Raw genomic sequence first — 57,671 nt, 5'->3', positions numbered from 1 at the left:
CGTTTTTGTAAACAAATGTCCACGAGTACGGTATCCTTCAATCAGTTTTAATACATTAAATTCCTTATGAAGTTTTTGCGAAATTTGATCATAGTCCAAATTTCCAGCAGAAGAGCTGGCAGGGCTTTGTACTGGGTTTTCCCCATTGTAAGTTTCCATACCAAAGTCGAAACCTTGAAAGAAACTTCTCCAACTTGGCTCTACGCTATCTGGGTTATCTAGGTACTGATCGTATAATTGTGCGAAAAATTCTGTATGTGCTGCGTTTAGAAATGAAAACCTATCCATAATATTAGTGAATATACTTTTTGTTAAAATAGTTTCGCAAAAGTACAATAATCCGCTAAATTTATATTTACTTTTATATATTAATATGTTAAAATATTAGATACTTATGAGAAAAAACAACTATATGACTGTTTCAAAGCATGTTTTGATTGTCATAATCGCATTAATTTCAAATGTTTTGTCTGCACAGCATCAAACAATTACATCAAAATCAAGTAGTGATTTTTGGAAAAACGTACAATTTGGAGGTGGAATTGGTTTAGGTTTTGGTACCGGCTACACTAACATCTCTTTGGCTCCAAGTGCTATTTACAATTTCAATGAGTACGTGGCTTTAGGTCTTGGCGCACAATATACCTATGCAAAGCAAAAAAATTATTATGCTTCTCATTTATATGGCGGTAGTATTATAGGACTATTTAATCCATTACCACAAGTCCAACTTTCTGCTGAATTAGAGGAACTGCGTGTAAACATCAATTTAAATGGATCAAACAGTAACTCTCGCGATTACTGGAATACTGGTTTGTTTTTAGGAGCGGGATACCGCAGCGGGAATGTGACAATGGGCGCCCGCTATAACGTGTTAAACGACAACAATAATATATACGGCAGCGCTTTCATGCCGTTTGTAAGGGTGTATTTTTAAGAAAGACAACAGCATAAATAGCCGAAGTTAATCCCACAATCTCAAAAAAATCTAACGATATTTATTCCTGAACCAAACTTTTTGCCATTCTCTTTTTAGAATTAGAAAAGAGACTTGCTCCGCTAATACAACTAAATCTGAACCGTCCATTTTTTTGACTTCATCTTCAGAGACGTCGATTATATATAGCAGATTAAGGTACTCAGCAAATTTGTATTGTATCAACCTATAAATTTTTTCATGCAATTGAATTTTTAATTCATCGGGAGAAATACTCATTGGAAAATCTATTCCTTCATTTGCAAGATTAAAGTCCTTATTAATCTGTTCAATTAATTTAAGATATAAGGTTTCATTTTCTGCTTCAGCAAGCAGTAAATCCGAGTTTTTTGGAGCTATAAACATGGTTGTTTTAATTATATACTATTGATTTTTAAACTACAAAACTTAAAAAAACGAACTGCAACATTACACTTTTCGCCCCATTAAATTTTCACCAAAAGCACGCAAAACCTCTTTTTTAGCATCGTCAATATTCATTTTTTCCAAGGTTTCAAAAGCCTTGAAGGTATAATCTTGTATTGCCTCTTGAGTCGCTTTTGATGCGCCTGAATTATTGAAAATTTCTTTTACAGACTCAATCTTAGCTGTATTATCTTCAAGTTGCATCGAAAATAAATGTAATAATTGAGACGCTTCTTCTTTGGCAGAAAATGCGATCGCTTTTAAATATAAATACGTTTTTTTGTTTTCAATAATATCACCGCCTACTTGCTTTCCAAAAGTTTTTGGATCACCAAAAGCATCAAGGTAATCATCTTGCAATTGAAAAGCCAAACCTAAATTTAATCCAAACTCATAAATCAAGTCAGCATTTTCCTCAGATGTTTCAGCCACTATTGCTCCCATTTTCATGGCCGCAGCAACAAGAACTGCTGTTTTATACTCAATCATTTTGAGGTATTCCGGAATGGTAACGTCAACTCGGGTTTCAAAATCAACATCCCATTGTTGTCCTTCGCATACTTCAAGTGCTGTTTTGCTAAATAATTTCGCCAATTGCATAAAAACCACTGGTTCATATTGCTCAAAATACTGGTAGGCTAAAATAAGCATTGCATCACCGGATAAAATCCCAGTATTAATATCCCATTTTTCATGAACTGTGGTATTCCCACGTCGCAAAGGTGCATCATCCATAATATCATCATGAACTAATGAGAAATTATGAAAAACCTCAACCGCCATCGCAGCTGGAAGTGCCTTTTTATAATCTCCGTTAAAAACTTCAGTAGTCATTAATGTCAAGACTGGACGAATTCGCTTTCCCCCTAACCCCAATATATAGGCAATAGGCTCATAAAGATTTTCAGGTTCTTTAGTAATAGTCTGCTCTTCTAAATAAGTAATAAAAAAATCCTGGAACTGATCAATGGCATGCATAAAGCTAATTTTTTGGGCTAATTTACAGCATTCATCCTTGATTACAAACTCCGTTTTTAAATACAATGTAAAATAAATAAAAATACTTTGGAAACTATTTTGGTATCCAAAGTTTCCGCATTACATTTGCACTCGAAATTTAACTTATTGTAATTTATAAAACATGAATGCAACTCTTCCTCTTACAACAACAAAATGGACTATAGATTCTAATCAATCTGATGTCCTAATCAAAGCAAGACATGCGACAATCGCATACATAGCTGGGTCTCTAAATAAATTTAATGGCCATTTAGATATTCATGAGGATGAAATAGAAGATGCTTCGGTTGAATTTCAATTAGATGTTAAAAACAAAGACACTAACATCGATCATATTGACACTGATTTAATTCTAAACGATTATTTAGACATTGATACATTTCCTACTATTAATTTTAAATCAACTTCATTTCAAAAAATAAGTAAAAACATCAATTTCTTAAAAGGGAATCTGACTGTCCAAAACATTACAAAAGTAGTTGAACTTGATGCTGCATTAATTGGCATAACCACTTATGAGGGAAGAAGAAAAGCATTATTTGAAATTACTGGACAAATAAATCGCAAAGATTTTGGGCTCACAACAAACTCATATCATCACGCCGCTGGTATTTCTTTGGGTCAAGACATCAAACTAATTGCCAACCTAGAGTTTACCATTTAACTCCCGCAATGTTAATTTTACGTAAACATTTCGGAAACTATTTCAGTGTTCAAAGTTTCCGTATTACTTTTGCACTCGAATTACATCACAATCCGTTGTTGGATTGAAAAATAAATTAACAGAACTGATCAAAGTCAAAACAAAAAATGAAAGAGAAAATAATTAGCAAAGCAAGTGAGATGTTTTTAAAACTAGGTTTTAAGAGCATCACGATGGATGATATTGCCGGTGAAATGTGTATTTCTAAAAAAACGATTTACAAATATTTTTGCAATAAAGAATTATTAGTTGAAGAGAGTACAACACTTTTGCATAAAGAAATCCACGAAACTATTGACACTATTATTCAGATGAATTATAATGCCATTGAAGAAAACTTTAAGATACGAAAAATGTTTAGCGAAATGTTTAAATCATCTGCTGATACTTCTCCTATATATCAATTAAAAAAACATTATCCAGAAATATACGCTAAAGTAATGCTTAAAGAAATTAACGAATGCTCCATGTGGTTCAAACAAAATATTCAAAAAGGTATTACTAGCGGTTTATATAGAGCTGAGTTAGATGTAGACACTTATGTTAAGTTTTATTACACCTTAATATTTAACATCAATGAAAATACCAGTTCAGAAAAAATTGCTCAACAACTAGAATTAGAAGCATTAGAATACCATACTAGAGCTATGGCGACTCTTACTGGAATAACAGAACTTGAAAATCAATTACTAAACCCTACGATATAATGAAAAGATTAATTTTAATAACATTCCTAACATTTGCCTATATGGCAAATGCACAAGAAGTAAAGACACTTACTTTAAAGGACGCCATCTCTTATGCTTTAGAGAACAAAGCCGATGCTAAAAAAGCTAAACTTAAAGTAGAAAACAGCGAATACCAAATTCAGGAAGTTCGTGCGGGAGCGCTACCTAAAATTTCTGCTAACGGATCGTTAACTTACAATCCTATTTTACAGACTACTTTTCTAGATGCAGGATCTTTTGGTGGAGAACCAGGAACTACCATTCAAGCTACTTTTGGTCAAAAATGGATTTCTACTGCTGGTCTTTCTTTGACTCAAAATCTTTATGACCAATCTGTATTTGTAGGATTAAAAGCTGCTAAAACAACGAGAGAGTTTTATCAAATAAATGAACAACTTACCGAAGAACAAGTAATAGAAAGAGTAGCTAACAACTATTATGCAGTATACGTTCAAAGACAAAATTTAATCGTCTTAGATAGTACCTACAACAATACTACAAAAGTTAAAAACATTATCAAAGGACAATATGATAATGGATTAGCTAAAAAAATTGATTTAGATAGAATTCTAGTTAAAATATCTAATATCAATACACAGCGTCAACAAGTATTAAATGCTGTTCAACTGCAAGAGAACGCTCTAAAATTTTATATGGGAATGCCTATTGCAACGCTAATCGAAATTCCGCAAGCTGAATTTGAAGTAACGCCACAAGCCTTTGCAGAAGCGCCAAATACGGAGACAAGAACGGAGTATTTGTTAATAAAAAAACAAGAACAATTATTAGAATTTCAGAAACAATCTGTGATGGCAGGATACTATCCTACACTATCGTTGACTGCTGGATACAATTATATCGGTCAGGGTCCAAAAATGCCTTGGGGAGCAAAGCCATCTGACGGTGTATATTGGTCTGATTTCTCCTCTGTAGGACTAAATCTAAGAGTGCCTATTTTTTCAGGTTTTGAAACACGTTCAAAAGTTAGAAAAGCAGATGTTGAATTGCGTTCTATTAAGGAAGACTTGGTTGACACTAAACTTTCTCTTGATTTGGCTTTCGCCAATGCTAAAACTCAAATTGACAACAGCATGATTACCATCACGAATCAAAAAAGTAACGCACAACTTGCACAAGAAGTGTTAAGCAATACTAAAAACAACTATATCCAAGGGCTAACTTCTTTGACTGATTTATTAGATGCTGAAAACGCATTTACTGAAGCGCAAAACAATTATACCGCTGCGGTATTAGACTATAAATTAGCAGAAATTCAATTAATCAAATCAAAAGGAGAACTTAAAACACTTATAAATAACTAACATGAAAAAGAATATTACAATAGTACTGGTAATTGTTGCTGTCTTAGCAGTAATAGGTTATGTTTTAACAAAGAACAAGGAAGAAAATAAAGCTAAAACAGATATCGTTGCTCAAAATAATGCAGCAGTATCCGTTAAAACAACACAAGTAAAAACAGAAGCCATTTCTTTAGACTTTATGGCTAATGGTAACTTTGAACCAATACAAGAATTAACTTTTTCTGCAGAAAAATCTGGAAAAGTAATTAGTGTTTTAGTAAAAGAAGGTGATTATGTAAACGTAGGGCAAACATTAGTAATCGTAAGAAGTGACTTTGTAGATGTAAATGCACAAACTGCTAAAGCATCTTATGACAATGCTAAAGCTGATTACGCTAGATATGAGAATGCTTTTAAAACAGGTGGCGTTACAAAACAACAATTAGACCAAGCAAAATTAGCATTGACTAATGCTGGAGCTAATTTAAAACAAGCTAATATTAATGTAGGTGACACTAGAGTAAAAGCACCTATTAAAGGATTCATTAATAAAAAATACATTGAACCAGGCTCTATATTGACTGGAATGCCAGCTAGCGCAATGTTTGACATTGTGAATGTTTCTAAACTTAAATTAAAAGTTACTGTTACTGAAACTCAGGTAGCTAGTTTAAAAACAGGAAGCCCTGTTACTGTTTCTGCAAGTGTTTTTCCAGATAAAGTATTTACTGGTAAAATCATTTTCATCGCCGCAAAAGCAGACGAAAGCTTAAATTTTGCTGTTGAAATTGAAATCGCAAATAGTACAGACAACAACCTAAAAGCAGGAATGTATGGTACCGCAAACTTTGGATCTAAACAAACCCAAGAATTAAAAGTAGTTCCCAGAAATGCTTTTGTAGGAAGTGTGAACGGCAATCAAGTATTTGTTGTAGAAAATGGAAAAGCTAAACTTAAAAAAGTAGTTGCTGGAAGAATTTTAGGTGAACAAGTAGAGATAGTAGACGGATTATCTGATGGAGAAGCTGTAATTACTACAGGACAAATCAACTTACAAGACGGTAGCTTAGTAGAAATTATCAAATAATTTTAGATTCAAAAATTATACTTAATTATCTACTATCCTTTAGGTCAAACTAAATAAAAACATATGAAATTAGCAGAAATATCCATAAAACGTCCGTCGTTAGTAATTGTATTGTTTACAATTCTAATACTTGGTGGGCTATTCAGTTATAGTCAGCTAGGCTATGAATTGATTCCGAAATTCGAGCAGAATGTAATTACGATCTCGACTATTTATCCAGGAGCTTCTCCTAGTGAAATAGAAAATACCGTTACAAAAAAGATTGAAGACGGAATCGCATCCTTAGAGAATATCAAGAAAATCGACTCTAAGTCTTACGAAAGTTTATCTATTGTATCGATTACATTGACATCAAATGCAAAAATTGATGTTTCCATGAATGATGCACAACGAAAAATCAATCAATTAATTAGCGACTTACCAAATGATGCCGAAACGCCATCACTAACTAAATTCTCGTTAAGTGATTTACCAATTATGACTATTGGTGCAAACGGAAAAATGGACGAAGCCGAATTTTATGACTTAATTGACAAAAAAATTACACCTGTATTATCTCGTGTTGAAGGTGTTGCTCAAGTAAACATTATTGGAGGTCAAGAACGTGAAATTCAGGTCAACTTGGATGCTAATAAAATGCAAGGCTACAACCTTTCTATTCCTGCCGTTCAACAAACTATTTTAACGTCAAACTTAGATTTCCCTACTGGAAATATCCAAACTCGTGATCAAAAAATATTAATTCGTTTAGCGGGTAAATATAAAAGTGTTGACGAATTAAGAAACTTAGTTGTTTCCTCTAAAGACGGAATCGAAATCCGTTTAAAAGATATTGCTGACGTACAAGATGCTCAAAAAATAGCTGAAAAAATCTCGCGTGTAGATCAAAAAAGCGCCATCATTTTACAAATAATCAAACAATCTGATGCAAATGCTGTTGCGGTAAGTGAAGAGCTAGTAAAAAGTATTAAGGCATTGGAAACTGATTATAAGTCCAATGAATTAAAATTAGAAATTGCAAAAGACAGTACAGTCTATACCTTAGAAGCTGCAGACTCAGTACTACACGATTTATTAATTGCAGTAATATTAGTAGCACTTGTAATGTTGTTTTTCTTGCACAGTATACGTAACTCATTAATTGTAATGGTTTCGATTCCTGCTTCCTTGATTGCTACTTTTATCGGAATTTACCTTTTAGGATACACTTTAAACTTAATGAGTTTGTTAGGACTATCACTCGTAGTGGGTATTCTGGTCGATGATGCCATTGTGGTATTGGAAAATATTTATAGGCATATGGAAATGGGTAAAAACCGTGTACGTGCCGCTTATGAAGGAACTGCCGAAATTGGTGGAACAGTAACTTCAATTACCTTAGTAATCGTGGTAGTATTTTTACCTATCGCAATGAGTTCAGGATTAGTATCTAATATTATTACACAATTTTGTGTTACGGTAATTATTTCGACATTATTCTCCCTTTTAGCTTCATTTACAATTATACCGTGGTTGTCTTCCCGTTATGGAAAGCTAGAACATATTGAAGGTAAAAACGCATTTGGAAGAGTTATCCTAGGATTCGAAAGCTACTTAACACGTTTCACAAACTGGGTTTCAAGATTGTTAACTTGGTGTTTAGATCATTACTTCAAAACTATTGCTGTGGTATTGGTTTTATTCTTCGGATCTACAATAGGATTACTTGGTGGAGGTTTCATTGGTGGAGAATTCTTTGCTGCTTCTGATAGTGGAGAGTTTTTAGTTCAAATCGAGATGCCAAAAGACGCCTCTTTAGAGCAAACGAATTTCATGACTCAAAAAGCAGAAGCTTTCTTAAAAACCCAAGAATATGTTCACAGTCAGATTACAACAGTAGGACAAACTAGTGAAGGTTTTGGTGCTTCTCAAGCAACTGCTTACAAAGCCGAGATTGATGTAAAAATGATTGAACAAAGCGAACGTAGTGATGGCGCATCAGTATATGCTGCGAAAATCAAACGTAAACTAGAAAAAGTTTTAGTAGGTGCCAAAGTAAAAACAGTTCCCGTAGGTATTTTAGGAACTGCCGAAAATGCGACATTGGGATTAATTGTAACTGGACCTTCTGTAGAAAGCGCAATGAAATTTGCTAAACTAGCAGAAGCCGAATTACGAACTATTCCAGGAACAACAGAGATTAAATTAACGGTCGAAGATGGAAATCCAGAAATCAACGTTCAAGTGGACCGTGATAAAATCTCTGCATTAGGTTTAACACTTCAAACTGTGGGTATGACCATGCAAACGGCGTATAGTGGTAACACTGACGGAAAATTTAGAGCTGGTGAATATGAATATGATATTAACATTAAATACAATGCTTTTGACAGAAAAAGTATTACTGATGTAGGTAATTTGATTTTCATAAATAACTTAGGTCAACAAATTAAGTTATCGCAATTTGCCGCTATCACTGAAGGTTCTGGACCCAGTCAATTAGAGCGTAGAGATAAAACAGCATCGGTAACCGTACAAGGTCAAAATGTTGGGGTTGCTTCTGGAACGATTGTAGCACAATGGCAAGAGAAACTAGATAAGCTTGAAAAACCTGTAGGTGTAAACTACATTTGGGGTGGAGATCAAGAAAACCAAAGTGAAGGTTTTGGTACTTTAGGAATTGCATTATTAGCTGCAATTGTTTTAGTATACCTAGTAATGGTTGGACTTTATGATAGTTTTGTTCACCCGTTTGTGGTACTGTTCTCAATTCCGCTTTCATTTATTGGAGCATTATTAGCATTGGCCTTAACTAACAACACTTTAAATATATTTACAATTTTAGGTATCATTATGTTAATTGGTCTGGTGTGTAAGAATGCCATCATGCTTGTTGATTATACAAACCAAAGAAGAGCTGCTGGTGAAAGTATCAGAACAGCATTAATCCAAGCAAATCACGCTCGTTTGCGTCCTATTTTGATGACGACTATTGCGATGGTTTTTGGAATGTTCCCAATTGCATTGGCTTCTGGAGCTGGAGCAGAATGGAAAAATGGTTTAGCATGGGTAATTATTGGAGGATTAATTAGTTCATTGTTCTTGACTTTAGTTATTGTTCCCGTGATTTATGAAATCATGGAAAAACTAATTAGCAAGTTTACCAAAGGAGACAAAGTAGATTATGAAGCAGAAATGGTTGCTGATTACGAACATAAAGCATTAAGCGAAGATGGTTTTAATCCAAAGCATACACTTTAAGTATACTTTTAAATAAATCTTAAAAGGCCTATTCATTAATTTGAATAGGCCTTTTACTTTAATACCGATTGTATATTCAATTTACTTCACTTGCATTGTACTGTTTTCAGATTACATCTACGGTACACAAGAACTCTTTGGACTAAAACATCAATCCGTTTGCCATAAAACAACCTCTTTAGTAGAAAGACAATCATGCTTCTCCTTAACTAAAAAAGGCTTCCGTGAATTACGGAAGCCTTGTTTTATTCTTATGTGTTTTTTATTTATTCAGCACTAACTAAAGGATCATGTTTCCAATTTTTAACTGAGGCAATTTGATTATTTGAATAATCCACTTCGCTTAATACTGAATCGTTCCAGAAAAACCACTTCCCTGTTTTTTGTCCTTTATCATATGTTGCTATAGCTGTTTTAGCACCATTAGCATCGTAAGAAGTCCATTCTCCCTGTAGTTTACCGTTTTTATAGAAACCTTCTTGTTGCACCTTACCATTATCGTGGAAATAGGTTGCTTTAACTAATTTCCCAACAGCTTCCAACTTTGGTTTTGTGTTTTGTGCGAAAATCATTCCTGAAATTAAGATTGCAGCTATAACTATATATTTTTTCATGATGTACTTTTTTAATTGTTTCTCTAACAAATATAAAATATTATTTACATTTAAAACACAATTTAATAACAATTTAATAACATTGAAAGAAAGCTTAACATTGGAAAACACAAAGCAACCCAATCTAATTACAAAAAACCTTCCTTTATTGGATTATTTTTCACTAAAGTAATTACATCAAATAGTGGGGAATTAAATTTGAACATCAAATCACACTAACACAGCTAGAAACAACTCTAAAAAAAATGAGCCCGATACAATATCGAGCTCATTATGATCAAATTAATTATAAGTCTATTTAAACTATTGCGTTCAATATAGGTCTAACACTTTTTTCCAACCAATAAAAACCCTTAATTTAATAGCACATCTAGTTCTTTCTCAAGATCAGGAGACGACGGTCTTGCAGCATCGGCTTTCACGATTTTCCCATTGGGATCTATAAGGATAAATCTTGGAATCCCTTTAATATTAAAATCTTTAACAAACTGGGAATTCCAGTCATTATCAGCGAAAACCTGAACTCCACCCAGTTCTTTGTTCTTTATCATCGATTTCCATTTTTCGATATCCTTTAATTTATCAATGGAGATACTCACAAAAGCAATGTTTTTACCAGAGTATTTTTCTTCTACCTTTTTTAAAGACGGAATTTCACCAAGACAAGGCCCACACCAGGTGGCCCAAACATCAATATAAACATATTTCCCCTTAAAATCTTCGAGCTTAGTTTTCCCTCCAGCATAGTTTTCATAATTAAAAGACGGAGCGATTGAACCATTTAACTTCTTCGTTTCTAGTACTTGCTTGTAATATTCCGTCCCTCTTTCCAAAACTATTTCTATGTTTTTCTTTTGCAGCGCTACAAAAACAGGATCTAATTTCTCATTATCCAATTTGAAAAAATCAGCCGTCCTTTTCTCTTTAACCATCTTAGTAAAAGCTTCTTCGCTAGAAGCCATAAGAGTATTATAATCGTATTTTGATTCCTCTACTGTATACTGTGCCAAAAAGTTATTCTCGACAGCTCCTATTCCAGAATACACTATGGACTCGTCAAAATCTTGAGCATTCATTTTAAGATTCAAATCGTATCCATTTTTTAGAAAAAGTTCGGTATATTCCTTTCCGTCAAACAGCATATAAAAACCTTCTTCCACAGCAAAAGAACCCTTGAAAATTCCATCTGCACCAACCAACATCTTTTTAATTTCCTTTCCATCATTCCTATTTCGAAAAATAATCGAATCCGTATTTCTGTTCGCAATCTCGGCTTTAAAAGAAACTGTTGCTTTCTTCTGCCCAATAACGTTAAAAGAGCAAACTAGTGCCAATGTAATAAAAATTAATTTTCTCATAAAATGTAGTTTTTTTACTATTAATCAAATCTAATTTATTTTTTTGATGCCAAATAATAAATTAACAAAAAATTAATTTCTTGAAGTTTCGTGGTTTTCGGCATTAATTTAATTTTTGTGGTTACTTTTGTATCCTAAAATTTTGATAGTGTATAGAAGTCATAATTGTGGCATTTGAAATTAAAAGGAGGAAGCCCAGTGGGCTTCAGGTATTTTGCATTAGTAAAAACAGCATATAAAAATAAATAAAATGTACAGAAGTCATAACTGTGGCGAACTCAACGCCTCACATATAAATACTGAAGTTACTCTTGCCGGATGGGTTCAAAAATCCAGAGACAAAGGATTCATGAATTGGGTTGATTTGCGTGACCGTTACGGAATAACACAATTAATTTTTGACGAAGGTCGTTCAGATAAAACTGTCTTTGAATTAGCAAAAACATTGGGTCGCGAATTCGTAATCCAGGTTAAAGGAAAAGTAATAGAAAGAGAGTCTAAAAATCCAAATTTACCAACTGGGGATATTGAACTATTTGTTACAGAACTAACTATATTAAATGCTGCCTTAACACCTCCTTTCACAATCGAAGATGAAACTGATGGCGGAGAAGACATTCGAATGAAATACCGCTACCTCGATATAAGAAGAAATCCGGTAAAAAATAGTTTGCTATTCCGTCACAAAGTAGCAATGGAAGTACGCAAGTACCTTTCTGATTTGGATTTCTGTGAAGTAGAAACACCATACTTAATCAAATCAACTCCGGAGGGAGCCCGCGATTTTGTTGTTCCTTCTCGAATGAATGAAGGTCAATTTTACGCTTTACCACAATCTCCTCAAACCTTCAAGCAATTATTGATGGTAGGCGGAATGGACAAATACTTTCAAATCGTAAAATGTTTCCGTGACGAAGATTTACGTGCAGACAGACAACCCGAGTTCACACAAATTGATTGTGAAATGGCTTTTGTAGAACAAGAAGACATTCTGAATGTTTTTGAAGGACTTACAAGACATTTATTGAAAGAAATAAAAGGAGTTGACGTAGCTAAATTTCCTCGTATAACGTACGACTATGCTATGAAAACTTACGGAAATGACAAACCGGACATCCGTTTCGGAATGGAATTTGGTGAATTAAATGAAGTGGCGCAACACAAAGACTTTCCTGTTTTCAATGCAGCAGAATTAGTTGTTGGTATTGCAGCTCCCGGTGTTGGAAACTACACCAGAAAAGAAATCGATGCTTTAATCGAATGGGTAAAGCGTCCCCAAGTAGGTGCTTCAGGAATGGTTTATGTAAAATGCAACGAAGACGGAACATTCAAATCATCTGTAGATAAATTCTACGATCAAGATGACTTAAGTAACTGGGCGAAGACGACCGGAGCAAAAGCAGGTGATATGATTTTTGTTCTATCAGGTCCCGCCGATAAAACAAGAACACAGTTAAGCGCATTGCGTATGGAACTAGCAACTCGTTTGGGATTAAGAATACCAACAGAATTTGCACCGCTTTGGGTAGTTGATTTCCCATTATTGGAGTTTGACGAAGAAAGTGGTCGTTACCACGCCATGCACCATCCGTTTACCTCTCCTAAACCGGAAGACATGCATTTATTAGAAACAGACCCTGGAAAAGTACGTGCCAACGCCTATGATATGGTATTGAACGGAAACGAAATTGGAGGTGGATCTATTCGTATTCATGATAAAGCAACGCAACAACTAATGTTCAAATATTTAGGTTTCACAGAAGACCAAGCCAAAGAACAGTTTGGGTTCTTGATGGACGCATTTCAGTTTGGAGCTCCACCGCACGGAGGACTAGCTTTTGGATTGGACCGACTAGTTGCTATTCTTGGAGGACAGGAAACCATTCGTGATTTTATCGCCTTTCCAAAGAATAATTCTGGAAGAGATGTTATGATTGATGCACCATCGGCAATTGATGAATCACAGTTGAAAGAGCTTCATATAAAATTAAGTGTTCAGTAGTTCATCGGTAAAAATTACCGGAAAACGTTGAATATCAATTATTTTCGAAAAAAAAGAATATTTATTAACAATCATATGATATTAAATATTACATTTGCTCCATTATAAATTATTATTACTATTACAATGCGTACAGGTACAGTTAAATTTTTCAATGAATCAAAAGGTTACGGATTCATTACAGACGAAGAAACAGGAAAAGACATTTTTGTTCACGCTTCAGGAATCAACGCGGAAGAATTACGCGAAGGTGACAGAGTTAGCTATGAAGAAGAAGAAGGAAGAAAAGGAAAAGTTGCTGCGAAAGTAGCAGTTATCTAAGCAAAAAATTTATTTTTTGCCTACGAATGTTTAAAACGTTCCGATTTATTTCGGAACGTTTTTTTTTGCTTACACCTTAAAACGCAACTACTAAAAAAGATAATTTAAATTTTTATTTATAATCATTAAAAATTAGGAAGTACTTTGATTCTCAATGCAACTAAATTTTGTATTACACTTGTGTTTTAATTCCTTGAAACCTATCTTTGTTGCTTATTTTAGCACGTAAAAATCATTAATTATGCAATCTGATCAGTTAAGTTATATTCCAATTTTAATACAGTTTTTATTAGCTGCGGGTTTTGTAGTGGGAACTATTATTGTTTCCGGCAAATTAGGACCGAAAAGAAAGTCAGCAACCAAAGACAAAAACTTTGAATGTGGAATTGAAGGTATAGGAAATGCACGTATTCCATTCTCTGTGAAATACTTTCTAGTTGCGATTTTATTTGTTCTATTTGATGTAGAAGTTATCTTTCTATATCCTTGGGCAATCAACTTCAAAGAATTAGGAATGGAAGGAATGGTCAAAATGGTCATATTTATGCTTTTACTTTTGGTGGGGTTTTTCTACATCATCAAAAAGAAAGCGCTAGAGTGGGAATAAGAATTTATTAAAAATATTGAACCGTAAGCTATTGTTAGTTTGTAATTCAAATTTTCTAATTCAAAATACAAAAAAATGAGTAATTCAAGTATAAAAATGGTTGAGCCGCCAGAAGGGGTTGTTGGAGAAGGATTTTTCGCCACAAAACTGAATGACGTTGTAGGTATGGCTCGTGCCAATTCACTTTGGCCGTTACCCTTTGCAACTTCATGTTGTGGTATTGAATTCATGGCTACCATGGCTTCACATTATGATTTAGCACGATTTGGCTCTGAACGTGTGAGTTTTTCTCCTCGTCAAGCAGATATGCTAATGGTAATGGGTACTATTTCTAAAAAAATGGCTCCTATTTTACGTCAGGTATACGAACAAATGTCAGAACCAAGATGGGTTATTGCTGTTGGTGCTTGCGCATCTTCAGGAGGTATTTTCGATACTTACTCCGTTCTTCAAGGTATTGACAAAGTAATACCAGTTGACGTATACGTACCGGGTTGTCCTCCAAGACCAGAGCAAATTGTAGATGGCGTGATGAAATTGCAAGAATTGGTTAGATCGGAATCTGTAAGAAGAAGAAGTTCTCCGGAGTACCAAGAATTATTGGCCTCTTATAATATCAAATAACGACATGGCATTAGAAAACACAGATATTCAAGATAAATTAACAGAAACGTTTGGCGAGCATGTTTTTCACTTTAATGAAGAGAAAGATATCTTTTCATTTGAAGTAGCTGCTGATAAAATCACGGCGATCATCCTTTTTTTGAAAAACGACCCTTTATTGCGTTTTAATTTTTTAACTGACTTATGTGGAATACATTATCCAGATAATGAAGTTGACAGACAATTCACAATCGTGTATCACATGCACAATTGGTACGACAACAAACGTGTCAAAATCAAAACTTTTATCAATGGTGAAAAACCGGAGATAAAAACAATATCTAACATTTTCCTAAGTGCAAACTGGATGGAAAGAGAGACTTTTGATTTTTACGGAGTAGATTTCATAGGTCATCCTCAGTTGAAACGTATTTTGAACATGGATGAAATGATTTCATTTCCTATGCGTAAAGAGTTTCCATTGGAAGATGGCGGACGAACAGATAAAGACGACCGTTTTTTCGGTAGAACAATCGACAATTGCTAAAAACACAATCTATAATTTTTCACATTCTATAAATGTCAGAACTATTATTACCACCAGAGCATCGATATGCTAAAATCATAAAAGAGAAGCTAAACGAAGATGGAAGCGAGCTTTCCATCCTGAATTTAGGTCCTACTCACCCAGCTACACACGGAATCTTTCAAAACATTTTGTTGATGGATGGGGAACGTATTTTAGAAGCGGAACCAACTATTGGTTACATACACCGCGCTTTTGAAAAAATTGCTGAAAATCGTCCCTTTTACCAAATTACCCCTCTTACAGACCGAATGAACTACTGCTCCTCTCCTATCAATAATATGGGATGGTGGATGACTTTAGAAAAATTACTGGATATTGAAGTACCAAAGCGTGCTCAATATTTAAGGGTTATTGTAATGGAATTAGCTAGAATCACGGATCACCTTATTTGTAATTCCATTTTAGGAGTTGATACAGGTGCCTATACCGGATTTCTTTACGTTTTCCAATTTAGAGAGAAAGTATATGAAATCTACGAAGAAATTTGTGGTGCTCGATTGACAACTAATATGGGAAGAATTGGTGGTTTCGAAAGAGACTGGTCACCAGAGGCTTTCAGAAAATTAGATGTGTTTTTAGAAGAATTTCCAGTTGCTTGGAAAGAATTCGAAAATCTATTTGAAAGAAATAGAATTTTTATGGACCGTACTATAAATGTAGGACCTATATCTGCTGAGCAAGCAGTTTCTTACGGATTTACAGGACCTAATTTACGCGCTGCAGGTGTTGATTACGATGTACGTGTCGCACAACCTTATAGTTCTTACGAAGATTTTGATTTTATAGTACCTGTTGGAAAATCTGGAGATACTTACGATCGTTTTTGCGTTCGTAATGCTGAAGTTTGGGAAAGCTTGAGTATCATTCGTCAAGCGCTGGCAAAAATGCCGGAAGGAAACGAATTTCACGCTGAGGTTCCTGACTATTACCTTCCTCCAAAAGAAGATGTCTACACTAGTATGGAGTCCTTAATATATCACTTCAAAATTGTAATGGGAGAAGTTCCTGTTCCAGTTGCAGAAATATACCATCCTGTTGAAGGTGGAAATGGAGAATTAGGTTTTTATTTAGTAACTGACGGAAGTCGTACTCCATATAGACTGCATTTTAGAAGACCCTGTTTTATTTACTATCAAGCATATCCAGAAATGATAAAAGGAGCATTATTATCTGATGCAATTGTTATTTTATCAAGTTTAAATGTAATTGCTGGAGAATTAGACGCATAAATTATGGAACGTACACATTACAAACAAGAAATAAATATGACTGAAACGTTGATGACTCGCATCAATGAGTTAATTAGTCATTACCCAGAAGACAAGAGAAAATCAGCTTTATTACCCGTTTTACATGAAGTGCAAGATGCTCACGACAATTGGTTGAGTACTGAATTAATGGATAAGGTAGCTGAGATCATACAGATATTACCAATTGAGGTATATGAGGTTGTTTCTTTCTATTCGATGTACAATCAAAAACCTGTTGGAAAATTCCTTTTTGAGTTTTGTCACACTTCACCATGTTGCTTAAATGGAACAGAAGATTTGATGGACTACACTTGCGAAAAGCTAGGCGTAAAAATCGGAGAAAAGACAGCAGATGGACTTTTTGAAGTAAAAGGCGTAGAATGTTTAGGAGCATGTGGTTATGCACCTATGATGCAATTAGGCGATTTTTACAAAGAGCATCTTACAAAAGAAAAAATCGATCAATTAATCGTTGATTGCCGAGATAATAAAATAATATTACACGATAAATAATATGTCAAAAAAGATATTATTAGACAAAATCAAGATTCCAGGAATCAAAACCTATGAAGTATATCGCCAAAATGGTGGTTACGCTTCAGTGGAAAAAGCAATGAAAGCAATGACTCCTGACGAAGTTGTTGAACAAGTTAAAGCATCAGGACTTCGTGGTCGTGGTGGTGCTGGATTCCCTGCTGGATTGAAATGGAGTTTTATTGATAAAAAATCAGGAAAACCAAGACATTTAGTTTGTAATGCAGATGAATCTGAACCCGGAACGTTCAAAGATCGCTACTTGATGGAATTTATTCCTCATTTATTGATTGAAGGAATGATTACTTCTAGTTTTGCTTTGGGTGCAAACCTATCGTACATCTACATTCGTGGTGAATACATGTGGGTTTATAAAATTCTAGAAAGAGCCATTGCTGAAGCGAAAGCTGCAGGTTGGTTAGGAAAAAACATATTAGGAACGGGATACGACTTAGAACTTTATGTTCATTGTGGTGCTGGAGCCTACATTTGTGGTGAAGAAACCGCTCTTATTGAATCATTGGAAGGAAAAAGAGGAAATCCTCGTATCAAGCCACCATTTCCTGCAGTATCAGGTTTATGGGCTAACCCAACAGTGGTAAATAATGTTGAAACTATTGCATCAGTGCCATGGATTGTGAACAATTCTGGTGATGAATATGCAAAAATTGGAATCGGAAGATCTACTGGAACCAAATTAATTTCAGCTTCAGGGCATATAAAAAACCCTGGTGTTTACGAAATTGAATTGGGACTAAGCGTTTACGAATTCATGAATTCAGACGAATATTTAGGCGGAATGAGTTCTGACCGACCTTTAAAGGCATTAGTGCCAGGAGGTTCATCAGTGCCCATTTTACCAGCCGATTTAATATACAAAACAGCTAACGGTGAAGATCGTTTGATGTCCTACGAATCATTAAGTGATGGTGGATTTGCAACAGGATCGATGTTAGGTTCTGGAGGGTTCATTGTTTATGATGACACTTCTTGTATCGTGCGTAACACTTGGAATTTTGCTCGCTTTTATCATCATGAAAGTTGTGGGCAATGTTCTCCATGTCGTGAAGGTACAGGCTGGTTAGAAAAAGTGCTGTGGCGTATTGAAAATGGTCAAGGACGTGAAGAAGATATTGATTTGCTTTGGAGTATTCAAAGTAAAATTGAAGGAAACACGATTTGTCCACTGGGTGATGCAGCTTCATGGCCAGTAGCAGCAGCTATTCGTCATTTTAGAGATGAATTTGAATATCACGTTCGTTTTCCAGAAAAAATTAAAAATAGAAACCATTTTGTTGAAGAACCATTTGCTCAAGTAAAGCACTTAGTAACAAAACAAACAGTTTAAAATAGTATCTAAATTTTCATATTTAAAGTTTTGCGTCCAACAACTTGAAACTTTAAACCTGAAACTTTAAACAAAAAGATAAATGAAAGTAACAATAGACGGTCAAGCAATTGAAGTAGAACCAGGAACAACTATTCTGCAAGCAGCGCGTATGATAGGTGGAGAATCTGTGCCACCAGCAATGTGCTATTACTCTAAATTAAAAGGAAGTGGTGGAAAATGCCGTTGTTGCTTAGTTGAAGTAGCGAAAGGTAGTGAAGCAGATCCTAGACCTATGCCAAAACTGATGGCTTCCTGTGTTACAGGATGTATGGATGGTATGGAAATTAACAGTAAATCTTCAGATAGAGTTAAAGAAGCCAGAGAATCAGTAACTGAATTTTTATTGATCAATCACCCACTAGATTGCCCAGTTTGTGACCAGGCGGGAGAATGTGATTTACAAGATTTAAGTTTTGAACACGGTAAAGCTAAAAGTCGATTTATAGAAGAGAAAAGAACATTTGAACCAGAAAATATTGGTCCAAATATTCAACTACACATGAATCGTTGTATTCTTTGTTACCGTTGTGTGATGGTTGCTGATCAATTGACAGACAATCGTGTACACGGTGTAATGGATAGAGGAGATCATTCGAATATTTCGACTTGTATTTCTAAAGCAATCGACAATGAGTTCTCAGGAAATATGATTGATGTATGTCCGGTAGGTGCATTAACTGATAAAACTTTTAGATTCAAATCTAGAGTTTGGTTCAACAAGCCTTACAACGCTCATAGAGAGTGTACGACTCCAGGATGTTGTGGAAAAACAACACTTTGGATGTTTGGAGACGAAATTCAAAGAGTTACAGGTCGTAAAGATGTATATCATGAAGTAGAAGAATTCATTTGTAACGAATGTCGTTTTGACCATAAAACCACTGCTGACTGGGTTATTGAAGGGCCAAGAGCATTTGACAAAGATTCTGTTATCAATCAAAATAATTACACTCAAGAACTGGAAACAGTTGTAATCGCTACCGAAGAAGGAATTCTAAAAGGTAGAGATCAAGATCGCAAGAAAATAAGCATGCCTGCTATCCCTTTGAATAAAGATGAAGAGGCAGATTTTAAACATGGTAACATTTAGAAAATGGATAGTACTATAATTATAGAGAAAAGCGTTATTATTTTAGTTGTATTTGGAATTACGATGCTAATGGCAATGTATTCTACTTTGGCTGAAAGAAAAGTAGCCGCTTGGCTTCAAGATCGTATCGGTCCAAATAGAGCTGGAAAAGGTGGATTATTACAACCACTAGCAGATGGATTAAAATTATTTTCGAAAGAAGAATTTGAGCCAGACACTCCCAACCGATTTTTATTTTTTGCAGGGCCTGCCCTTGCAATGACCACTGCGTTAATGACAAGTGCCGTTATCCCTTGGGGTGATCACTTTCATCTTTTTGGCAGAGACATCATCTTACAGGCAACTGACATTGATGTTGCTTTACTTTACCTTATTGGTGTAATGTCAATCGGTGTGTACGGAATCATGATTGGTGGATGGGCATCTAATAATAAATTTTCGTTAATTGGTGCTGTTCGTGCGGCTTCTCAAATGATCTCTTACGAGGTTGCTATGGGGCTTTCATTGATCGCTTTATTAATGATGACCGGAACTTTAAGTTTGAGAGAAATCTCATTACAACAATCTGGAATGAACTGGAATGTTTTTTACCAACCGTTGTCGTTCCTTATATTCTTAATCTGTGCTTTTGCAGAAACAAACCGAACTCCATTTGATTTAGCAGAATGTGAAACAGAATTAATTGGTGGATACCACACGGAGTATTCCTCTATGAAAATGGGTTTCTACTTATTTGCTGAGTATGCTAATATGTTTATCTCGTCTACTATTCTTGCCGTTTTATTCTTTGGAGGATATAACTATCCAGGAATGAGTTGGGCAGTTGAAAACTGGGGTGTAAACCTTGCCAATGTAATAGGAATCGTCGCTTTGTTTATCAAAATATGTGGTTTCATTTTCCTTTACATGTGGGTAAGATGGACTATTCCAAGATTTAGATATGATCAACTGATGCATTTGGGATGGAGAATATTAATACCACTTTCGATCGTCAATATCATTATTACTGGAATTGTAATTTTGAGAGCAGAAATAGCAATTTATTTAGGGTTTTAAATAGAAGTGAAAAATGTCTAGCCCTGATAGAAGTGAAAATCCCAAGCCTTTTGCTTGGATTGTAACGGATAGCAGGAATAGCTTCAAAAAAATAAAAAATGTCAATAGAAACGATATCCTTATCTGGAAGAAAAAAAGTAGTCTCTAACAAAGAGATGTCTTTTTTGGAAAAAATGTATCTACTTGCGATTGTCAAAGGAATGATAATCACAATTAAGCATTTATTTACAAGAAAAGTTACCATTCAATATCCTGAACAGGTACGTGAAATGAGTCCGGTTTACCGTGGTCAGCACCAATTAAAACGTGACGAACAAGGTAGAGAAAATTGTACCGCTTGTGGATTATGTGCTTTGTCATGTCCTGCAGAAGCGATAACAATGAAAGCGGAAGAACGTAAACCAGAGGAAAAACATTTGTACAGAGAAGAGAAATATGCTTCGATTTACGAAATCAATATGTTGCGTTGTATTTTTTGTGGTTTGTGTGAAGAAGCGTGTCCAAAAGACGCCATCTACTTGACCACCTCAAAAACACTAGTTGCTTCCAGCTATGATAGAGAAGATTTCATTTATGGAAAAGATAAATTGGTCATGCCTTTAGATATCGCAATGCAAAATGCACAACTTAAAAACGCTAACTAATGTCAACTATACTAATTATCTTTTGTGTTTTAGCAGCAGTCACTATAGCAACCGCTTTTTTGACCATCTTTAGCAGAAACCCAATTCACAGTGCCTTATATCTTGTAATTTGTTTTTTCTCAATTGCAGGACATTACCTATTATTGAACTCTCAGTTTCTAGCCATTGTTCACATCATTGTCTACTCTGGAGCGATTATGATTTTATTCTTATTCACCATCATGTTGATGAACTTGAATAAAGAAAATGAAGTTCATAAACCTAGAATTACACGATTAGGAGCTATTGTTTCTTTTTGCTTGATTTGTATCGTTTTGATATTGGTATTCATCAACTCTAAACCTATAGTTGGAGAATACGTCACTACTGGAGAGGATTACCAATCTATAAAAGTTTTGGGTAAAGTCTTATTGAACGAGTATATGGTTCCGTTTGAATTTGCCTCTATATTGCTTTTAGTAGCGATGATTGGAACGGTTTTATTGTCTAAAAAAGAAAAAACAGAGAAATAACATGAACAATATTTTAAATGAAATAGGCATCGAAAACTACATTTTCCTTTCTACGATACTTTTTTGTATTGGGGTCTTTGGAGTTTTATATAGACGAAATGCAATTATCGTATTTATGTCTATCGAAATTATGCTGAATGCAGTCAATCTTTTGTTTGTAGCATTCTCTACCTATCACCAAGATGCACAAGGACAAATTTTCGTCTTTTTCTCTATGGCTGTAGCTGCTGCCGAAGTTGCTGTAGGTTTAGCCATTCTGGTTTCTATTTTTAGAAATTTAGGCTCAATTGACATCAATAATTTAAAAAACTTAAAAGGATAAATTTCAATGGATACAAGTTTAACTTTACTCTTATTACTAGCTCCTTTTTTAGGATTTTTATTTAATGTTTTCTTTGGAAAAAGTATCGGGAAATCCGCTTCTGGGATAATCGGAACACTTACTGTTGCACTTTCGTTTGCAGTATCTGTTTATTTTTTCCTCCAAATAAATCAAACGCATCAAGCAATCCAAATTCAATTATTTGATTGGATTCAAATCAGCAACTTTAAAGTAGATTTTGGTTTTCTATTGGACCAACTATCTATCTTATGGCTGCTTTTTGTTACTGGAATTGGTGCACTGATACATATGTACTCCATCAGCTATATGCATGATGACGAGAACATGCATAAGTACTTTGCTTATCTGAATCTTTTTATCTTCTTCATGATTACTTTGGTAATAGGAAGTAACTTATTAGTGTTGTTCATCGGTTGGGAAGGAGTTGGTCTTTGTTCTTACCTTCTTATCGGGTTTTGGCATAAAAACCAAGAATTCAATGATGCGGCTAAAAAAGCGTTCATCATGAACCGTATTGGTGATTTAGGATTGCTAATCGGGATCTTCATTATAGGATCATTATTCTCTACTTTAGATTACGCTACTTTAAAAACGGCTATTGCTGGTGCTACAGATCTAAATATGTATTGGATCTCTGCTGCCGCTTTTGCTTTATTTATTGGAGCCTGTGGTAAATCAGCACAAATCCCATTATACACTTGGTTGCCGGATGCAATGGCAGGTCCAACACCAGTTTCAGCTTTAATACATGCTGCAACAATGGTAACTGCGGGTATCTTTATGATTACGAGATTGAATTTCGTTTTCGATTTAGCTCCAGACGTTCAAAACATCATTGCCATTGTAGGAGCTGTCACATCTCTTGTAGCTGCAACTATTGCTTTAGTTCAAACCGACATCAAAAAAGTACTAGCTTACTCTACCGTTTCTCAATTAGGATTAATGTTCTTGGCTCTAGGACTTGGTGCTTATGAGGTAGCGGTTTTCCACGTTATCACACACGCTTTCTTTAAAGCTTGTTTGTTCTTGGGTTCTGGATCTGTTATTCATGCATTGCACGGAGAACAAGACATGCGTAAAATGGGTGGATTGAAAAAAGTAATGACAATCACATTTGTCACTTTCTTAATCTCTTCATTGGCAATATCAGGAATCCCACCTTTTTCAGGGTTTTTCTCGAAAGATGAAATCTTGATGGTGGCATTTGAACACAACAAAATACTTTGGTTCATCGCTTCATTAGCATCATTAATGACCGCTTTCTATATGTTTAGATTGTTATACCTTACTTTCTTCAAAGAATTCAGAGGTACCGCAGAACAAAAAAGTCATTTACATGAAAGTCCAACTTTGATAACGTTTCCTTTAATTGTTTTGGCAATTTTAGCAACATTAGGTGGACTGATTAGTTTACCAACAAACAGTTGGTTGAACGAATATCTTGCTCCTTTATTTACAAAAGTCGCTCACGAAGAACACCACTTTGGAACAACAGAATATATGTTGATGCTAGTTGCCGTTATCGGGGGATTAGTAGGAATTGGAATTGCTTACGCCAAATACATCAAACAAAATCAAGTTCCTGCAGAAGATGCTGCTATTACTGGTTTCACTAAAGTCTTATACGATAAGTATTACGTAGATGAAATCTATGATTTTTTATTCGTGAAATCAATTAACGGCTTGTCAAGATTCTTTAGAGACAATGTGGAAACCACTTTGACCTCTCTAGTTTTTGGATTAGGAAAAGTAACCAACGAAATCGGGTTTCAAGGAAAAAAATTACAAAGCGGAAGTATTGGTTTTTACCTTTTTGCATTTGTTTTAGGCATGTGTGCCATTGTAACCTATTTATTTTTAGCTCAATAATCTTATACTATGAATGTATCTATACTGTTAATTATACTTTTTGTTGGCGCCTTTGCAACATATCTGGCTGGTGACAAACTGGCTTCAAAAGTAGCATTGTTCTTTTCCCTAGCGTCTTTAGGATGTGCAATTATATTGTTAAATCAATTTAACGCAGGTGAAAACATTAGTGTCATCCACAAATGGATCAACCAACCTAATATTTCATTTGCACTTCAAGCAGATGGTTTATCAATCGCGATGCTTCTACTAACATTAGCATTAACTCCTATCATTATATTTTCTTCGTTTGAGAATGTATATACGAATGCGAAAGCATTTTATGCGCTAATCTTATTTATGGCTTTTGCCATGGTAGGAACATTCTTAGCTTCAGATGGTCTTTTATATTACATCTTCTGGGAATTGTCATTAATACCTATCTATTTCATTGCATTAATTTGGGGGAATGGAGATGCGGAAGAACGTAAAAAAGCAGTGGTAAAATTCTTTATCTACACCTTAGCTGGATCTTTATTTATGCTAATCGCTTTTGTTTATTTATACCAACAAGCGGGAAGCTTCTTATTAGAAGATTTATATAAATTAAATTTATCAGCAACTGAACAATTATGGATATTTTTGGCCTTTTTCTTAGCCTACGCTATTAAAATTCCACTTATTCCGTTCCATACTTGGCAAGCAAGCGTATACCAAAAAGCACCTGCAGTAGGAACGATGTTGCTTTCAGGGATTATGCTAAAAATGGGATTGTACAGCATTATTCGTTGGCAACTACCTATTGCTCCACTTGCAGCAAAAGAGTACATGTATATCTTCATCAGCTTAGGTATTGCGGGAGTGATCTACGGTTCGATTGTAGCATTAAGACAAAAAGACTTAAAAAAGTTACTGGCTTATTCTTCGTTAGCTCACGTTGGCTTAATTGCAGCAGGAACCTATACTCTTACTATTGATGGATTACGTGGTGCGGTACTACAAATGATTGCTCACGGTTTTGTAGTAGTTGGATTGTTTTTCTTTTCTGAAATTATTTTCAGAAGATACGAAACCCGAACTATTGCTGAAATGGGAGGTATTCGCTCACAATCACCAAAATTTGCTTCGATGTTCTTACTTTTAGTATTAGCCTCTGTTGCACTGCCTACTACTTTCAACTTCGTTGGGGAATTCACAGTATTATATAGTCTGTCTCAAATAAATGTATGGTTTGCCTTTTTAGGAGGAACAACTATCATCTTAGGAGCATACTATATGTTGAAAATGTATCAACAAGTAATGCTTGGAGAAACGAATTCAAAAGTATTTACAGAAGTTACATTTAAAGAAGGATTTGCCTTGGTCACTATCATCGCTGTTTTATTCTTTTTTGGAATGTATCCAAAACCAATTACAGACTTAATCACACCAAGTTTGGAAAATATTTTAACTCATATTAATAGAATTAACTAGTCAAATAAAAAAAATGAATACATTAATAGCTATAATAGGATTAGGTGTTTTATGCCTTTTATTTGAAATTTTCGATTTAAGAAAAGCAATTATTCCAATAACAATTATTGGGTTACTTGCTATACTAGGTCTTGATATCTCAGAATTTAATTCTCCTGCCGCTTACTACAACAACATGATTATCGTGAGTAAATTCTCTACTGCATTCAGTGGTTTATTTATCATTCTAACCATTTTCTTAGTTGCCTTGAGTCATAAATTCTATGAGCATCACCAAACTAAAATCTCTGATTTTATTGCCATAAAAATATTTTTATTGGCAGGAACGGTCGCCATGGTTTCTTTTGGAAACTTAGCTATGTTCTTTTTAGGAATCGAAGTATTATCTATTGCCCTATACATTTTGGCGGCAAGCAACAGATTGAGTTTAAAAAGTAATGAAGCAGGTTTAAAGTATTTCTTAATGGGATCTTTTGCTTCGGGAATTATCCTTTTCGGAATCTGTTTAATATACGGGGCGATGGGAAGTTTTGATGTTATCGAAATTAGCGAATTATCACAATCTGCTGAATTGCCGGTTTGGTTCCCAATTGGGATTGTACTGGTTACTATCGGAATGTTTTTTAAAATTGCTGCAGTACCTTTTCATTTCTGGGCTCCTGATGTTTACGAAGGGTCTCCTACTTTGACTACTGCCTTAATGAGTACATTGGCAAAAGTAGTAGCTATTGCCACTCTATTTAAATTGCTAACAATTATGAATGCCGATATTTCGCCTTCATTCCAAATAGTTATTGTTATCATTTCTATGGCTTCGATGACCGTAGGAAATATAATGGCATTGCGTCAAGTAAATGTAAAACGTATGTTGGCCTTTTCCGGAATTTCACATGCTGGTTTTATGTTGATGACTTTATTGAATACTACAAACGCAGCTGGAACATTATTGTATTATACCTCAGCTTACGCATTGACGGGAATCGCTGCCTTTAGTGTAATAATCTACGTTTGTAAAAACAACGAAAATGAAGACATGGCTAATTTCCATGGATTAGGAAAAACGAACCCACTATTAGCGGCAATCTTAACTGCTTCTTTATTGTCTATGGCCGGAATTCCAATATTCGCAGGTTTCTTTGCCAAATTATTTTTATTCAATAACATGTTACAAGCAGGTTTTATTGCTTTAGTGATCGTTGCGGTAATCAACTCAATTATAAGCGTAGGATACTACTTTAAAGTGATCATGGCGATGTATACCAAAGAGCCTAACGAAGAAAGAACAGGAACTCCCGTTGTTATTTATGCAGTTGCAGTAATAGCGATTGTATTGAATATTGCATTAGGTTTGTTTCCATCCTATGTTTTGGATCTATTAGCTTAAACTATCTTTTAAAACTATACAGAAAACCATTCGTCGCGACGAATGGTTTTTTTTTGCTCTTATAAGTAGACAAAAAAACAGAAATCAACCATAAATAATTCATTTCCACTAATCGATACTTTATTGCTATTTGTCTTTAGAAAAGATACGTTAACCTAATTAACAAATAAACTAACCATAAAACGCTGACCTTTAAGTCAAATTAACATTCAGACAAAATGGAAGCAACAAAAAAAATGGGAATATGGATGGATTATTCTATGGCACATTTAATGGAATTCACTTCAAATCCTTTTGAAATAAAAACAGTTGAATCGACTTCCTTCGATACTACTACAATATATCCTATTAATACACTCCCTATTCTACTAGAAAAAAGAAAACGTCTTTTATTTTCTTACTATAATAAAATTGCCCGTGAAATAAATAACTACGATAGAATAATTTTATTTGGCCCTACAAATGCAAAAATCGAATTCTTCGATGTATTAAGTGAAGATGAGCGCTTTCTAAAAACGAAAGTCGAAATCACAAATACAGATCAAATGAACCCTGCGGAACAACATCAGTTTATACAAAACTATTTCTCCTACAAACAATATGATTAAGGCCTAAAACATTTTTTAAAAGCTATTTACTACCGCTACTAATCCAAACAAAAATCCCATTGATACGAATACCAATGGGAAATTTATTATCCACTATTTATAAAAAACTAATTTCTTCCTCCGATTCTAACAGCAACACTACCACCAACTCTTGGTTCTTGTCTTACGATTCTAATATCCTGACTTCTGTTGTCATAGTCAGCATAATTGTTTGAATTTTGGTTATAATCTGAATCACAATGCTCATGATTATTTGCATATTCCCTACCTCCTTTTACAGACCCATAAGTATCCACAATTTGACCACGACGGTTATAGATAATCTCTAAACCACCTACACGTTCTAAAGCATAACGATTGTAAGACATTTGAACAGATCCAATACGTTCAACTCTATCGTATCTGTCATAACTAATACTAACATTACCAACACGTCTAACACGACCCATTCTATCTTGTTCCACCTTCACACCATAATATTTATTACTGTGACTGCTATGTTCACTATAGTTTCGATTCCCATTGCCTCTTTTATTGGGTTTAAAGGATTTATCTCGTCCATAAGAGCGAGCATTAAAATCAAATTGTCCATCGACAAATAAGTAGAACTCAACTCCTCCTTCTGTGAACGCAACTGGTTCTTCATTTCTAAGATCAACAGCAACTCTTCTTTCACTAGCCAAGTTATTTTTCTCTGTTGCATTTGCTACACCACCTCCCATTAAAAGGATACTAGCTACTAAAAAGGTAATTTTTTTCATGATAATTATATTTTGTGTTTTGCCTACTCTTGAGCTTTTCGGCTTACGCTATTTCATTGTTATTTGAAATGAGATATTCAAGTAACGTGCCAAAAAATAAAATTGAAGTTTTAGGACTAAACTCAACAGGATTTAATTTCAACAACAACTCACTCTATATCAATAATATAAATGAGATAAAAAACATAAAATAATAATTTGGAACAGAAAAATATTAACTTTGTTTTAATACAATCATTTTTTACAAACACTCCGTTTTGGTGTGCTTTTTACCGAAATAGCATTTGCAATAACACACTTTTTCGTACTGTTTTGATTCTAATTCCAACAGCTGTTGGAACACACGAGAAATAACACGAATGCAAAACTCTACCCATAAATCTAATAAACGTAGCCGTAGTCAAGATTAATAGTAATCATTTCACTAAAAAAGTATATTAGCCATAAAGAAAGTCTGAAAAATGATAAATAATACAAAACGTAGGGCTTTGGTGCTACTAGCTGTGTTATAATAAAAAAGCTATTCGTTGCACGACCGCAAAACTTACTATTTAGCTAGCTCAAATAAAGAGTTTGAAAACCAACGCTAATATCGTTCCGATCATAAAGTCTTTTTCGGCGATTTTCTCATATACATCTTTACTAAACATGTACAATTTGGAAGGTTTTTTGGAGCCAGCTACCTTTCGTTTATCGTCTAGAGGAACGATGTAAGTTTTACTAATGGTTTTCTTTCTGAAATTTCTATTATCTAACTCAATATTCAGTAGAGTTTCAAAAGCTATTTGAAGTTCATTTAGCGTAAACTTTATAGGAACCAAATCAAACATAACCGGCTCGGTGGTAACTTTACTTTTTAAGTCATCGTAGGCGTCGTTAATAATTAGCTCATGATCAAAACCTACTTGAGGAAGTGATTCTACTGGAAACCATCTAAAATCACTATCTGCTGCTATTGTAATGTTTTCTTGAGGCAACGTCAAATAATAGACTACGGTTATGGTTCTAGCTTCTCCTCCTTGACTTCTAACCCATAAAATATCTTTATCTGATTTTACTCTCTTGTGACTTCCGTAGGTCCTGAATTGTTTTTTGTTGGAAAAACTATCATCGGTCACCTCCTTCAAAATCTTATCTGCCGACTGTCCCAAGTTATTACTTTTAAACACGTTTTCACCAGGTAAAATCCAATCATCTATCACGGGATAGTTTTCGTTGAATAAGTTTAAACTACGTTTTTCGAGCAAAACATTAAGGCTATCTGACCCTAGACCAAAAATCACACAATCTACCGATAAGTTATTTATTTTTCTAAAGTCCATAATATGAAGTTGGTTTTGCCGTACATCCGCGTATCTCACAAATATAGCTGTTTTAATTTTTTTATTAGCGAAAAAATCAATTATCCAGAGCAAACATAGTAACGTTTTTATACCGCCAATTTACAAATTACTTCACATCGCAAAAAACCTATCCTTTGCACTTTAACAATCAATAATCATTACTAAATTCCCAACTTTATGCTGGAGTGACTAGGACTAAGAATTGGCGATTCATATTATACTACTTTCGACATCATGATATTAACCCTCAAAACGAAGACTACCTAATTCTAAATTTAAATACGTATTTTTAAGCTTTTAAATCACACATTATAGCTTACCCAGTACTATGGCAAAATCCTATTATCTTAATGCAGAAAACTTAAGTACATTGCCTAAAGATGTTTCTATCCCTTCGTATGACAGAAACCTAATCAATACCAGTATTTTACACATTGGAGTGAGTAATTTTCATCGTTCACATCAAGCCTACTATATTCATGAACTAATAGATAAATACAAGGAGCTGGATTATGGAATTTGCGGAGTAGATTTACTAGATTCTGATCGAAAAACTTATAATATTCTAAAAGACCAAGATGGTCTTTATACCCTTTACACCAAAGAAACTAACGGGTCCCATAAAGCCAAAATTATCGGGTCGATCGTAGAATATTTTTTTGGCCCTGAAAACCCACTGGCTGTAATTGAAAAGATGGCAAATCCAGACATTAAAATAATCTCTTTGACAATTGCTGAAGATGGGTATCACCTAAATGAAATAACGGGAGAGTTTGACATAAATCATCCAGAAGTCACGGAGGATATTAAAAATCCCTTTAGTCCAAAAACCGTTTTTGGTTATTTAACTCAATCTTTCAAATTAAGAAAACTAAGAAATCTTCCTGGTTGTACAATTCTTTCCTGCGACAACATAAAGTCTAATGGAGATACGATGAAGCAATCACTATTTAATTATGTGAGCAAAACGGAGCCCGATCTTCTAGATTGGATTTCGAAAAACACTAGTTTTCCAAATACCATGGTGGATAGGATTACGCCAATTACCAATTCTAAAGACATCCAAACACTTAAAGAAGATTTTTTTATTGATGATCAATTGCCTGTGGTTTGCGAATCTTTTTCGCAATGGGTTATTGAAGACAAGTTTATTCACGACAAACCAGCCTGGGATAAAGTTGGTGTACAATACACAGATAACATTGCCCCATTTGAAAATTTAAAACTCCGATTACTGAATGCAAGCCACACCATATTAGGGATTTTAGGCACTTTACATGGCTATAATACAGTGTATGAAGCTGCAAACGATGAAGATTTTATGTTTTTTCTAAAAACATTTTTGGATAACGAAGTAACCCCAACGCTAACCGATACAGATAAAGAAAGTATAGAGAACTATAAAAATAATTTAGTTTCCCGATTCCAAAATCCGCATATTAATGACCAATTATTCAGGATTTGCCAACAAAGCTCGGCTAAAATTCCCTTATTCATTCTGCCCACCGTCAAATACCAATTGCAAAACGAAAAGAACGTTAAAGAAGCGGCTTTTATTATTGCGGCTTGGGCTAAATACAATGATGGCCTTGATGATAACGACATGCCTTACGACATTATCGATGCCATGAGTGGTAGACTTATTAGAACGGCGGCACTTTCTATCCAAAACCCTCTTAAATTCATTGAAATCAAATCAATTTTTGATGACCTGAGTGAAAATGAAACTTTCACTTCTTATTATTTAGACGCTTTTACTCAACTACGAGCACATAAGGTAAAAGAGTGTATCCAAAATTGGAATGCAAATTAATTCTCTAAAGCGAAACATTAGAAAATAAAAAAACCTCATGATTTACACCATGAAGTTTCACTACAAATAAAAAATAGTTCAAGCTAAAATTTTTATTGAAAGGAATTACATTCTCTTTACGAAACTATTTTCCCATTAATTTGTTGATTTCTACTTCTTCAACCTTTGGATTGGCACCTTCGTAACTAGCTACCAATGCTCCAATGGCACAAGCATAATCTATAGCATCTTGTGGATCTGATTTTTTTACTAATTTATTGATTAATGTACCCAAAAAAGAATCACCAGCGCCAACTGTATCTGCAACCGTAATTTTATACCCAGGATTAGAATAAAAATTCCCTTCAAAATACAAAACAGCACCTTCACTTCCTTTGGTTACACAAATACAATCTGTATTAGTTTTTTGAGCAATGAACAAAATAGCTAATTCTAATGTTTGCGCATCTGCTCCTAATAATCCTGCGATTTCCAAAATTTCGTCATCATTGAACTTTACAAAATCAGCTTCATTCATCAAATGTGATAAAACATCCACTGAATAATAAGGCTTGCGCAAATTCACATCAAATACTTTATACTTTGCTAATTTTAGTAACTCATACAATGTGTTTTTAGATGTTGTGTCCCTACAAGCTAAACTTCCATAAATAAAAATATCAGCGGCTTTAGTAAGTTCTATCGCAATATCCGTCAATTGGATTTTATCCCAAGCACGCGGTTGCATTATGTCATAGGAAGCAGATCCATTATCGTCTAGGGTCACTTTGACTTTACCTGTTTTAAATTCAGAGTCAATTTGGACACCTTTAGTCTCAACATTATTTTCTTTTAAAAAGGCTATAACCTGATCTCCCATTTCATCAGTTCCAATTCGGCTAATAACGGCCACTTCATTCTGCATAGATTCTAACCTGACAGCAACATTAAGCGGCGCCCCTCCTATCTTCTTATGGGTTGGAAACACATCCCACAATACTTCTCCAAAACAAGTTGCCTTTATCATTATTTCTGATTTAAAGTGTTATTATTCATCTCCACTATACATTTCTCAACACCAAAAGATACAATATTCTGATAGGCTTTCGCAAAAGCGTCGCTAAAAATAACCGAATGACTTAAATTTCCAAAAACAGCTTCCAATTCTAAAAATAATTTTGGATTAGCTTGTGCTAATTTGGCTTGCGCCAAAAGTGTTTCTTGCAAAGCATCTTTGATATTGATAGCTTCCTTTTTTTCATTGAAACCTAGACTATAAATTGCCCAAGCAGCAATAACAAATGCGGCATGGCTAATTGCTTTATTCGACTTCAATTGCTCATGCACCGTTGGCAAAATAAACTTTGGCATCTTAGCTGATGTTTCCGAGCAAATTCTATCGATTTGATCTTTGATATAAATATTACTGAAACGATTTATAAGTGTTTGTTTGTAAGCTGTTAAATCCATTCCTTCTAAATCACGAAGAATTGGAGTTACCTCAACATCCAAATAATTGGCTAAGAAAGTTCCAATCGCTGGGTCAGTAACGGCTTCATCGATGGTGGAATACCCCATCAAACTACCAAGAATTCCAACGACAGAATGACCCGCATTTAATAAGCCCAATTTCATTTTTTCAAATGGAGCTACATTTTTCACAAATTGAACTCCAACAGACTCCAAGTTTGGTCGTCCTGCAATAAATTCATCCTCGATAACCCATTGTTGAAAAGATTCACAAACAACTGGCCATTGATCTTCTATACCAGAAACTTCTTTAAGCTCAGCAATATCAGTAGGTATAGTAGCAGGTGTAATTCTATCGACCATACTATTTGGGAAAGATACATTAGCGCTAATCCAATCTAGCAAATCTGGTTCTGCAAATGCTACGTAAGACAAAAGCATTTTCTTAGTCATATGACCATTTTCTTGTATATTATCACAAGAAAGGATAGTAACAGCACCACTATTACTTTCTTTACGAAGTTTTAAAGCTTGGGTCAAATACCCAAAAATAGTTATTGGAGCATCGTCATTTTTAATATCGTGTATAATTTGAGGATTGTCAAAATTGAAAGCACCAGTCGCTTCGTTCAAATTATAACCACCTTCAGTAATAGTAAGGGTTATAATCTTGACATCTGGATGTGCCATTTTTTCAATCACTGCTTTTGGACTATCGGGAGCAAATAAATACTCTACAATAGACCCTATCACTCTTTTGGTCAAAGTCCCATCTAATTCTTTTACAACTAATGTATATAAACCGTCTTGGTCTTTAAGCGTATTGTATATTTTTTGATCGAAAGATAATAAAGCAACTCCACAAATTCCCCAATTTGAGTTGGATTCGTCATGTAGTAATTGATCTATATACATGGCTTCGTGCGCTCTATGAAAACCTCCTACACCTACATGAACAATTCCTGTTTTAACATTTTCTCTATTGTACGTAGGCACAGAAACCCCTGCAGTAAGTTGATTCAAACTACTGTTATTTAATTTATAATGTGTCATGATTATTATTTTTTGCTTTCGATTTTTTGAAATAATACGGCTAAGATGATGATCGCTCCTTTTACAACTTGTTGTGGATAAGAAGGTACATTAAGAAGATTTAAAATGTTCCCAATTAATCCCAAGATCAACACACCCATAAGCGTATTCACTGCGTTTCCTTTTCCACCATTTAAACTAGCACCACCAATTACAACGGCTGCAATGGCATCCAATTCCCAAGCTACACCCATATTTGGAGAACCAAGGTTAGTTCTTGAAGCGGTAACAATAGCGGCAATAGCGGCTAAAGAACCTGAAATTGCATACACCAAAAACTTATATTTACTTACTTTAATTCCTGATAAACGTGAAGCTTCTTCGTTACTTCCCATTGCGATTACTAATCTTCCAAAAACGTTATATTTTAACATTACCGCAGCCACAGCAACGATAATAAAAAATACAATAGCAATATTAGGAACAAATAAAGTGGAATTATTTGCAAAATCAGACATAAAAGACCCCCCTGGAGAATCAAAAGTTACTGGAGAACCTTTAGAATATATAAATCCTAAACCTCTAGCAATTGTCATTAATGCCAAGGTTGCGATAAAGGGTGCCATTTTTTTATAGGCTACTAAATATCCAGAGAAACTTCCTAAAGCAAATCCCATTATAATAGTTATTAAAATGGCAAGTGGCAAAACTACCATGTTTACCAAAATGGCAAAAGCAACTGCCAATAATGCTACAATTGAACCTACAGACAAATCAATTCCACCTGTTAAAATCACAATTAACATTCCAATACTTACTATTCCTATTCCAGATACTTGTTTTAATAAATTAGAAAGATTGGTTTCTGTAAAAAATACGTCTGAAATTAATGCTGAAAAAATTACCAAAAGGACAAAAATAAAGATGGTGTTGTGTTTAAGTACGAACTTTAATATTCCGTCCAGACCGTTCGCTTGTTTACTTATAGATGTTTTCATTATATTTTGATTTAATGTTATTAGTGTTTATGCTTTTAATTCTTCGCCAATGGAATATCTTAAGATATTTTCTTCAGTGAATTTTTCTTTTGGCAATTCTCCAAATATAGTTCCTTTGTACATGACTAGAATTCGATCTGCAATTCCCATAATCTCCGGCATATCTGAAGAAATAACAATAACACCAACTCCTTTTTTTGCAACTTCATTTATGAGGTGATAAATTTCTATTTTGGCACCAACATCTACACCTCTTGTTGGTTCGTCAATAATAATAAGCTTACTGTCAATACTTAACCATTTTGCTAAAGCGACTTTTTGTTGGTTTCCACCAGATAAATTATTTACATTCATTTCACTACTTGGCGTTTTAATATTCAGCTTTGCAATTAAAGCACTTACATTATCACATTCTTTTTGATAATTTATAAAGCCAAACTTATCAGAAATAGGTTTAAAACTAGTGATACTTATATTACGTCTAATCGAAAGTGGTAAAAACACTCCTTCTTCCTTTCTATCTTCGGACACAAACCCTATTTCATGTTTAACGGCATCAAAAGGGGAATCGGTCTTAATCACTTTTCCATTAAGAATTAAGGTTCCTGATTTCTTTTTATCGGCACCAAAAATAAGTTTTGCCATTTCTGTTCTTCCACTTCCTCCCAAACCTGCAATTCCAACAACTTCCCCTGGAAGTACAGAGAAAGAAATATCCTTTACAAAACCGTCACTACCGTATAAATTTCTGACTTCAAAAACAGGAGTGTTATTTACTATTGCATCACGAATTGGGAATAAATCATCCAACTCACGACCAATCATTAATTTAATAACATTGTCCTTGTTAATGTCTTTGGTAGGCATACTACCGGTATCAATTCCATCTTTGAGTACTGTAATGCTATCTGCAATCTTAAATATTTCATCTAAATGATGTGATATGTAAATGATAGACATTCCTTCATTTTTCAACCTCAGAAGGTTTGTAAATAATTTTTGTGCATCATGTGGGTCAAAAACAGTTGTTGGCTCATCTAAAATCAATACTTTGGTATCTTCAGACAATGCTTTCGCAATCTCAACTACTTGTTTTTGAACAATACTTAAATCTCTAACAATCGCTGATGCATCAATTACAAATCCCAATGAATCGATTAATTCTTGAGCGTCTTTGGTGATTTTTTTCCAATTCATCCAAAATTTACTTGCTCCCAATTTGTGCAAATAAATATTTTCGGCTACTGATAAATCATTAACTAATGATAATTCTTGATACACAACACTAATTCCTAATACTTGACCTTCATGGGTGTTTTTTGGATTAATTTCTTTGCCATTTAGCAAAATTTTTCCTTCATCTTTTTGATGTACCCCACTCAGAATTTTAACTAAAGTAGATTTTCCTGCTCCATTTTCCCCGAGTAAAGCATGGATTTCGCCATGTTTAACTTTTAAATTAACTCCTTCAAGAACAGAAACAACACCAAAACTTTTGGTTATTCCAGTCATCTCAACTCGGTATTCACTTTTTATATTTTCCATACTACTGAAGTTATATTAGCCCATTAGATGTAATTAATAAAAACTATTAATTACACCCAATGGGTTTTTATTAGATTAAAACAATGCTTTTGGGTTGTAATATTTAGCAGCGTTTTCTTTTGTAATTAACAATGGTGCAGTAAATGATATTTTAGCAAAATCTCTTTTACCATTGATATACTGAATTGCAGCTTCTACTGAATTTTTTCCAATTTGAACTGGGCTGTTCATTGCAGTACAACCGTACCAATCAGTATCCATAATGTATTTGATCGCTTCTTTTTGACCATCTGCACCAGCAACAATCAAGATGTCCTTTGTTTTTCCTGCTTTTGCAATCGCTTTAATCGCTCCTAATACACAAACATCAGATTCTGTAATAACAACATTCACATCTGGGTGAGCTACCAATACATCTTCCATTGCTTTTTGACCACCAGCATAAGTCCAATCTGTGTACGCTTGTGTTACCACATTAAGGTTGATATATCCTAAAGTTCTTAATTGCTCCTCAGTAATACCTTGTAACAAACCTTGTTTACGCGTTCTACCTACTGGGTTACCAGCATTACCACTCAACAACGCGATAGTCATTTTTTTAGATCCGAATTTTTTAGCTGCCCATTCTCCAGCTAATTCACCGTTTGCTAAATTGTTCGATTGAATTGTAGTTACAAATTCTGCAGCAGGGTTAATAGAACTGTCGATAATGAATACTGGAATTCCAGCTTTATTAGCTACTTTGGTTACTTCTACCAATGCGTCTGGATCTTTTGGGTTTAATAATAAAGCATCAACACCTTTGGTAATCAAATCTTCGCAAGCAGCAATTTGCTTACTAATATCTCCTTGACCATCTGCAGACAAAAACTCCATTCCGTTTGCTTCGGTAGTTTCTTTTATGCTTGTCAAAAGAGCTTGATAATAAGGAGCGTCTAAAGAAGGCGTACAATATCCAATTTTCATTCCTTTTAAATCCTTTGCACTTTCTATTTTAGTACCTATTACTTCAGTTGCTGCTGAATCTCCATTAGCATTTTTATCTTTTTCGATACAGCTTGTTGCACTTGCTACAATTGCCAACATCAATAGTGGCTTAACCATTTTCTTTAATAATGTTTTCATACTTTTTAGTTTAGATTGTTAATTTATATTTTTGTTTCTATTAAAATAATTTTATGTCAACTTGTAAAACTGTTTTCTCTTTTTCTGGATTCCACATCGCAGTAACATCAACTGGCAAAACTACGTTTCCGATATTTACTTTTTTAGAAAGTGTTGCTCCAACATTGATTATATTTCCTTTACCTTCAGTATAAAATGTTTTGTCGTTAACAAAAGACCAAGCACCACCTGCAAAAAGCGATAGACTGTTTCCTCCTTTTTCCCACACTTTACTTTTAACTTCTAAATAATGTGTGTAAGAATCTCTCAAAGAACCGTCTGCTTGTACTTCATAATCTCCAGAACCACCTTTCAATATTGTTGCCAAATACAAAGAAGTGTTTTTTGTAACTTGGTATCCGAAGTTTAAATCTACAAAATTATATCCTTGTTTTTTGTCATAACTCCAATAGTGTAACACATCTCCTCTTTCTTCTACACCAGTGTAGTTATTATGAGTAACTGCTTCGATAAAAAATTTGTCTGTGAAACGATATACTGTATAGATTGAAAATTCTTTATAATCAGCACTTACTTTTTGTCCTGTTTTATTTGTAACATCTGAAGCCGTTCCAGCTCCACCCCAAAAACCAAAAGTAAACTTCTTGTCTCGAGTGTTATACTCCAAATTAGTAGCTACCATTGGGCCAGGAGTTACAACAAACCCATGCCACAAGTGCATGTTTTTCAAATGAAGCCCGAAAGTAAAAGGTTGATAGTTATCCTCAACCTTAATCGTATCATTAACTCTCTTGACTCTTTCGCCTTGTGCTTGAATAGCATTTGCTCCAAGAAGCATCCCTAAAGCCAATACTTGTAACGTTAATTTTTTCCTCAGTTTAACTCCCGTTAAAACTGATGTGATTTTGAATACTTGTTTCATAATTAATTTAATCTTGTTAATTTAGGTTGTTTGGTTGTTTTTTTATAAAACGTATTTTATACGTTTGATCAAAACAAAGATATAATTAAATTTGACATATCTCAAAAATAAATACTTTAAAAAAACAATTAACGCAATTAAAAAGAACTATTTATACCATTATATCATATAATTCAAGGTATCAGTGCTAATTATTTATCACGTAATAAATACGCTTATTAAAACTAAAAAGTAGGAAAATTAAACTATTACGATATAGCTGTATACACAAATACGACTCTTTGATGATAAAAAAAGCCATCGAATTCGCAAAAAAAATCAAGAAAAAATCCCCACAGCAACTTCAATAGTTCACAACCTCTATTAAACTCACCCAAATGAAAAGAATCCGAAAAAAAGCCTGAAATACAATTTGAAATACAAAACCAAATCCCAATTAAATCCTAAACTCCACTAGTTTCCAAAAACACTTTAGTAAATTTGTATATACAAACATGAAAAAGAAAATGGAAAATACACTTAAAATACAAATTTGGTCGGACATCATGTGTCCTTATTGCTATATCGGAAAACGAAGAATTGAAGGAGCATTGGAGCAATTCCCGCATGCAGAAAATGTAGAAATTGAATGGAAAAGCTTCCAACTTGATGCTAATTTTATAGCATCTAAAAATGATAATATGGCAGAACATCTTGCCGAAAAATACCGAAAAGACAAAAAGTGGGCACAGGAAATGATGGACAGTATGACACAAAATGCTAAAAACTCAGGATTGGACTTCCATTTTGAAAAAGCGATTATGGCCAATTCTTTCAATGCACACCGACTTTTACACTTGGCTAAGAAGCATAATAAGTCAAATGAATTAGAGGAACTGTTGTTCAAAGCCTACTTAACAGATGGCCAAAATATAAACGATCTAGAAACCTTGACTAATCTAGGAATCCAGGTTGGAATTGATGGGATAGAAATTGAAACCGTATTGCATTCTGACACCTACGCAACAGCCGTAAAAGAAGACATCGAAATGGCACAAAACATAGGTGTTCAAGGAGTTCCATTCTTTGTTTTCGATAATAAATATGCAGTTTCGGGCGCTCAACACGTGGAAACATTCGTGAAAACACTAGAAAAAGTGTGGGAAGAGGGTGATTTTAAATCAAAAGTTACTATGATAGAAACGAATGATGGAAATAGTTGTGGCATTGATGGCTGTGATTAAATATTCGACACAAATCATATTTAAACTTATAAAATATCACTAAAAGTGGGTATTGAAAAACCTAATCCTTTTTTGTTGCTTTACTAAAATTTAGCTTAGCACCAAAAATTTAGCGTTTTAAAAGCTCATTTATGAAACGGAAAAGGCATTCAAAAAGAATAAAAAGTAACAAAACGTCTAAAGAACAAAAGAAAATTCTTTACTACTATATTGGCGGCTTTTTCCTAATCATCATTGGACTATCACTAGTAGCATTGTTGCTAAAGCTCTATGTGGAATAAATTCAAATATATGAATGTCAAATAAACACTAGAGGCTGTTTCTAATTAGATTTAAAACGGCCTCTTATTTTTACTTTAGCCCTTTATAAAAAGTATTGGGGTCAAAAACTAATTAAAAAATACGATGTCCGATATAAATAAAGAAACTGCTACTGTTCGTTGGGGAATATTAGGTTGTGGTAACGTCACCGAGAAAAAAAGCGGACCCGCTTATCAAAAAACAGCCGGATTTGAGATCGCCGCAGTGATGAGAAGAGACCAAGACAAAGCACAAGATTACGCTAAAAGACACGGAATAGAAAAATATTATACTGACGCAGATGCATTGATCAACGATGCTGAAATTGATGCCATTTATATTGCTACTCCGCCTGACACCCATAAATTATACGGACTAAAAGTAGCCGAAGCAGGTAAAATATGTTGTATCGAAAAACCATTAACTCCAAGCTACGAAGACAGCAATGCCATATATGAAGCTTTTAGAGATAAAGACCTTCCGCTTTTTGTTGCTTATTACAGAAGAACTTTACCCCGCTTTGTACAAATAAAAGATTGGCTAGACACAAACAGCATTGGCGAAGTCAGACATATCACTTGGCACCTGAGCAAACCCGCATCTGAACAAGATCTATCAGCAGATTATAACTGGCGTACCGATTCAAAAGTGGCTACTGCCGGTTATTTTGATGACTTAGCGAGTCATGGCTTGGATTTGTTCACGTATCTATTAGGAGACATTAAAGAAGCTTCAGGAATTAGCCTTAACCAACAAGGATTGTATTCAGCCAAAGATGCTACTACGGCTTGCTGGCTTCATGAAAAGGGAATAACTGGATCAGGAAGCTGGAACTTTGGGTGTTTCACTAGAGAAGATAAGGTGACCATCTATGGAAGTACAGGTAAAATTGAATTTTCTATTTTTGACGAACATCCCATAACACTTTCAAATAAAGATGGAAAATCAGAGCTCTTTATCGAGCATCCAGAAAACGTACAATTTCATCATGTACAAGCAATTAAAGAACAACTATTAGGAAATACTCCACACCCTTCAAATGGTAAAACAGCCTCACACACCAGCTGGGTGATGGATCAAATTACAGCTAAGGTGTAACAAAAAAAAGCAGCTCAAGTAATTGAGCTGCTTTTTATCTAAAAAATAATTTATCTATTCTTTCGCTGAAACCGTTTTTACCAAAATGTTACTCCCATAAGACACCTCAAAAGTAAACTTGTCATTTGGAAACATTTTAATATCAAAAAACTTCCCAACATACTCTTCGCTAGTTGTTTCATTGAACAATTCAACTTCGTCTTCATTGTAAATTTTAATCGTAACAGGTTTTTTCTCATTATTAAAAACACTCAACGAAACCAATCCATTATCGTTTATAAATACAGGTTTGTAAACTACAGATACTGCAGCTTCCTCTAAAGTAGCTGTTTCTCCAACGACAGCAATTTTATATCTCGCTATTTTCAACTCAGATTCTGCTTCTAGAAAATAAGTGCCATCTGGCAAACTGTTCAAATCATATGTTCTGTTAATACTTCCTTTTAACTTAACCTTTTCTGAGTGAATCAACACTTTGTTCACATCATAAATAGACAATTCAATATTATCCATCTTGTCTAAAGCAAAAGTCACCATCTTTCCTTGCCCTTTTTTCACATTTAGCGAAAAATCCACCTCTGCGGCTTGTACATTCATAGCTGTTAACACTAAGACCAATACTAAACCAAATTTTAAAATCTTTTTCATAATTAAAGTTTTTAGATTTATAATCCTTTTAACTATTACAAATCTACACCATCCATTTCATTGAATATAATGCAGATTTTTCATGATTATACGGTATTTTACCTTTTACGAAATCGATAAAGGTTAAAAAAGATGACAAATTCGCAACGATTGACTAAATTTGCACAAAACATAAACAACATAGAATATGAGACCTATAGTACCCAACTTAGAAATCATAGTTCCTTCTTTTGGAAGCTCATTCTCTATATCCAATCATGAAGAAAAGGCTAACATACATACCAACCACTGGCATTATCACCCAGAAATAGAATTAGTTTATATTAACGGTGGTTCTGGAAAACGACAAGTAGGTAGCCATGTTTCTTATTACAACGATGGCGACCTAATACTTATAGGAAGTAATTTACCTCATTGCGGCTTTACCGATGAAGAGACCGGAAACAAAAATGAAACCATTATACAAATGAAACCAGACTTTTTGGGAAGTGCTTTTTTTGAAATTTCCGAAATGACAAATATTAAAAACTTGTTCAATCAAGCCAAACAAGGTATTTCGTTTACTGGAAAAACAAAAAAATTAATAGGAGAAAGAATTGAAGTATTAAATGAACAAACCCAACTACAGCGACTACTAAGCATATTATCCATATTAAACGAATTAGAACTATCGAAAGACAGCGTGATTTTGAATGCAGAAGGATTTTTGATGGAAATGCAAATGCAAGATAATGACCGAATGAATGTAGTCTATAATTATGTCAAGGATCATTTTCAGGAAAACATTAGCTTAGAAGTAATTTCAGCGTTAGTAGCCATGACCGTCCCTTCTTTTTGTAGGTATTTTAAAAAGATAACCAATAAAACATTTACAAAATTCGTCAATGACTATAGATTAGTTCATGCTTCAAAACTATTAGCAGAGAAACCAATCAGCATTTCTGAAATCTCTTATGAAAGTGGATTTAACAACTTTGGTCATTTTAACAAATCGTTTAAAGAGTTCACCGGAAAAAGTCCTTACCAATACCGCCAAGAGTTAAAATCATTTTTGGAATAAAAAAACCCCTGTTTATCAACCACATAGCAATACCTTAAAGTATGTATTTTTAAGAAAGGCTAAGCATTCATTATAGTATAAAACTAAAAAAACCGCTTCTTTCGAAGCGGTTTTTATGTACCCGGAGCCGGAGTCGAACCGGCACGGTTTCCCACAGGTGTTTGAGACCAGCGCGTCTACCAATTCCGCCATCCGGGCTTAGCAGACATGAAATAACAATAGTTATTTCAACGCAATAAAAGAGGAGATTGTAATAAAATCAACCATCGATTCCTTTAACACGGTGCAAATGTAAAAAATAATATTAAAAATTCTACTAAAAATACTTAAAATTTTTCTTTCAGAGTTGAATAAATTTCATAAATTTGCACCTCCGTAAAACGGGACACACTAACTAACTACAAAACAACAAATTAAATGTCACACCAAGAACCAGAAGCTAAAATTTTTGCTTGTTCACAAAGTGTCTATCTAGCTGAAAAGATTTCCGCAGAATACGGAATTCCATTAGGTAAAGTTACCATGTCAAAATACAGCGACGGGGAGTTTCAGCCTTCTTACGAAGAGTCTATCAGAGGGTTACGTGTATTTATTGTTTGTTCTACCTTTCCAAATTCAGACAATCTGATGGAATTGCTACTTATGATTGATGCTGCAAAACGTGCTTCAGCAAGACATATTACAGCTGTAATACCTTACTTCGGTTGGGCAAGACAAGATAGAAAAGACAAGCCTAGAGTTCCGATAGGAGCAAAACTAACAGCAAAATTATTAGAAACTGCTGGAGCAACTAGAGTAATGACAATGGATTTGCATGCAGATCAAATTCAAGGGTTCTTTGAAAAGCCAGTTGATCACCTTTTTGCCTCAACTATCTTTTTACCATATGTAAAAAGCTTAGGACTTGACAACTTGACGATTGCTTCCCCAGATATGGGAGGTTCAAAAAGAGCGTACGCTTATTCTAAATTTTTAGAATCAGATGTAGTTATTTGTTACAAACAAAGAAAAGCTGCAAACGTTATTGGAACCATGGAATTGATTGGTGAAGTTAGAGGTAAAAATGTAATCTTAGTAGATGACATGATTGATACCGGAGGAACTTTGGCGAAAGCCGCTGATTTAATGATGGAAAAAGGGGCATTGAGCGTAAGAGCAATTTGTACTCACGCTATCTTATCAGGAGATGCCTACGAAAAAATAGAGAAATCTCAACTATTAGAATTGATAGTTACCGATTCTATTCCGTTAAAGAAAGAATCAAAAAAAATAAGAGTGTTGAGTTGTGCCCCACTTTTTGCCGAAGTTATGCACATGGTACATCATAATAATTCCATCAGCGGAAAGTTTATCATGTAACTACAAACAAGTAGAATATTTAATAACTATATAATTTTTACAATGAAATCGATTACAATTAAAGGATCAGAAAGAGAAAGCGTGGGAAAAGTTGCGACTAAAGCCTTACGTAATGCTGGAGCGGTTCCTTGCGTGTTATACGGAGGAGATCAACCAGTACATTTTTCAGCAGAAGAAAAAGCATTCAAAAGCTTGGTTTACACTCCAAACGCTCACACAGTTGTGATTGAATTGGAAAATGGAAAATCATTCAATGCAATTCTACAAGACATTCAGGTTCACCCTGTGTCTGACAAAATTTTACATATTGACTTCTTTCAATTATTTGATGACAAAGAAATCACTATGGAAGTTCCTGTGAAAGTTGTAGGTACATCTAAAGGTGTTCTTGCAGGTGGTGTTTTACGTTTGAACACTCGTAAACTTAAAGTAAAAGCTTTACCAAAAAATCTTCCTGATTTTATTGAAGCTGACATTACTCCACTTATGATGGGGAACAAATTGTACGTTACGAAACTTGTTTCTGACAAATACAAATTAGTTCACCAAGACAACACTGTTGTTGCTCAAGTAAGAATTTCTCGTGCAGCGATGAAAGCAGCTCAAGAAGCAGCAAAAGCAGCAAAAGGAGCTCCTGCAAAAGGAAAGAAAAAATAATATTTTTTCACTCATATTTAAAAGCATCAGTTGTAAAACTGGTGCTTTTTTTATTTAATCTGAACTCATTTCCCATTACCAACTTCATCTCTCCTACCCTTTTTCAGAATTAGGAGAACAAGCAACTACTTTCCACATTAGTTGTCCCGCTATTTGCTTCAATCTTTTTGTCCGCCAAAAAGGCAAACAAAAAGGATTTTCACTACTATCGGGTCTATTTTACAACGTTTTTCCATCCTTAGAAAACTCCTTCAGCCTACTCCACTAAATTATCTAATTATCTAATTGACAAATTATCTAATTAAGTTTACTTTTGCATCATGCTTAAATGGATATCAGATATATTTTCATCAAAACAAAAAGAAGACCAGACCGATTGTATGAAACCGGAGGTTCACGAACACCAAAAAAACAATATAGAAAGCGTGAGTAATAAATTTTTAATAGTAGGACTAGGAAACATAGGCGCTGAATATGTCAATACACGCCACAACATTGGATTCAAAATATTGGATCATTTTGCCAAAAAAGAACAACTTTCCTTTCAAACCGTGAAACTTGGAGCACTTGCAGAGTACAAATTTAAAGGAAGAACCTTTTTTCTTTTAAAGCCAAACACCTACATGAACTTAAGCGGAAAAGCGGTGCAATACTGGATGGACAAGGAAAACATTCCCCTTGAAAACATCATGGCCATTACTGATGATTTAAATCTGTCTTTTGGAACGATTCGCATCAAGCCAAAAGGAAGTGACGGAGGTCATAACGGCTTAAAAAACATTAATCTAATCCTTAATACCAATCAATATACGAGATTCCGTTTTGGAATTAGTGATGAATTCAAAAAAGGAAAACAAATCGATTACGTCCTTGGAGACTGGGACGACGCTGAGAAAACTGCTCTTCCAGAACGATTAGAAACAGCATATGAAATTATCAAATCATTTGGAACCGCAGGTCTAGAAAATACAATGACCACATTTAATGGAAAATAAAAAAAAGGGAAACATGATTACACGTTTCCCTTTTTTTTATTTTCGATCCTATATAAACCTATTCGATCACTAGTTTCTTAACTTCTTTTCGATCACCGTCAATAACAGTTAACAAATAAATCCCTCTTTGCAATTGCTGCAACTGAATGTTTTTATTGAAGTCACTATTACTCTCATAGTTTTTATCAAACAACTTCCTTCCTAACAAGTCGTGAACCAAAACTTTTACTCCAGTTTCAGATTGACTCGTAAATTGAATAGTAAAATTTCCCTTATTCGGATTTGGATACAAGACAAAGTCATCAATTTTAAAATCTTCTGCTGACAATGTGTATGACTTTGTACAAATAGTAATAGAAGCAGAGTTCAATGTCCCCTTATCCCCCGTATAAGCGTCCCGAATTCTAAACGTCCAATTCCCCGATGGATTTTCCCCGTTAAAAGCTGCTAATGGCTGAAAAGGAGCAACATTTTGCAAAGTGGTTGTACCACAAACAATATCTCCCCCCAAATCATCGTATTTCAGTAACAACGTACTATTTGTACTTGCACAGCTTCTATCAAACAACTTTACCGTTGTACCTTGCGGACTAACGATTTCCATCTCTACATCTGACAAATAAGTATGGGTAAAACCTACGTTAAAATCTACATCAGCCACAGAAGCACTCGTAGAAGGAACATTTATAACTCTTGTTGTATAAGCTGCTTGCTCCGGAATAGTAAAGGGAGCTGTAAATGCATACGTATTACAGCCAGATACAACGGAATATCCTATCGCAAAAGCGGTACTGTTTACTGCATAATAAATATTAGCTACCGGCTCTATTAAAATCCTGCAGTTCTTTGCAACAATATTTGGAACGGTAATTACTTCAGAACCGTCATTTAGCGTAACTGAAGCCAGTGTGGTAAGAAATGTCAAACCTCCATCAACAGAAAGCTTTATGTTAACGCTAGATGAACCTACTAACGCATTGGAACCATTTACACTCCAAGTTATCGTTTGTGAAGTCCCTTGAATCCAGCTTAAATTATCAGTGTTTTGGGATGTAACAGCAAATGGACCTACTATTCCACTCACATTTACAATCATTTCGTCTGAATTTGTTTGAGCAGTACCTTGTGCTGCATTATCCCTTCCAGTCAGCACAAAATGAAGCGTTCTGGCCACAGTTGAAACAGACTCCCATTTACTGGTCAATTTATTCGACAACACGTTACTATACAATGGCATGTACCTTATAGGACTAACTCCTGGATACAAAGATCGAAACAACGGGCCGTCAGGTTTTGTAGAAACGGCTATACTATTACTACCACTAGTCGTTATTGCACTATCATTTTGCTCCCAGGTATAGCTGATAGTATCCCCTTCTGGATCTGATCCCGTTCCTTTTAAAATAAATGCCGTCCCATTAGGAATAACATAATCTATACCCGCATTTATCGCTGGAGGATTATTACTAATAGTTGTACTTACAGGACACGTTTTTGTCGCAAGATTAGTTTGAATTTGTAAAATACTGGCATATGCAAAATAATCATCAGAGGCGGCTTGAACATCATAATCAGACGTAATACCAGCATACCCCATGATTGTTGAACCACTTCCGGGCTCCACATTTACACCCGTACCTTCTAATTCATAAGAAAATGTGTGATTTGCACCTAATTGATGTCCGATTTCGTGTACAACAAAATCAATATCAAAAGCATCTCCTTGCGGGATGCCATCTCCAGGAGAGGTATATGCACTTCCCTTCCCTATAGGATTCGCCGTTGTGGGGTTTACACATACGCAACCGATACATCCTGCATTTCCACCGCCACCTGTAGCACCAAACAAATGCCCAATATCATAACCCCCATTTGTAATAACAGTAGTTAAATTATCCTGCAACTCCTGACTCCAAGCGCCACCCGCTCCAGCTGTAGCATCTGAATAAGGGTCCGTAACGGCATTAGTATATATTATCAGGTCATTATTCGTGATAAGAATCAATTTAACCGCCAAATCTTTATTAAATATACCATTTACTCTTGTCAGAGTAGCGTTCATCGCAGCAAGAGCTTTGGCTTTAGTCCCTCCATGATAGGCTGCATATTCCCCAGTACAGGACAACGCCAATCGTAATGTTTTAAAACTTTTGTTATTAGCAGTTGTCTTAGCCGTTTTACTTAATAACTGCTTGTTTAAAGCAACATCATCCGTTTTGCAAACAAATGGTAAACTTCCTCTGTTTCTATCCTTAGAAGAAAAAACAACATATAAAGAAGAATCCACCTGATCAGCCTCTATAAACTCTGAACCACTATCAGCCCGCAGAATCATAGTTTGAATACCTTTTGGCGACAAACTAAAATTAATTGAAGCATTGGGATCTGTAATTCCAACACCTGCGTACCCTTTAATATCAGGATATTTAGCTTGAAGTTCTGGCTCGAAATTAGAAGACTCCCAAACCCAAAATTTTTCTAAAACCCCGCTTACATTTGGAATTGTGATTTCGACTCCGCTTCTTTTTGAAGTACTATTTTCAGTTAAAACCAATTCTTTTTTTAATTCATCCGCGTCTAATTGAAACAATAATTGTTTAGCTGAATTAGATTTACCACTATTTTTTGCACCACTTGACACAGTTCTTTGACCTACCTTTTTCCAGGGCGATTCATTTTGAGCGTGGATTGGCAAACACCACACAAAAATTAATAGGATTAGAGCAGTTTTTTTCATGGTTAAATAATATTAATGTTTCAAAAATAAAGTATTTAAATTTAATTTTAGATAATTTCCTTATTTTTAGATTTTTCTTAAAAATCGATTCTTGATACTGTCACATTTAAAATAGATAGTATAAATTTGCATAACCATAAAATAATTCCATTGAAGATTTTTCATTCTATAAAAGATTTCAGCACCACAAAAAAAACGATTCTTACATTAGGTACTTTTGACGGTGTCCATATAGGACATCAAAAAATTCTGGAAAGAGTTATAGACAATACTGCAAACGACAAATACGAAAGTCTTGTTCTTACTTTCTTTCCTCATCCTCGAATGGTTTTACAGGAGCAATCAGAAATCAAGTTACTAAACACGATTGAGGAAAAAATTCATTTATTGGAAATGATAGGGATTCAAAATCTTGTTATACATCCTTTTGATGAAGCTTTCTCTAAATTAACTGCCGAAGATTTCGTACAGACTGTTTTGGTAAATCAATTTGACATCCATAAAATCATCATTGGTCATGATCACAGATTTGGGAGAAATCGAACAGCAAATATTGATGATCTAATTGGCTTTGGAAAAAAATATGGATTTGAAGTTGAACAAATATCTGTGCAAGAAATAAATGACCTTTCTGTAAGCTCTACAAAAATAAGGAAAGCCCTATTAAGCGGAGATATGGCTCTAGCAAACGCATACTTAGGCTATGACTATTTCTTGACTGGAACTGTTTTTAAAGGAAAACAACTGGGACGAACTATTGGATTCCCTACAGCAAACATAAAAATAAAAGAAGATTACAAGCTGATTCCACTTAATGGCGTCTATGTAGTTAAAAGTATCATCAATCAAAAAACTGTTTTTGGAATGATGAACATTGGATTCAACCCTACCGTATCTGGGGAAAAATTATCGATTGAAATCCATTTTTTAGATTTCGATGCCGATTTGTACGATCAAAAATTAACAATCTCAGTCCTTAAACACCTCCGCCCTGAGCAAAAATTTGATTCCATTGATTTACTGACTAAACAATTGGAGAAAGATAAAAATACTGCAATGGCTTACCTGAGTGAACTTGGATAATTAATAAAAAATTTATTAGTACTTTTCATTAAATATAGCAAGATTTTACGTAAATTTGATATGTACTGCCCTGTTTGTCAAAGAAGTAATTTTGAACTTTTTAAAACCAAGGATATGAAACTACCAAAAGAACTATACAACGGAATTATTATTTTTATCGGGATAGGCCTTTATTTCTTATTGATGGAGGTATTAAATCTTTCTAATTTGTATTACCTAAGGTTGCTTAATATTGTTTTCGTCTATTATGGAGCAAACAAAACTTTAAAATCAAATTTCCTGGAAGGGAAAAACCTTTTTTCCCATAATGCTATTTCTGCATTTCTAACCTCAATAATAGGTATTTTTTTAAGCATCGCTGGACTGTTAGCATATATCTATGCAAAAGGAGGTGACAGCTATATTCAAAATTTATCAGAAACCTTTCTATTTGTAGGAACGCCCACTGCAGTGACCTATACTATAACATTGCTAATTGAAGGAATTGTTTCTGCTTTGATTGTAACTTTTTCATTAATGCTCTACTGGAAAGAAAAATATCCAGCTGACTAACGGCAGATATAAATCAACAATGCCATCTCACTTTATGGAGTCTAAAGAAAGGGACCACAAACAAAATTTTAGTATCACTGATCTTTATTTTTAACAGCTGACAACATGAAATTACCAAAAGAATTTTTGAATGGTTGTATTATTTTTGCTGCAACTGGAGTCTTTTTTTTACTAATGAATGCTGTAGGTTTAGGTCATCTGTTCTATTTGCGCCTAATTAATGTGTTTTTTGTCTTTTATGGTGTTAACAGAACTATTAAAATGAATCTAGCTGAAGGCGAAAAAAATTTCGTCCCTAATAGCGTTGCCGCACTACTGACTTCGCTAGTCGGTGTGTTTTTAAGTATTCTAGGACTAATAATTTATAGTTATTTGCAAGGTGGTGATTCTTATGTTCAATCGCTTTCAGAAACATTCCTTTTTGGGGGAAACCCTTCAATTTTTGCTTATTCTATTTCTCTACTCTTTGAAGGAATAGCATCTTCAGTGATTGTTACAATGCTGCTAATGCTATATTGGAACAACCGGCTAACTTCTGACTAACTTTAAATTCTAAAACAATCTACCGCTGCCTATTTAAAGTATATTGCATTACTTCTTTAGAACAATTTGACTACTTTTGAGCCATCAAAAAATCGCATCTATGACCACTACTAAACACAATTGGACAAAAGAAGAAATTATTGCAATATATAATAAACCGATGATGGATTTGCTTTATGAAGCAGCCTCCATCCATAGAGAACATCACGATCCAAACGTGGTTCAGGTGTCCACTTTATTGTCTATCAAAACTGGTGGTTGTCCAGAAGATTGTGGTTACTGCCCTCAAGCAGCAAGGTACCACACTTCAGTTGAAGGGAATGATCTAATGTCAGTAAACCAAGTAAAAGCGCAAGCTTTAAGAGCTAAAGAAAGTGGTTCTTCAAGAGTTTGTATGGGAGCAGCTTGGAGAAATGTAAAAGACGGTCCTGAATTTGATCAAGTCTTGGAAATGGTTCGTACGATCAATAAACTAGAAATGGAAGTTTGTTGTACACTTGGAATGATTACTGAAAACCAAGCCCATCGTTTAGCAGAAGCTGGTTTATATGCTTACAATCACAATTTAGATACCTCAGAAGAATACTATAAAGAAGTCATTTCAACTCGTGGATTTGAAGACCGTTTACAAACAATAGAGAATGTTCGTAAAACGAATGTTACAGTTTGTAGTGGTGGGATAATAGGAATGGGGGAAAGTATTGCAGACAGAGCGGGAATGCTAGTTGCTCTTTCAACTTTGAACCCTCAGCCGGAATCTGTGCCTATTAACGCTTTAGTTCCCGTTGAAGGAACTCCAATGGAAGAAGAAAAACCAGTTGAAATTTGGGAAATGATACGAATGGTAGCTACAACCCGAATTATCATGCCTGAAACTCAAGTGCGTTTATCAGCTGGAAGAATGAATATGAGTCGCGAAGGTCAGGCGATGTGCTTTTTTGCTGGTGCAAATTCTATTTTTGCAGGAGACAAATTATTGACTACTCCAAATCCTGATGTAAATGAAGACATGAAAATGTTTGAAATGCTAGGCTTGAATCCTCAAAAACCATTTACTAAAGTTTCTCAACCAGCAACAGTTGAAGCAGAGGACTCTCAGTTTGCTCCACTTGGTGAAAAACCTAAATGGTCGCGTCCAGGTCACACTATTGAGAAAAACCTTGAAGCATCGTCTAAAGGAAAATAAGCTTTTTCTTTTTATATAAAAAAACCATCTTGATTTTCAAGATGGTTTTTTTTGTAGAAATAATTGAGTGTTTAATTAATCGCCTTTTTAATCACAACCTCTCCGTTTTGAAGCATTACTTTAACCAATAACAAATGTTGACTAGGCTTCATATTTAAAATCATCAATTCTTGTGAGTCTACATTTTTTTTCTGGAAAACCTCTTTTCCAGTTATTTCAAAAATAGTTATTTCATCAATTAATTCAATTGTAGAAGACACTTTCAGTTGTTTATTTTTAATAGACACTAGAACTTGATTGTTTAATGTATTAAAATCTTTTATACCTAATGATTTATTGGTATAACGCAAAACAAAACGATCATTAAAGGTACCTGCAGATGTACTAAAATTATATGGAGTGGCTTTTATATCATGAACCACGTTTAACAACTTATCTTCAAGATAAATTTTTTGGCCCGCAAAAAATAATCCATCAACATGATCTATTGTAATAGTAGCATTTCCTACTGAATTTACAGCATATCCTAAAGGAACTAAATCCGTATCAATAAACGGTAAAGCTCTTCCTTGAATGGAAAGCTTATCACTACCCAACAAGCTATATAAAGCAAAAGGTTGATTAACATCATAAACTCGGCTATCATAACCAGGGTTGAATTCATTTGTAGCATTTGGAATATAGCCGACTAGAGTCTGACTAAAATTTTGAGTATTGTTAGTTAGATTAAGCCATATTCTGCTCGATTCTTCTGACGTCTCTTTTGTTGAAGTCATTTTATAAAAATTAGCATTATTCCCTCCAACTCTCATATTATTAGTAAAAGTAACGTTTCCAGTTGCAAAAGCTTCTATAAAAAACCCTTGACCAGAAGTAATGTATCGACTTGGAGCAGTTAAATTACCAGTCCCAGAAGCTCCACCAGCAGCTATCCCTCCGGATAAATTATATACAGCATAATCTGTTGAAGCATAATTATTAGCCGATATTCTATTGTTGTGTGTCCAAAAATACAATTCTCCTCCAAATGTTTTATTTATAGTACCGTAGCCAATAAAATTAGCATTTATAAATTCAACTGCATCAATGGCCGACGGGTATGGATTCCCAATCAAACGTTCTCCTGTATTAATATCAGGACCTGAAGTTCTAATCGTAACTGGAATATTTATGGTTCCATTATTAGGAACTCCAACAAAATTAAAGGAAGTATTAACCGTAGGACTACTTGGGCTTATTCCTTCGGGTGCACGAATCGCATAACCAATCCCTGCAGAGAAAACTCTAGTAGAAGCACCAATACTTACCCAATAATTATTATAATCAAAAAATTTATCTCCCTGTGTTAGAGGAGAAAAATTCAATAAAGTTTGCGTACCCGTTGTTGGAGATGACCAATAGGTGAAATCATCCAAAACAATTGGTGATGAATTTCTTTTTACAGTAATATTTCCTGAATTCGCAATAGTATTATTTAATTGTATAAGATTACCACTATTTTCAAATACTAATGCTCCTCCTGCAATCGTAAGCTCATTAGTTAAAGAAATTGAATTTCCATTATTGATTACAACGTTACCCGAAGTAACTTTACAGGAACAACCCACTAGATCAGAAGAAGAACTATAGTTCCCCGTAAATTCTATTCTTTTAGCATTTGTAGGTGTACCGTTTGACCACGCAGTTCCATTCCAGATGGTTGATGTAGCTGCTAAAGTTGTGAAATTTTGAGTGGCACTATTTACCGTACAAGTACTATTAGCTCTTACCCTATAGTAATAAGTGGTACCTGCTACTAAACCCGAAAGAGCGTATGCAGCGACATTACCAACATTCAAGCCATTATAACCAGATACAAAACTTGCAAAAGTATTTACCGTTGAAACATCTAATAGATAACCCGTTGCGCCTGCAGCAGCAGACCAATTCGCAGTAGCCCCCGAACAATTTATTGCTGTTCCTACAGCAGAAACTGGCGCGGGTATTTGTGGCGTGAATCTATAAATTTGTCCCTCTGCAGGTTTTGTTAAAATATTTGTAGTGAAAGTCCCAGATTGTGCGGCTGGGCTTGTCCCAGAATTATTTAAAGTTAAATACGTTCCTGCAGCATCGTAAACCCCTATTGTAGCACCAGCAGTGTCATTTCTACCATTTCCATTAGCAATAGGACTTACGCCGTTTTTATAAATATATTCAACAACGTTCGTGCTTTCATACAGCCAAACTTGAAATGAAATTACATCGGAACTAGAGTTATAATTCCATTTTTGTTGACTCCATTCTAATTTAAATATTCTGTTAGGTGAGACACCACTAATTAAATACCTTGGGGTTACTGAGTTTTTTAAATCATCCCATAATGGCATTAATACAGGATTTATAGTATTTGCATTTGCTAATGTATTTGAATAATGAGTGTTAGTAGTTGTTCCAAAAGTCAACCAACCATTGCTACAAACTTTTATTTGAGAATAAGAGGTACCCGCAAAGACAAATGAAAAGGGCAATGTTACTGCACTTGAAAGAACATCATCATCCGTTGAGCCTAATGATGTGTTTGTGCCTCCCGTAAGCGAGGAATAAGTCCCCGCACTGGCTGTAAAACAATAATTACTCGCTGATTGCCCAAAAGAAAAAACGGGTATTAAGATGAGTAGAAAAAGTAAGTTTTTTATCATAATATTTGTTTTTAATCTGGATATTAAATTTTTTAGCCTTTAAAATTATCCTATACAAACATAGTAAAAAATATAAATGCGTTAACCATTTTACTTTTGCTAAACAAGACCTTAAACTTCTCTTAAAATAACGGGGAAATTTAAAGCTTTTTAGTTAATAATAGCATTGCCAAAAAACTTCCACTTCAATCAAATTAGCCATAATTATATCACTTATTTTTAAAAAAAATATTTCTTGAAAATTGACTTATATTTCCAAAATAAGAGCCAATATTACATTCTTTAAAGTAATAGGTTTTTATATTATTTAAAAATCTGAAGTTGCTATTTACTTCCAAGTCATACTGTTTTATTGATTCTCATAGTATAAAAAAACCCATTATGAATATACATAATGAGTTTCAAATAAGTTGTCATTCTAATAATCTAATACACAATTTTTTTATTTACTGTTTTTCCACTCTGCAAAATTACTTTTACAATTAAAGCTTGATCAATAGGCCCTAAATTAAGTATCTTATTTTCATAATTATCAACATTGTGTTTTTTATAAAGTTGCTTTCCTGAAAAATCATAAACGAATACTTTATCTATTAGCTCATCTGAAGATTTTATCAATACTACTTTGTTTTTATTCGAAATTAAGATACCATATTTTATGTCTTCAAATTCATCAGTTGCTAACGTTTTATTAGTATATTTTATAATGAAACGATCATTAAAAACTCCGCTTTCAGTTTTAAATAAATAAGGGGAATTTTTTAAATTATGTGTCGTATTAAGTAATTTATCCTCTAAAAAAACATCTTTATCGACAAATGATCCATCCACCTGACCTATCCCAATTTGAAAGTCACCCACAATAGTGGAACTATATCCTAGTGGAACCTCATCGGCTTGGTCAAACGGCAACGCTCTTCCCTGAATAACTAAATTCTTATCTTGATTAATACTGTAGAAATCCAAAAACTCATTAGAATCAAAGCTTTCTCCGTCAAAAGCGGAATCGTATTCATTTGTAGCTCCAGTTACATACCCTACCAAGGTTTGTTTAAAAGCATCTTGCATGTTATATAAATTTAACCATAATCTATCTTTTTCAACTGTGGTAACTGCTTTCGTATTTGAAGCATTTTTAAAAAATTGAGAATTCACACCTGTTATACTTCCTACTCCAACTCTCATATTATTTTTAAAAACAGCATTACCAGATGCAATACTAGTCCCAAAAAAAGCTTGACCTGAAGCAATTTTTCCTGAAGGAGCATTACTATTTACTGCCCCAGCATTTGAGGAACTTGGCGCTTGAGTAGCAACACCGCCAGTTAAATTATAAGCAGCATAATCATCCGAAGAATAAGCATAGATTCCTGAACCAGGATTAGATACACCAATTCCTATATTTGTATTGTGAGTCCAAAAATAAATAGTCCCTTCTAATACTCCATTATTTGCCGTCAAAAAGGAGTCGGCATCTAAAGCAGATGGATAGGGATTCCCTATCAAATTAGAATTCCCCGCTACTCCAATAGCCGTATTTTTCACTCCATTATTTGGTACCCCAATAAAACTGGCTAAATAAGCACTAGGAGGTGTAGGAGCTGAATAATTTTGAGGCCCTCTTACAATATAACCAGTTCCAATTGCCATTGTATTAGCTGAGTTTTCTTGTCTCCAATTATCTATTCCAGAATCAAAAGAATAAAATTTATCTCCAAGAGTATTAGGCGAAAGATTATATAATGTTTGTGATGCTACTGGAGACGACCAGTAAGTATAATCAAAATTACTAATAAGAGATGTCTCTCTTTTATAGATAATATCTCCTGAATTAGGAGTCGAAGGAGTATCATTAATTTGAACTAAACTTGCTCCACTTTCAAAGGTTAATGTAGCGTTAGATTGTACAATTACCTCATTCGTTATTTTTAACGTAAGCCCCGCTTTAAAAACAACAGTAGTACTTCCTGTAACCTTACAAGAACATCCTTCAATATCCACATTTGGATCTGATGCAGGTGGATAATTTCCTGAAAAAACAATTTTATCACTCAGAGTTGGTGTTCCGTTAGACCAAACAGTTCCGTTCCATGTATTTGTGACAGCTGAATTTATTACTACATTTCCTGTAGCACCAGATATACAACCTGTACTATTTGTTACCGTAAAGTTATATTTTCCTGCTACTAATCCTGTTATTGTTGTTGTACTTCCACTTCCAGTTAGTCCACCAGGATTAATAGTCCAACTACCTGAAGGCAAACCACTCAATTCAACACTTCCCGTTGAAATAACACAATTAGGTTGCGTTTTTGTTCCTGGTGTTGGAGCTGCTAATACATCTTCTACTTTTAAAGTAACTTGATTGCTGTTTTTTGTACCGCAACCGTTCGTTGCATAATATCTAATGTTTTTACCATTATCCGCAAAGACGACCGTATAAGGCACTGTTAAATTTGCAAATGACCCGCTTCCAACTCCTGTCTCCAGTTCCCAGCCCGAAGCTGTAACTAATGATCCATTAGCTGTAACTGTTGGTGCTGTCGGATTCAAAAAACCTCCAGAACATAATGTTGCAGGTGCAGTAATTGCTGCTACTGTGGGTGAGTTATTAACTGTTATAACAACTTGACTACCATTTGTTGTACCGCAACCGTTCGTTGCATAATATCTTATCTTTTTTCCATTATCCACAAAGGCAACTGTATAAGGTACTGTTAAATTTGCAAATGCCCCACTTCCAACCCCTGTCTCTAATTGCCAACCCGAAGCTGTAACTAATGATCCATTAGCTGTAACTGTTGGCGCTGTCGGATTCAATGAGCCCGCAGAACATAACGCAGCAGGCGCTGTAATT

The 57,671-nt window shown here is 34.5% G+C and carries 51 protein-coding genes and 1 tRNA gene (1 of these 52 running past the window's edge); 34 read left to right on the top strand and 18 right to left on the bottom strand.

From position 1 onward, the window contains the following. A protein-coding gene (locus tag AAC069_RS16470; protein WP_339921533.1) for a 2-oxoglutarate dehydrogenase E1 component crosses the window boundary here: on the bottom strand, nt 1-288 show its beginning. 2,490 nt of this gene lie to the left of the window's left edge; the window shows 288 of its 2,778 coding nt (coding positions 1-288); the start codon lies at nt 286-288; the stop codon falls past the left edge of the window. A gap of 106 nt (nt 289-394) precedes the next feature. Between AAC069_RS16470 and AAC069_RS16465 the strand changes: the two genes are divergently transcribed. Beyond that, nucleotides 395-937, top strand: coding sequence for a hypothetical protein (locus tag AAC069_RS16465; RefSeq protein ID WP_339921532.1), 543 nt, complete (start codon nt 395-397; stop codon nt 935-937). Nucleotides 938-988: 51 nt separating this feature from the next. On the opposite strand, the gene AAC069_RS16460 is transcribed toward AAC069_RS16465, so the two are convergent. Beyond that, entirely contained in the window at nt 989-1,342 is a 354-nt protein-coding gene (locus AAC069_RS16460; protein WP_339921531.1) for a hypothetical protein, read from the bottom strand. Between the two features lie 63 nt (nt 1,343-1,405). After that, nucleotides 1,406-2,380, bottom strand: a complete 975-nt coding sequence (locus tag AAC069_RS16455; RefSeq protein WP_339921530.1) for a polyprenyl synthetase family protein — start codon at nt 2,378-2,380, stop codon at nt 1,406-1,408. Between the two features lie 163 nt (nt 2,381-2,543). Between AAC069_RS16455 and AAC069_RS16450 the strand changes: the two genes are divergently transcribed. From AAC069_RS16450 to AAC069_RS16430, 5 genes are all read left to right on the top strand, one after another. Further along, a complete protein-coding gene (locus tag AAC069_RS16450; RefSeq protein ID WP_339921529.1) occupies nt 2,544-3,086 on the top strand; it encodes a YceI family protein in 543 nt (180 codons plus the stop codon). A 146-nt stretch (nt 3,087-3,232) separates the two neighbouring features. After that, nucleotides 3,233-3,832: a TetR/AcrR family transcriptional regulator gene (locus AAC069_RS16445; protein WP_339921528.1), complete on the top strand. Its 600-nt coding sequence runs from the start codon at nt 3,233-3,235 to the stop codon at nt 3,830-3,832. Continuing rightward, complete coding sequence (locus AAC069_RS16440) at nt 3,832-5,175, top strand: TolC family protein (RefSeq protein WP_339921527.1); 1,344 nt, start codon at nt 3,832-3,834, stop codon at nt 5,173-5,175. The genes AAC069_RS16445 and AAC069_RS16440 overlap by 1 nt, the downstream gene beginning before the upstream one ends. Nucleotide 5,176: 1 nt before the next feature. Then, nucleotides 5,177-6,241, top strand: coding sequence for an efflux RND transporter periplasmic adaptor subunit (locus tag AAC069_RS16435; protein WP_339921526.1), 1,065 nt, complete (start codon nt 5,177-5,179; stop codon nt 6,239-6,241). A 63-nt stretch (nt 6,242-6,304) separates the two neighbouring features. Then, nucleotides 6,305-9,481 (top strand): efflux RND transporter permease subunit, encoded by a 3,177-nt coding sequence (locus tag AAC069_RS16430; RefSeq protein ID WP_339921525.1) that lies wholly within the window; start codon nt 6,305-6,307, stop codon nt 9,479-9,481. Between the two features lie 266 nt (nt 9,482-9,747). Here the strand turns inward: AAC069_RS16430 and AAC069_RS16425 are convergent, their stop codons facing one another. Further along, nucleotides 9,748-10,095, bottom strand: coding sequence for a membrane-binding protein (locus tag AAC069_RS16425; protein WP_339921524.1), 348 nt, complete (start codon nt 10,093-10,095; stop codon nt 9,748-9,750). Nucleotides 10,096-10,448: 353 nt separating this feature from the next. Continuing rightward, nucleotides 10,449-11,453: a TlpA disulfide reductase family protein gene (locus AAC069_RS16420; RefSeq protein ID WP_339921523.1), complete on the bottom strand. Its 1,005-nt coding sequence runs from the start codon at nt 11,451-11,453 to the stop codon at nt 10,449-10,451. 250 nt (nt 11,454-11,703) lie between these two features. Here AAC069_RS16420 and aspS point away from each other — a divergent pair, with 250 nt between their 5' ends. The 17 genes from aspS to AAC069_RS16335 all read left to right on the top strand — a co-directional run bounded on the left by aspS (nt 11,704) and on the right by AAC069_RS16335 (nt 27,707). Then, nucleotides 11,704-13,455 (top strand): aspartate--tRNA ligase, encoded by a 1,752-nt coding sequence (aspS, locus tag AAC069_RS16415; RefSeq protein ID WP_339921522.1) that lies wholly within the window; start codon nt 11,704-11,706, stop codon nt 13,453-13,455. A gap of 126 nt (nt 13,456-13,581) precedes the next feature. Next, nucleotides 13,582-13,776, top strand: a complete 195-nt coding sequence (locus AAC069_RS16410) for a cold shock domain-containing protein (protein WP_007137066.1) — start codon at nt 13,582-13,584, stop codon at nt 13,774-13,776. Nucleotides 13,777-14,017: 241 nt separating this feature from the next. Beyond that, entirely contained in the window at nt 14,018-14,383 is a 366-nt protein-coding gene (locus AAC069_RS16405; RefSeq protein WP_339921521.1) for an NADH-quinone oxidoreductase subunit A, read from the top strand. 75 nt (nt 14,384-14,458) lie between these two features. Continuing rightward, nucleotides 14,459-15,007, top strand: coding sequence for an NADH-quinone oxidoreductase subunit B (locus tag AAC069_RS16400; protein ID WP_074723994.1), 549 nt, complete (start codon nt 14,459-14,461; stop codon nt 15,005-15,007). A gap of 4 nt (nt 15,008-15,011) precedes the next feature. Continuing rightward, nucleotides 15,012-15,533 carry an NADH-quinone oxidoreductase subunit C gene (locus AAC069_RS16395; protein ID WP_339921520.1) on the top strand — a complete coding sequence of 174 codons (522 nt, stop codon included), beginning with the start codon at nt 15,012-15,014 and terminating at the stop codon, nt 15,531-15,533. A gap of 32 nt (nt 15,534-15,565) precedes the next feature. Further along, nucleotides 15,566-16,804, top strand: coding sequence for an NADH-quinone oxidoreductase subunit D (locus tag AAC069_RS16390; protein WP_339921519.1), 1,239 nt, complete (start codon nt 15,566-15,568; stop codon nt 16,802-16,804). Between the two features lie 3 nt (nt 16,805-16,807). Further along, complete coding sequence (locus AAC069_RS16385) at nt 16,808-17,338, top strand: NAD(P)H-dependent oxidoreductase subunit E (protein ID WP_339921518.1); 531 nt, start codon at nt 16,808-16,810, stop codon at nt 17,336-17,338. A gap of 1 nt (nt 17,339) precedes the next feature. Further along, complete coding sequence (gene nuoF, locus AAC069_RS16380; protein ID WP_339921517.1) at nt 17,340-18,707, top strand: NADH-quinone oxidoreductase subunit NuoF; 1,368 nt, start codon at nt 17,340-17,342, stop codon at nt 18,705-18,707. Between the two features lie 82 nt (nt 18,708-18,789). Further along, entirely contained in the window at nt 18,790-19,839 is a 1,050-nt protein-coding gene (locus tag AAC069_RS16375) for a 2Fe-2S iron-sulfur cluster-binding protein (protein WP_339921516.1), read from the top strand. Between the two features lie 3 nt (nt 19,840-19,842). Then, the gene (gene nuoH / locus AAC069_RS16370; protein WP_339921515.1) at nt 19,843-20,895 is read left to right on the top strand and encodes an NADH-quinone oxidoreductase subunit NuoH; all 1,053 of its coding nucleotides are present in this window, start codon (nt 19,843-19,845) and stop codon (nt 20,893-20,895) included. A 98-nt stretch (nt 20,896-20,993) separates the two neighbouring features. Then, nucleotides 20,994-21,539 carry an NADH-quinone oxidoreductase subunit I gene (locus AAC069_RS16365; RefSeq protein WP_074723987.1) on the top strand — a complete coding sequence of 182 codons (546 nt, stop codon included), beginning with the start codon at nt 20,994-20,996 and terminating at the stop codon, nt 21,537-21,539. Continuing rightward, nucleotides 21,539-22,051, top strand: a complete 513-nt coding sequence (locus AAC069_RS16360) for an NADH-quinone oxidoreductase subunit J (RefSeq protein WP_339921514.1) — start codon at nt 21,539-21,541, stop codon at nt 22,049-22,051. Before AAC069_RS16365 ends, AAC069_RS16360 begins: the two co-directional genes overlap by 1 nt. A gap of 1 nt (nt 22,052) precedes the next feature. Continuing rightward, a complete protein-coding gene (nuoK, locus tag AAC069_RS16355) occupies nt 22,053-22,373 on the top strand; it encodes an NADH-quinone oxidoreductase subunit NuoK (protein WP_074723985.1) in 321 nt (106 codons plus the stop codon). A gap of 6 nt (nt 22,374-22,379) precedes the next feature. Further along, the gene (gene nuoL / locus AAC069_RS16350; protein WP_339921513.1) at nt 22,380-24,263 is read left to right on the top strand and encodes an NADH-quinone oxidoreductase subunit L; all 1,884 of its coding nucleotides are present in this window, start codon (nt 22,380-22,382) and stop codon (nt 24,261-24,263) included. Nucleotides 24,264-24,272: 9 nt separating this feature from the next. Next, nucleotides 24,273-25,715 carry an NADH-quinone oxidoreductase subunit M gene (locus AAC069_RS16345; protein WP_339921512.1) on the top strand — a complete coding sequence of 481 codons (1,443 nt, stop codon included), beginning with the start codon at nt 24,273-24,275 and terminating at the stop codon, nt 25,713-25,715. 13 nt (nt 25,716-25,728) lie between these two features. Then, nucleotides 25,729-27,099: an NADH-quinone oxidoreductase subunit N gene (locus AAC069_RS16340; protein WP_339921511.1), complete on the top strand. Its 1,371-nt coding sequence runs from the start codon at nt 25,729-25,731 to the stop codon at nt 27,097-27,099. A gap of 218 nt (nt 27,100-27,317) precedes the next feature. Further along, complete coding sequence (locus AAC069_RS16335) at nt 27,318-27,707, top strand: hypothetical protein (RefSeq protein ID WP_339921510.1); 390 nt, start codon at nt 27,318-27,320, stop codon at nt 27,705-27,707. A 107-nt stretch (nt 27,708-27,814) separates the two neighbouring features. Here the strand turns inward: AAC069_RS16335 and AAC069_RS16330 are convergent, their stop codons facing one another. Then, nucleotides 27,815-28,468, bottom strand: coding sequence for a hypothetical protein (locus tag AAC069_RS16330; RefSeq protein WP_339921509.1), 654 nt, complete (start codon nt 28,466-28,468; stop codon nt 27,815-27,817). A 560-nt stretch (nt 28,469-29,028) separates the two neighbouring features. Continuing rightward, entirely contained in the window at nt 29,029-29,790 is a 762-nt protein-coding gene (locus tag AAC069_RS16325; protein ID WP_339921508.1) for an NUDIX hydrolase, read from the bottom strand. Nucleotides 29,791-30,139: 349 nt separating this feature from the next. Here AAC069_RS16325 and AAC069_RS16320 point away from each other — a divergent pair, with 349 nt between their 5' ends. Next, nucleotides 30,140-31,624 carry a mannitol dehydrogenase family protein gene (locus tag AAC069_RS16320; protein WP_339921507.1) on the top strand — a complete coding sequence of 495 codons (1,485 nt, stop codon included), beginning with the start codon at nt 30,140-30,142 and terminating at the stop codon, nt 31,622-31,624. Between the two features lie 124 nt (nt 31,625-31,748). On the opposite strand, the gene AAC069_RS16315 is transcribed toward AAC069_RS16320, so the two are convergent. From AAC069_RS16315 to AAC069_RS16290, 6 genes are all read right to left on the bottom strand, one after another. Then, nucleotides 31,749-32,630 (bottom strand): carbohydrate kinase, encoded by an 882-nt coding sequence (locus tag AAC069_RS16315; RefSeq protein WP_339921506.1) that lies wholly within the window; start codon nt 32,628-32,630, stop codon nt 31,749-31,751. After that, nucleotides 32,630-34,126, bottom strand: coding sequence for a mannitol dehydrogenase family protein (locus AAC069_RS16310; RefSeq protein WP_339921505.1), 1,497 nt, complete (start codon nt 34,124-34,126; stop codon nt 32,630-32,632). Before AAC069_RS16310 ends, AAC069_RS16315 begins: the two co-directional genes overlap by 1 nt. Nucleotides 34,127-34,131: 5 nt before the next feature. Beyond that, nucleotides 34,132-35,103 carry an ABC transporter permease gene (locus tag AAC069_RS16305; RefSeq protein ID WP_339921504.1) on the bottom strand — a complete coding sequence of 324 codons (972 nt, stop codon included), beginning with the start codon at nt 35,101-35,103 and terminating at the stop codon, nt 34,132-34,134. 27 nt (nt 35,104-35,130) lie between these two features. Next, nucleotides 35,131-36,648, bottom strand: a complete 1,518-nt coding sequence (locus AAC069_RS16300) for a sugar ABC transporter ATP-binding protein (protein ID WP_339921503.1) — start codon at nt 36,646-36,648, stop codon at nt 35,131-35,133. A gap of 75 nt (nt 36,649-36,723) precedes the next feature. After that, nucleotides 36,724-37,773 carry a substrate-binding domain-containing protein gene (locus tag AAC069_RS16295; RefSeq protein ID WP_339921502.1) on the bottom strand — a complete coding sequence of 350 codons (1,050 nt, stop codon included), beginning with the start codon at nt 37,771-37,773 and terminating at the stop codon, nt 36,724-36,726. A gap of 40 nt (nt 37,774-37,813) precedes the next feature. Continuing rightward, nucleotides 37,814-38,695, bottom strand: coding sequence for a hypothetical protein (locus tag AAC069_RS16290; protein WP_339921501.1), 882 nt, complete (start codon nt 38,693-38,695; stop codon nt 37,814-37,816). Nucleotides 38,696-39,201: 506 nt separating this feature from the next. Here AAC069_RS16290 and AAC069_RS16285 point away from each other — a divergent pair. Together AAC069_RS16285 and AAC069_RS16280 are read left to right on the top strand one after the other, a co-directional pair. Continuing rightward, nucleotides 39,202-39,918 carry a DsbA family oxidoreductase gene (locus AAC069_RS16285; RefSeq protein WP_339921500.1) on the top strand — a complete coding sequence of 239 codons (717 nt, stop codon included), beginning with the start codon at nt 39,202-39,204 and terminating at the stop codon, nt 39,916-39,918. A gap of 405 nt (nt 39,919-40,323) precedes the next feature. Continuing rightward, nucleotides 40,324-41,316: a Gfo/Idh/MocA family oxidoreductase gene (locus AAC069_RS16280; protein ID WP_339921499.1), complete on the top strand. Its 993-nt coding sequence runs from the start codon at nt 40,324-40,326 to the stop codon at nt 41,314-41,316. A 54-nt stretch (nt 41,317-41,370) separates the two neighbouring features. On the opposite strand, the gene AAC069_RS16275 is transcribed toward AAC069_RS16280, so the two are convergent. Beyond that, a complete protein-coding gene (locus tag AAC069_RS16275) occupies nt 41,371-41,964 on the bottom strand; it encodes a hypothetical protein (RefSeq protein WP_339921498.1) in 594 nt (197 codons plus the stop codon). 187 nt (nt 41,965-42,151) lie between these two features. On the opposite strand from AAC069_RS16275, the gene AAC069_RS16270 reads away from it, so the two are divergent. Beyond that, on the top strand, nt 42,152-43,024 hold the full coding sequence (locus AAC069_RS16270) for an AraC family transcriptional regulator (protein ID WP_339921497.1): 873 nt from the start codon (nt 42,152-42,154) through the stop codon (nt 43,022-43,024). A 118-nt stretch (nt 43,025-43,142) separates the two neighbouring features. Here the strand turns inward: AAC069_RS16270 and AAC069_RS16265 are convergent. Further along, nucleotides 43,143-43,222: transfer RNA gene (locus AAC069_RS16265), tRNA-Leu, on the bottom strand. Nucleotides 43,223-43,441: 219 nt separating this feature from the next. Between AAC069_RS16265 and AAC069_RS16260 the strand changes: the two genes are divergently transcribed. The 3 genes from AAC069_RS16260 to pth all read left to right on the top strand — a co-directional run bounded on the left by AAC069_RS16260 (nt 43,442) and on the right by pth (nt 46,035). Beyond that, complete coding sequence (locus AAC069_RS16260) at nt 43,442-44,383, top strand: ribose-phosphate pyrophosphokinase (protein ID WP_339921496.1); 942 nt, start codon at nt 43,442-43,444, stop codon at nt 44,381-44,383. Nucleotides 44,384-44,425: 42 nt separating this feature from the next. After that, nucleotides 44,426-45,040 (top strand): 50S ribosomal protein L25/general stress protein Ctc, encoded by a 615-nt coding sequence (locus tag AAC069_RS16255; protein ID WP_339921495.1) that lies wholly within the window; start codon nt 44,426-44,428, stop codon nt 45,038-45,040. Between the two features lie 320 nt (nt 45,041-45,360). Next, nucleotides 45,361-46,035: an aminoacyl-tRNA hydrolase gene (pth, locus tag AAC069_RS16250; protein WP_339921494.1), complete on the top strand. Its 675-nt coding sequence runs from the start codon at nt 45,361-45,363 to the stop codon at nt 46,033-46,035. A 58-nt stretch (nt 46,036-46,093) separates the two neighbouring features. Here the strand turns inward: pth and AAC069_RS16245 are convergent, their stop codons facing one another. After that, complete coding sequence (locus AAC069_RS16245) at nt 46,094-48,772, bottom strand: reprolysin-like metallopeptidase (protein WP_339921492.1); 2,679 nt, start codon at nt 48,770-48,772, stop codon at nt 46,094-46,096. A 150-nt stretch (nt 48,773-48,922) separates the two neighbouring features. On the opposite strand from AAC069_RS16245, the gene AAC069_RS16240 reads away from it, so the two are divergent. The 4 genes from AAC069_RS16240 (at nt 48,923) to bioB (ending at nt 52,136) form a co-directional block, all read left to right on the top strand. Then, nucleotides 48,923-49,855 carry a bifunctional riboflavin kinase/FAD synthetase gene (locus AAC069_RS16240; protein ID WP_339921491.1) on the top strand — a complete coding sequence of 311 codons (933 nt, stop codon included), beginning with the start codon at nt 48,923-48,925 and terminating at the stop codon, nt 49,853-49,855. A 114-nt stretch (nt 49,856-49,969) separates the two neighbouring features. After that, complete coding sequence (locus AAC069_RS16235; RefSeq protein ID WP_339921490.1) at nt 49,970-50,407, top strand: hypothetical protein; 438 nt, start codon at nt 49,970-49,972, stop codon at nt 50,405-50,407. Between the two features lie 105 nt (nt 50,408-50,512). Then, nucleotides 50,513-50,950: a hypothetical protein gene (locus tag AAC069_RS16230; RefSeq protein WP_091085158.1), complete on the top strand. Its 438-nt coding sequence runs from the start codon at nt 50,513-50,515 to the stop codon at nt 50,948-50,950. Between the two features lie 100 nt (nt 50,951-51,050). After that, the gene (gene bioB / locus AAC069_RS16225; protein WP_339921489.1) at nt 51,051-52,136 is read left to right on the top strand and encodes a biotin synthase BioB; all 1,086 of its coding nucleotides are present in this window, start codon (nt 51,051-51,053) and stop codon (nt 52,134-52,136) included. 71 nt (nt 52,137-52,207) lie between these two features. Here the strand turns inward: bioB and AAC069_RS16220 are convergent, their stop codons facing one another. Together AAC069_RS16220 and AAC069_RS16215 are read right to left on the bottom strand one after the other, a co-directional pair. Next, nucleotides 52,208-54,814 (bottom strand): T9SS sorting signal type C domain-containing protein, encoded by a 2,607-nt coding sequence (locus AAC069_RS16220; protein WP_339921488.1) that lies wholly within the window; start codon nt 54,812-54,814, stop codon nt 52,208-52,210. Between the two features lie 426 nt (nt 54,815-55,240). Further along, nucleotides 55,241-57,671 (bottom strand): T9SS sorting signal type C domain-containing protein (locus AAC069_RS16215; protein ID WP_339921487.1); only part of this gene is annotated, 2,431 nt, incomplete at its 5' end.

Origin of the sequence: uncultured Flavobacterium sp., from assembly GCF_963974175.1 — a bacterium.
Taxonomy (GTDB): Bacteria; Bacteroidota; Bacteroidia; order Flavobacteriales; family Flavobacteriaceae; genus Flavobacterium.
This window is presented reverse-complemented; position numbering and strand designations above follow the sequence as displayed.

Excerpts from the sequence above, each read along its gene's own strand:
- AAC069_RS16255 (WP_339921495.1), top strand. The coding sequence starts at position 44,426 with ATGAAATCGATTACAATTAAAGGATCAGAAAGAGAAAGCGTGGGAAAA.
- AAC069_RS16285 (WP_339921500.1), top strand. The coding sequence starts at position 39,202 with ATGGAAAATACACTTAAAATACAAATTTGGTCGGACATCATGTGTCCT.
- AAC069_RS16260 (WP_339921496.1), top strand. The coding sequence starts at position 43,442 with ATGTCACACCAAGAACCAGAAGCTAAAATTTTTGCTTGTTCACAAAGT.
- AAC069_RS16450 (WP_339921529.1), top strand. The coding sequence starts at position 2,544 with ATGAATGCAACTCTTCCTCTTACAACAACAAAATGGACTATAGATTCT.
- AAC069_RS16400 (WP_074723994.1), top strand. The coding sequence starts at position 14,459 with ATGAGTAATTCAAGTATAAAAATGGTTGAGCCGCCAGAAGGGGTTGTT.
- AAC069_RS16445 (WP_339921528.1), top strand. The coding sequence starts at position 3,233 with ATGAAAGAGAAAATAATTAGCAAAGCAAGTGAGATGTTTTTAAAACTA.
- AAC069_RS16295 (WP_339921502.1), bottom strand. The coding sequence starts at position 37,773 with ATGAAAACATTATTAAAGAAAATGGTTAAGCCACTATTGATGTTGGCA.
- AAC069_RS16235 (WP_339921490.1), top strand. The coding sequence starts at position 49,970 with ATGAAACTACCAAAAGAACTATACAACGGAATTATTATTTTTATCGGG.
- AAC069_RS16320 (WP_339921507.1), top strand. The coding sequence starts at position 30,140 with ATGGCAAAATCCTATTATCTTAATGCAGAAAACTTAAGTACATTGCCT.
- AAC069_RS16405 (WP_339921521.1), top strand. The coding sequence starts at position 14,018 with ATGCAATCTGATCAGTTAAGTTATATTCCAATTTTAATACAGTTTTTA.
- nuoL (WP_339921513.1), top strand. The coding sequence starts at position 22,380 with ATGGATACAAGTTTAACTTTACTCTTATTACTAGCTCCTTTTTTAGGA.
- AAC069_RS16340 (WP_339921511.1), top strand. The coding sequence starts at position 25,729 with ATGAATACATTAATAGCTATAATAGGATTAGGTGTTTTATGCCTTTTA.
- AAC069_RS16375 (WP_339921516.1), top strand. The coding sequence starts at position 18,790 with ATGAAAGTAACAATAGACGGTCAAGCAATTGAAGTAGAACCAGGAACA.
- AAC069_RS16360 (WP_339921514.1), top strand. The coding sequence starts at position 21,539 with ATGTCAACTATACTAATTATCTTTTGTGTTTTAGCAGCAGTCACTATA.
- AAC069_RS16385 (WP_339921518.1), top strand. The coding sequence starts at position 16,808 with ATGGAACGTACACATTACAAACAAGAAATAAATATGACTGAAACGTTG.
- AAC069_RS16230 (WP_091085158.1), top strand. The coding sequence starts at position 50,513 with ATGAAATTACCAAAAGAATTTTTGAATGGTTGTATTATTTTTGCTGCA.
- AAC069_RS16275 (WP_339921498.1), bottom strand. The coding sequence starts at position 41,964 with ATGAAAAAGATTTTAAAATTTGGTTTAGTATTGGTCTTAGTGTTAACA.
- AAC069_RS16345 (WP_339921512.1), top strand. The coding sequence starts at position 24,273 with ATGAATGTATCTATACTGTTAATTATACTTTTTGTTGGCGCCTTTGCA.
- pth (WP_339921494.1), top strand. The coding sequence starts at position 45,361 with ATGCTTAAATGGATATCAGATATATTTTCATCAAAACAAAAAGAAGAC.
- AAC069_RS16440 (WP_339921527.1), top strand. The coding sequence starts at position 3,832 with ATGAAAAGATTAATTTTAATAACATTCCTAACATTTGCCTATATGGCA.
- AAC069_RS16330 (WP_339921509.1), bottom strand. The coding sequence starts at position 28,468 with ATGAAAAAAATTACCTTTTTAGTAGCTAGTATCCTTTTAATGGGAGGT.
- AAC069_RS16410 (WP_007137066.1), top strand. The coding sequence starts at position 13,582 with ATGCGTACAGGTACAGTTAAATTTTTCAATGAATCAAAAGGTTACGGA.
- AAC069_RS16290 (WP_339921501.1), bottom strand. The coding sequence starts at position 38,695 with ATGAAACAAGTATTCAAAATCACATCAGTTTTAACGGGAGTTAAACTG.
- AAC069_RS16310 (WP_339921505.1), bottom strand. The coding sequence starts at position 34,126 with ATGACACATTATAAATTAAATAACAGTAGTTTGAATCAACTTACTGCA.
- AAC069_RS16325 (WP_339921508.1), bottom strand. The coding sequence starts at position 29,790 with ATGGACTTTAGAAAAATAAATAACTTATCGGTAGATTGTGTGATTTTT.
- AAC069_RS16430 (WP_339921525.1), top strand. The coding sequence starts at position 6,305 with ATGAAATTAGCAGAAATATCCATAAAACGTCCGTCGTTAGTAATTGTA.
- nuoF (WP_339921517.1), top strand. The coding sequence starts at position 17,340 with ATGTCAAAAAAGATATTATTAGACAAAATCAAGATTCCAGGAATCAAA.
- AAC069_RS16460 (WP_339921531.1), bottom strand. The coding sequence starts at position 1,342 with ATGTTTATAGCTCCAAAAAACTCGGATTTACTGCTTGCTGAAGCAGAA.
- AAC069_RS16270 (WP_339921497.1), top strand. The coding sequence starts at position 42,152 with ATGAGACCTATAGTACCCAACTTAGAAATCATAGTTCCTTCTTTTGGA.
- AAC069_RS16305 (WP_339921504.1), bottom strand. The coding sequence starts at position 35,103 with ATGAAAACATCTATAAGTAAACAAGCGAACGGTCTGGACGGAATATTA.
- nuoH (WP_339921515.1), top strand. The coding sequence starts at position 19,843 with ATGGATAGTACTATAATTATAGAGAAAAGCGTTATTATTTTAGTTGTA.
- AAC069_RS16425 (WP_339921524.1), bottom strand. The coding sequence starts at position 10,095 with ATGAAAAAATATATAGTTATAGCTGCAATCTTAATTTCAGGAATGATT.
- AAC069_RS16245 (WP_339921492.1), bottom strand. The coding sequence starts at position 48,772 with ATGAAAAAAACTGCTCTAATCCTATTAATTTTTGTGTGGTGTTTGCCA.
- AAC069_RS16420 (WP_339921523.1), bottom strand. The coding sequence starts at position 11,453 with ATGAGAAAATTAATTTTTATTACATTGGCACTAGTTTGCTCTTTTAAC.
- AAC069_RS16390 (WP_339921519.1), top strand. The coding sequence starts at position 15,566 with ATGTCAGAACTATTATTACCACCAGAGCATCGATATGCTAAAATCATA.
- bioB (WP_339921489.1), top strand. The coding sequence starts at position 51,051 with ATGACCACTACTAAACACAATTGGACAAAAGAAGAAATTATTGCAATA.
- AAC069_RS16455 (WP_339921530.1), bottom strand. The coding sequence starts at position 2,380 with ATGCATGCCATTGATCAGTTCCAGGATTTTTTTATTACTTATTTAGAA.
- AAC069_RS16335 (WP_339921510.1), top strand. The coding sequence starts at position 27,318 with ATGGAAGCAACAAAAAAAATGGGAATATGGATGGATTATTCTATGGCA.
- AAC069_RS16315 (WP_339921506.1), bottom strand. The coding sequence starts at position 32,630 with ATGATAAAGGCAACTTGTTTTGGAGAAGTATTGTGGGATGTGTTTCCA.
- nuoK (WP_074723985.1), top strand. The coding sequence starts at position 22,053 with ATGAACAATATTTTAAATGAAATAGGCATCGAAAACTACATTTTCCTT.
- AAC069_RS16435 (WP_339921526.1), top strand. The coding sequence starts at position 5,177 with ATGAAAAAGAATATTACAATAGTACTGGTAATTGTTGCTGTCTTAGCA.
- aspS (WP_339921522.1), top strand. The coding sequence starts at position 11,704 with ATGTACAGAAGTCATAACTGTGGCGAACTCAACGCCTCACATATAAAT.
- AAC069_RS16280 (WP_339921499.1), top strand. The coding sequence starts at position 40,324 with ATGTCCGATATAAATAAAGAAACTGCTACTGTTCGTTGGGGAATATTA.
- AAC069_RS16300 (WP_339921503.1), bottom strand. The coding sequence starts at position 36,648 with ATGGAAAATATAAAAAGTGAATACCGAGTTGAGATGACTGGAATAACC.
- AAC069_RS16220 (WP_339921488.1), bottom strand. The coding sequence starts at position 54,814 with ATGATAAAAAACTTACTTTTTCTACTCATCTTAATACCCGTTTTTTCT.
- AAC069_RS16365 (WP_074723987.1), top strand. The coding sequence starts at position 20,994 with ATGTCAATAGAAACGATATCCTTATCTGGAAGAAAAAAAGTAGTCTCT.
- AAC069_RS16395 (WP_339921520.1), top strand. The coding sequence starts at position 15,012 with ATGGCATTAGAAAACACAGATATTCAAGATAAATTAACAGAAACGTTT.
- AAC069_RS16465 (WP_339921532.1), top strand. The coding sequence starts at position 395 with ATGAGAAAAAACAACTATATGACTGTTTCAAAGCATGTTTTGATTGTC.